Annotated in this window: 52 protein-coding genes (2 of these 52 only partly in view); 28 read left to right on the forward strand and 24 right to left on the reverse strand. The window is 58.1% G+C overall.

Annotated features, from left to right (window positions below; genetic code table 11):
• Positions 1–1,192, reverse strand: the 5' portion of a protein-coding gene (locus EBC_RS08575) for a L,D-transpeptidase family protein (RefSeq protein WP_013201393.1). Its footprint begins 110 nt before the window's first position; the window shows 1,192 of its 1,302 coding nt (coding positions 1–1,192); it begins with the start codon at positions 1,190–1,192; the stop codon falls past the left edge of the window.
• A gap of 184 nt (positions 1,193–1,376) precedes the next feature.
• Positions 1,377–3,191: a glycoside hydrolase family 15 protein gene (locus EBC_RS08580; protein ID WP_013201394.1), complete on the reverse strand. Its 1,815-nt coding sequence runs from the start codon at positions 3,189–3,191 to the stop codon at positions 1,377–1,379.
• Between the two features lie 154 nt (positions 3,192–3,345).
• Here EBC_RS08580 and EBC_RS08585 point away from each other — a divergent pair, with 154 nt between their 5' ends.
• Complete coding sequence (locus EBC_RS08585) at positions 3,346–4,128, forward strand: SDR family oxidoreductase (protein ID WP_013201395.1); 783 nt, start codon at positions 3,346–3,348, stop codon at positions 4,126–4,128.
• Between the two features lie 20 nt (positions 4,129–4,148).
• Here EBC_RS08585 and EBC_RS08590 read toward each other — a convergent pair whose 3' ends face one another.
• Positions 4,149–4,778, reverse strand: coding sequence for a DedA family protein (locus tag EBC_RS08590; protein ID WP_049789592.1), 630 nt, complete (start codon positions 4,776–4,778; stop codon positions 4,149–4,151).
• A 211-nt stretch (positions 4,779–4,989) separates the two neighbouring features.
• Here EBC_RS08590 and EBC_RS08595 point away from each other — a divergent pair, with 211 nt between their 5' ends.
• From EBC_RS08595 to EBC_RS08605, 3 genes are all read left to right on the forward strand, one after another.
• Positions 4,990–5,577: a Yip1 family protein gene (locus EBC_RS08595; RefSeq protein WP_013201397.1), complete on the forward strand. Its 588-nt coding sequence runs from the start codon at positions 4,990–4,992 to the stop codon at positions 5,575–5,577.
• Positions 5,578–5,757: 180 nt separating this feature from the next.
• Entirely contained in the window at positions 5,758–6,705 is a 948-nt protein-coding gene (gene pbpG / locus EBC_RS08600; RefSeq protein ID WP_013201398.1) for a D-alanyl-D-alanine endopeptidase, read from the forward strand.
• 101 nt (positions 6,706–6,806) lie between these two features.
• On the forward strand, positions 6,807–9,236 hold the full coding sequence (locus EBC_RS08605; protein ID WP_013201399.1) for a DUF3772 domain-containing protein: 2,430 nt from the start codon (positions 6,807–6,809) through the stop codon (positions 9,234–9,236).
• On the opposite strand, the gene dld is transcribed toward EBC_RS08605, so the two are convergent.
• A complete protein-coding gene (gene dld, locus EBC_RS08610) occupies positions 9,217–10,992 on the reverse strand; it encodes a D-lactate dehydrogenase (protein WP_013201400.1) in 1,776 nt (591 codons plus the stop codon). The genes EBC_RS08605 and dld overlap by 20 nt on opposite strands.
• Before the next feature lie 195 nt (positions 10,993–11,187).
• Between dld and bglX the strand changes: the two genes are divergently transcribed.
• A complete protein-coding gene (gene bglX / locus EBC_RS08615; RefSeq protein WP_013201401.1) occupies positions 11,188–13,488 on the forward strand; it encodes a beta-glucosidase BglX in 2,301 nt (766 codons plus the stop codon).
• A gap of 116 nt (positions 13,489–13,604) precedes the next feature.
• Positions 13,605–14,477 (forward strand): oxygenase MpaB family protein, encoded by an 873-nt coding sequence (locus tag EBC_RS08620; protein ID WP_013201402.1) that lies wholly within the window; start codon positions 13,605–13,607, stop codon positions 14,475–14,477.
• A 34-nt stretch (positions 14,478–14,511) separates the two neighbouring features.
• On the opposite strand, the gene EBC_RS08625 is transcribed toward EBC_RS08620, so the two are convergent.
• On the reverse strand, positions 14,512–14,949 hold the full coding sequence (locus EBC_RS08625; protein ID WP_013201403.1) for a hypothetical protein: 438 nt from the start codon (positions 14,947–14,949) through the stop codon (positions 14,512–14,514).
• Between the two features lie 309 nt (positions 14,950–15,258).
• On the opposite strand from EBC_RS08625, the gene EBC_RS08630 reads away from it, so the two are divergent.
• The 3 genes from EBC_RS08630 (at position 15,259) to idi (ending at position 19,067) form a co-directional block, all read left to right on the forward strand.
• Positions 15,259–16,368, forward strand: a complete 1,110-nt coding sequence (locus tag EBC_RS08630) for a suppressor of fused domain protein (protein ID WP_013201404.1) — start codon at positions 15,259–15,261, stop codon at positions 16,366–16,368.
• 138 nt (positions 16,369–16,506) lie between these two features.
• On the forward strand, positions 16,507–18,402 hold the full coding sequence (locus EBC_RS08635; protein WP_013201405.1) for a methyl-accepting chemotaxis protein: 1,896 nt from the start codon (positions 16,507–16,509) through the stop codon (positions 18,400–18,402).
• 122 nt (positions 18,403–18,524) lie between these two features.
• Entirely contained in the window at positions 18,525–19,067 is a 543-nt protein-coding gene (idi, locus tag EBC_RS08640; RefSeq protein WP_013201406.1) for an isopentenyl-diphosphate Delta-isomerase, read from the forward strand.
• Positions 19,068–19,099: 32 nt separating this feature from the next.
• Here the strand turns inward: idi and EBC_RS08645 are convergent, their stop codons facing one another.
• The gene (locus EBC_RS08645) at positions 19,100–20,569 is read right to left on the reverse strand and encodes an MFS transporter (RefSeq protein WP_013201407.1); all 1,470 of its coding nucleotides are present in this window, start codon (positions 20,567–20,569) and stop codon (positions 19,100–19,102) included.
• 221 nt (positions 20,570–20,790) lie between these two features.
• Between EBC_RS08645 and osmF the strand changes: the two genes are divergently transcribed.
• From osmF to EBC_RS08665, 4 genes are read left to right on the forward strand one after another with little or no spacing between them, the layout of a single operon-like run.
• A complete protein-coding gene (gene osmF / locus EBC_RS08650) occupies positions 20,791–21,711 on the forward strand; it encodes a glycine betaine ABC transporter substrate-binding protein OsmF (RefSeq protein WP_013201408.1) in 921 nt (306 codons plus the stop codon).
• A gap of 47 nt (positions 21,712–21,758) precedes the next feature.
• A complete protein-coding gene (locus EBC_RS08655) occupies positions 21,759–22,919 on the forward strand; it encodes an ABC transporter permease (protein WP_013201409.1) in 1,161 nt (386 codons plus the stop codon).
• Positions 22,916–23,848 carry an ABC transporter ATP-binding protein gene (locus tag EBC_RS08660; protein ID WP_013201410.1) on the forward strand — a complete coding sequence of 311 codons (933 nt, stop codon included), beginning with the start codon at positions 22,916–22,918 and terminating at the stop codon, positions 23,846–23,848. Before EBC_RS08655 ends, EBC_RS08660 begins: the two co-directional genes overlap by 4 nt.
• A 1-nt stretch (position 23,849) precedes the next feature.
• Positions 23,850–24,575 (forward strand): ABC transporter permease, encoded by a 726-nt coding sequence (locus EBC_RS08665; RefSeq protein WP_013201411.1) that lies wholly within the window; start codon positions 23,850–23,852, stop codon positions 24,573–24,575.
• Here the strand turns inward: EBC_RS08665 and EBC_RS25070 are convergent.
• From EBC_RS25070 to EBC_RS08715, 10 genes are all read right to left on the reverse strand, one after another.
• A complete protein-coding gene (locus tag EBC_RS25070; RefSeq protein WP_041691950.1) occupies positions 24,562–24,666 on the reverse strand; it encodes a protein YohO in 105 nt (34 codons plus the stop codon). The two genes, EBC_RS08665 and EBC_RS25070, sit on opposite strands and share 14 nt — an antisense overlap.
• An 85-nt stretch (positions 24,667–24,751) precedes the next feature.
• Positions 24,752–25,285: a DUF3833 domain-containing protein gene (locus EBC_RS08675; RefSeq protein WP_013201412.1), complete on the reverse strand. Its 534-nt coding sequence runs from the start codon at positions 25,283–25,285 to the stop codon at positions 24,752–24,754.
• Complete coding sequence (locus EBC_RS08680; RefSeq protein ID WP_013201413.1) at positions 25,285–25,797, reverse strand: chalcone isomerase family protein; 513 nt, start codon at positions 25,795–25,797, stop codon at positions 25,285–25,287. The genes EBC_RS08675 and EBC_RS08680 overlap by 1 nt, the downstream gene beginning before the upstream one ends.
• Positions 25,794–26,279 carry a DUF2878 domain-containing protein gene (locus EBC_RS08685; protein ID WP_013201414.1) on the reverse strand — a complete coding sequence of 162 codons (486 nt, stop codon included), beginning with the start codon at positions 26,277–26,279 and terminating at the stop codon, positions 25,794–25,796. Before EBC_RS08685 ends, EBC_RS08680 begins: the two co-directional genes overlap by 4 nt.
• The gene (locus tag EBC_RS08690; protein WP_013201415.1) at positions 26,276–27,505 is read right to left on the reverse strand and encodes an SAM-dependent methyltransferase; all 1,230 of its coding nucleotides are present in this window, start codon (positions 27,503–27,505) and stop codon (positions 26,276–26,278) included. Before EBC_RS08690 ends, EBC_RS08685 begins: the two co-directional genes overlap by 4 nt.
• Positions 27,506–27,508: 3 nt before the next feature.
• Positions 27,509–28,222, reverse strand: coding sequence for a DUF1365 domain-containing protein (locus tag EBC_RS08695; RefSeq protein ID WP_013201416.1), 714 nt, complete (start codon positions 28,220–28,222; stop codon positions 27,509–27,511).
• Complete coding sequence (locus tag EBC_RS08700) at positions 28,219–29,484, reverse strand: NAD(P)/FAD-dependent oxidoreductase (RefSeq protein ID WP_013201417.1); 1,266 nt, start codon at positions 29,482–29,484, stop codon at positions 28,219–28,221. Before EBC_RS08700 ends, EBC_RS08695 begins: the two co-directional genes overlap by 4 nt.
• Positions 29,485–29,487: 3 nt before the next feature.
• Positions 29,488–30,204, reverse strand: a complete 717-nt coding sequence (locus tag EBC_RS08705) for an SDR family NAD(P)-dependent oxidoreductase (protein ID WP_013201418.1) — start codon at positions 30,202–30,204, stop codon at positions 29,488–29,490.
• Complete coding sequence (locus EBC_RS08710) at positions 30,201–30,632, reverse strand: nuclear transport factor 2 family protein (RefSeq protein ID WP_013201419.1); 432 nt, start codon at positions 30,630–30,632, stop codon at positions 30,201–30,203. The genes EBC_RS08705 and EBC_RS08710 overlap by 4 nt, the downstream gene beginning before the upstream one ends.
• Before the next feature lie 16 nt (positions 30,633–30,648).
• On the reverse strand, positions 30,649–31,380 hold the full coding sequence (locus EBC_RS08715) for a MerR family transcriptional regulator (protein WP_013201420.1): 732 nt from the start codon (positions 31,378–31,380) through the stop codon (positions 30,649–30,651).
• Between the two features lie 145 nt (positions 31,381–31,525).
• On the opposite strand from EBC_RS08715, the gene EBC_RS08720 reads away from it, so the two are divergent.
• Both EBC_RS08720 and EBC_RS08725 read left to right on the forward strand, forming a co-directional pair.
• Positions 31,526–32,092 carry a helix-turn-helix domain-containing protein gene (locus EBC_RS08720; RefSeq protein WP_013201421.1) on the forward strand — a complete coding sequence of 189 codons (567 nt, stop codon included), beginning with the start codon at positions 31,526–31,528 and terminating at the stop codon, positions 32,090–32,092.
• Positions 32,089–32,610 (forward strand): GNAT family N-acetyltransferase, encoded by a 522-nt coding sequence (locus tag EBC_RS08725; RefSeq protein WP_013201422.1) that lies wholly within the window; start codon positions 32,089–32,091, stop codon positions 32,608–32,610. The genes EBC_RS08720 and EBC_RS08725 overlap by 4 nt, the downstream gene beginning before the upstream one ends.
• 39 nt (positions 32,611–32,649) lie before the next feature.
• Here EBC_RS08725 and EBC_RS08730 read toward each other — a convergent pair whose 3' ends face one another.
• Positions 32,650–33,600 carry a LysR family transcriptional regulator gene (locus EBC_RS08730; RefSeq protein ID WP_013201423.1) on the reverse strand — a complete coding sequence of 317 codons (951 nt, stop codon included), beginning with the start codon at positions 33,598–33,600 and terminating at the stop codon, positions 32,650–32,652.
• Between the two features lie 172 nt (positions 33,601–33,772).
• Here EBC_RS08730 and argH point away from each other — a divergent pair, with 172 nt between their 5' ends.
• The 8 genes from argH (at position 33,773) to EBC_RS08770 (ending at position 41,662) form a co-directional block, all read left to right on the forward strand.
• A complete protein-coding gene (gene argH / locus EBC_RS08735) occupies positions 33,773–35,200 on the forward strand; it encodes an argininosuccinate lyase (protein ID WP_013201424.1) in 1,428 nt (475 codons plus the stop codon).
• A 29-nt stretch (positions 35,201–35,229) separates the two neighbouring features.
• Positions 35,230–36,102: an amino acid ABC transporter permease gene (locus EBC_RS08740; RefSeq protein ID WP_013201425.1), complete on the forward strand. Its 873-nt coding sequence runs from the start codon at positions 35,230–35,232 to the stop codon at positions 36,100–36,102.
• Between the two features lie 12 nt (positions 36,103–36,114).
• Positions 36,115–36,879, forward strand: a complete 765-nt coding sequence (locus EBC_RS08745) for an amino acid ABC transporter ATP-binding protein (protein WP_013201426.1) — start codon at positions 36,115–36,117, stop codon at positions 36,877–36,879.
• A gap of 17 nt (positions 36,880–36,896) precedes the next feature.
• The gene (locus tag EBC_RS08750) at positions 36,897–37,718 is read left to right on the forward strand and encodes an ABC transporter substrate-binding protein (RefSeq protein WP_013201427.1); all 822 of its coding nucleotides are present in this window, start codon (positions 36,897–36,899) and stop codon (positions 37,716–37,718) included.
• 2 nt (positions 37,719–37,720) lie between these two features.
• Positions 37,721–38,569 carry a polysaccharide deacetylase family protein gene (locus EBC_RS08755; protein WP_041691951.1) on the forward strand — a complete coding sequence of 283 codons (849 nt, stop codon included), beginning with the start codon at positions 37,721–37,723 and terminating at the stop codon, positions 38,567–38,569.
• Positions 38,562–39,443, forward strand: a complete 882-nt coding sequence (locus tag EBC_RS08760; protein WP_013201429.1) for a polysaccharide deacetylase family protein — start codon at positions 38,562–38,564, stop codon at positions 39,441–39,443. Before EBC_RS08755 ends, EBC_RS08760 begins: the two co-directional genes overlap by 8 nt.
• Entirely contained in the window at positions 39,440–40,801 is a 1,362-nt protein-coding gene (locus EBC_RS08765; RefSeq protein ID WP_013201430.1) for an MmgE/PrpD family protein, read from the forward strand. Before EBC_RS08760 ends, EBC_RS08765 begins: the two co-directional genes overlap by 4 nt.
• Before the next feature lie 84 nt (positions 40,802–40,885).
• Positions 40,886–41,662, forward strand: a complete 777-nt coding sequence (locus tag EBC_RS08770; RefSeq protein WP_013201431.1) for a DUF3750 domain-containing protein — start codon at positions 40,886–40,888, stop codon at positions 41,660–41,662.
• A gap of 157 nt (positions 41,663–41,819) precedes the next feature.
• Here the strand turns inward: EBC_RS08770 and EBC_RS08775 are convergent, their stop codons facing one another.
• Both EBC_RS08775 and speB read right to left on the reverse strand, forming a co-directional pair.
• Positions 41,820–42,905, reverse strand: a complete 1,086-nt coding sequence (locus tag EBC_RS08775) for an iron-containing alcohol dehydrogenase family protein (protein ID WP_013201432.1) — start codon at positions 42,903–42,905, stop codon at positions 41,820–41,822.
• Positions 42,906–42,940: 35 nt separating this feature from the next.
• On the reverse strand, positions 42,941–43,903 hold the full coding sequence (gene speB / locus EBC_RS08780; protein WP_013201433.1) for an agmatinase: 963 nt from the start codon (positions 43,901–43,903) through the stop codon (positions 42,941–42,943).
• A gap of 128 nt (positions 43,904–44,031) precedes the next feature.
• Between speB and EBC_RS08785 the strand changes: the two genes are divergently transcribed.
• The 3 genes from EBC_RS08785 to ybiB all read left to right on the forward strand — a co-directional run bounded on the left by EBC_RS08785 (position 44,032) and on the right by ybiB (position 48,154).
• The gene (locus tag EBC_RS08785) at positions 44,032–44,931 is read left to right on the forward strand and encodes a LysR family transcriptional regulator (protein ID WP_013201434.1); all 900 of its coding nucleotides are present in this window, start codon (positions 44,032–44,034) and stop codon (positions 44,929–44,931) included.
• A gap of 68 nt (positions 44,932–44,999) precedes the next feature.
• Entirely contained in the window at positions 45,000–47,162 is a 2,163-nt protein-coding gene (gene dinG, locus EBC_RS08790; protein ID WP_013201435.1) for an ATP-dependent DNA helicase DinG, read from the forward strand.
• 20 nt (positions 47,163–47,182) lie between these two features.
• Positions 47,183–48,154 carry a DNA-binding protein YbiB gene (gene ybiB, locus EBC_RS08795; protein WP_013201436.1) on the forward strand — a complete coding sequence of 324 codons (972 nt, stop codon included), beginning with the start codon at positions 47,183–47,185 and terminating at the stop codon, positions 48,152–48,154.
• A gap of 66 nt (positions 48,155–48,220) precedes the next feature.
• On the opposite strand, the gene EBC_RS08800 is transcribed toward ybiB, so the two are convergent.
• The 3 genes from EBC_RS08800 to hutH form a co-directional block, all read right to left on the reverse strand.
• Complete coding sequence (locus EBC_RS08800) at positions 48,221–49,378, reverse strand: M20 aminoacylase family protein (protein WP_013201437.1); 1,158 nt, start codon at positions 49,376–49,378, stop codon at positions 48,221–48,223.
• Positions 49,379–49,514: 136 nt separating this feature from the next.
• Complete coding sequence (gene hutU, locus EBC_RS08805; RefSeq protein WP_013201438.1) at positions 49,515–51,200, reverse strand: urocanate hydratase; 1,686 nt, start codon at positions 51,198–51,200, stop codon at positions 49,515–49,517.
• Between the two features lie 26 nt (positions 51,201–51,226).
• The gene (gene hutH / locus EBC_RS08810; protein ID WP_013201439.1) at positions 51,227–52,771 is read right to left on the reverse strand and encodes a histidine ammonia-lyase; all 1,545 of its coding nucleotides are present in this window, start codon (positions 52,769–52,771) and stop codon (positions 51,227–51,229) included.
• Between the two features lie 385 nt (positions 52,772–53,156).
• On the opposite strand from hutH, the gene hutC reads away from it, so the two are divergent.
• Positions 53,157–53,912 carry a histidine utilization repressor gene (gene hutC / locus EBC_RS08820; RefSeq protein WP_013201440.1) on the forward strand — a complete coding sequence of 252 codons (756 nt, stop codon included), beginning with the start codon at positions 53,157–53,159 and terminating at the stop codon, positions 53,910–53,912.
• Positions 53,913–54,767: 855 nt separating this feature from the next.
• On the opposite strand, the gene EBC_RS08825 is transcribed toward hutC, so the two are convergent.
• Together EBC_RS08825 and EBC_RS08830 are read right to left on the reverse strand one after the other, a co-directional pair.
• On the reverse strand, positions 54,768–55,316 hold the full coding sequence (locus tag EBC_RS08825; RefSeq protein ID WP_013201441.1) for a HutD/Ves family protein: 549 nt from the start codon (positions 55,314–55,316) through the stop codon (positions 54,768–54,770).
• Positions 55,313–56,668 carry a formimidoylglutamate deiminase gene (locus tag EBC_RS08830; RefSeq protein WP_013201442.1) on the reverse strand — a complete coding sequence of 452 codons (1,356 nt, stop codon included), beginning with the start codon at positions 56,666–56,668 and terminating at the stop codon, positions 55,313–55,315. Before EBC_RS08830 ends, EBC_RS08825 begins: the two co-directional genes overlap by 4 nt.
• A gap of 76 nt (positions 56,669–56,744) precedes the next feature.
• Between EBC_RS08830 and hutI the strand changes: the two genes are divergently transcribed.
• A protein-coding gene (gene hutI / locus EBC_RS08835; protein ID WP_013201443.1) for an imidazolonepropionase crosses the window boundary here: on the forward strand, positions 56,745–57,450 show its 5' portion. It continues 515 nt past the right edge of the window; 706 of the gene's 1,221 nt are visible here — the first part of the coding sequence; its start codon is at positions 56,745–56,747; the stop codon falls past the right edge of the window.

The following is a 57,450-nucleotide window of genomic DNA, read 5'->3' on the forward strand; positions in this document are numbered from 1 at the left end:
AGGTGCTGTCGTTTGGCTGTGCAGGGGCTGCTGGCGCGGCTGGCTGCGCATTCTGCGGCGCCTGCTGTGCCGGATCGCCGTTCTCTGGATTGACGGGAGCAGCCGGAGCAGTGGTGTCCGCTGGGGCTGCAGGCTGGGCATCGGCCGGCGCAGCATTCGGATCCATCACGTTCGCGCCCTGTGGGGTCACTGGCGTCATTGGCTCTTCATGTGGCAACGCACCTTCCTGCTCCTGCACCACCAGTGGCGCTGAAGGCTGGTTATCCGCCGCACCGTTCACTTTGGTTGGCATACCGGTACGGGCTTTCAGCGCGTTTTCCATCGCCGCAGTATCGACGCTGGCATCGCTGATCACTTTGTTTACTACTGGAGTGATAGACAACGGCACCGGCTCACGAGAGTTGAACTGCTCTTCGGTCTGAGAAAGTGGGTTATGCACTTCCACCAGGCGAGAGCCGTCTGGCTCAACGGTCGCTTTGATTGGCTGGTCGATAAACTGAACGCGGGTGCCGACCGGCACGTTGTCGAACAGCCATTTGATGTCGTCAGCACGCAGACGCACACAGCCGTGGCTCACACGCAGACCAATACCGAAGTTGGCGTTGGTGCCATGGATGGCATACAGGCGGCCGATATACAGCGCGTACAGGCCCATCGGGTTATCCGGGCCAGCAGGGAAGATGGTTGGCAGAGGGGAGCCCGCAGCCACAGAATCTTCATGCATTTTTTTGGTTGGCGTCCAGGTTGGACCGTCTTTCTTACGCTGAACGGTGGTGGTCCAGTTGATTGGGGTATCTTTGCCCAACTCGCCCACACCGACCGGCAGGACAACCACGGTTTTGGTGCCTTTCGGGTAGTAGTACAGACGCATTTCGGCGCTGTTGATCACAATGCCTTCGCGCGGTGCATCTGGCAGGATCAGCTGCTGAGGAATGATCAGCTTGGTTCCGGCTTTTGGCAGGTAAACATCAACACCTGGGTTGGCTTCGAGGATATTGCTCAGGCCCATCTGGTACTGTGCAGCAAAAGCTTCCAGCGGGAGTTTACTGTCCTGAGGCACGGTGATCTGCAGGTTCTCGCCGATCACACGGCTGTTGGCCGCAGGCAGGGAATAAACAACCGCAGAGGCTGACTGGCTGTATGCCGTAAAGGCCAGCACTAAGGTGGCTAACGCGCGAATGCTTTTTTTCATATTCTTTAAAATGAAGCGCCTGTAACAGTGGATAAATGAGCCTGTGGCCGGTCAGGTTCAACCGGCTGCACATTATATGGTCATAACCCATTAGGAAGAAACCAGGATTTGTAACAGTTGAACTAACTTTACGCAAAATGGTCAGGGAAAACGGCTGACGCCGGGCAAACCGCACGATTTGCCGTCACGGTTGCCATAGCGGATCGTCGCCACTCAGTTTTCGGTTGAGGAAAAAGGCGGCACTGATCAGGGCCAGGTGACTCAAGGCCTGCGGCGTATTGCCCAGTGCGCGTCCCTGATGGTCAAACTCTTCGGCATACAGCCCCAGCGGATTGGCATAGCTCAACAACTTTTCAAACTCAAAGTGCGCTTCCTGCACCCGACCGGCCCGCGCCAGGCACTCCACGTACCAGAATGAACAGGCGGTAAAGGAACCTTCATCGCCTTCCAGCCCGTCGGCCGGAGTCTCTTCCAGGTTGTAACGCCGTACCAGCCCGTCGCTGACCAACTTCTCTTTGATGGTATCCAGCGTGGAAATCCAGTCCGGATCGGTGGCGCCGACAAAGCGCACCAGCGGCATCAGCAGCATCGACGCATCAACAAAGTTACCGTGGCGGGTGGCGACAAAATGGCCGCGTTCTTCATTCCAGAAATTGGTCCAGATATCCTCGCGGATCGCATCCCGTGCGCGGCACCAGCGGTCGTAGGGGAAGGAGAGCGAGCGTTTCTCGCCGAGGCGCACCGCCCGGTCCAGCGCCACCCAGCACATCAGCCGCGAGTGCAGGAAATGCTGCGGCTCGCCGCGCATCTCCCAGATCCCGGCATCAGCCTGCTCCCAGTTTTCGCTGACGTAATCAATCATCTTGCTGACATGGGTCCAGCCACGATGCGAAATCGCTTCGCCATATTTATTGGCTAAATAGATCGCGTCCATCAGCTCGCCATAGATATCCAGCTGGGTCTGCCGCCAGGCATCGTTACCAATTCTGACCGGCGTGGAGTTGGCATACCCCGACAGATTGAGCAGCTCGCTCTCCTGCAGTTCCGTGCCGCTGTCGAGGCGATACATCACCTGCAGTTTTTCAATATCGTGATGGCTGTTTTCCACGCAGCGCCCAACCCAATGGGTAAAGTGCTTGGCTTCATCGATATAACCGAGCCGCATCAGCGCATACATGCTGAACGACGCGTCACGCAGCCAGGAGGCGCGATAATCCCAGTTACGTCCACCGCCTAACTCCTCCGGCAGACCAAAGGTGGCGGCCGCGGCGATCGAGCCATGCTTGCGGGACGTCAGCAGCTTCAGGGCCAGCGCCGAACGGTTGACCATCTCCTGCCAGCGCCCTTTATAGGTGCTTTTCGAACTCCAGTGACGCCAGTAGTGCAGGGTCTGCTGGAAGCACTGTTCGCTGCTCTCTTCATCGAGATGCCGGTCGTCGGCGCTGCCGAGGATAAATTCGCGCGATTCCCCGGCTTGCAGGGTAAAGCGGGACTCCGCCGCCGCGCCATTCAGGCTAAAGGTGACGTTGCCGCAAAGGCGCAGCGTGGGCTGGCCTTCAGCGCTGAACTCCACGCTGCCGTCTTTCAGGCTGGCGCGGGTGTCAGCGCGGGCATAGTCATGAACCGGCGAGCAGCGCAGGGAAAGGGTGGCGTGCCCGTGAACCATTTTTATCCGGCGGACAATGCGCGGCTGATCCTCATCCTGATGACAAATTGGCATGTAGTCGGTGATTTCCGCCACGCCCTGTTTGGCCAGCCAGCGGGTTTGCAGAATGTTGGTATCCGGCAGGTAAAGCTGCTGGCGGCGCACATCCTGCCAGTCAGGTTCGATGCTGAAAACGCCGGCTTCATCGCCATCCAGCAGGGCGGTAAAGACCGACGGGCTGTCCAGATCCGGCCAGCAAAAATAATCCAGCGTGCCGTCGTTGGCGATTAATGCGCAGGTGCGTAGATCACCGATCACGCCGTGGTCTTCAATTTTCCGTTTAATGTCACTCATGTTGCTCCCCGGCGTTAAGAACGTCCTTCAGAAGGGTTAACTATAGTCATGGAACCCGGGCCGTGGCGGCGCGCATCCGCAACCAGATGTAAACCGGGCTGACATTTCGTCTTCTATACTTGCCTGAGGCTTCAACCCGTTACAGGAGAGAACCATGAGTACACCGCAAAATAAGGTCGCTATTGTCACCGCATCAAGTTCCGGTATTGGCCAGGCCAGCGCCATCATGCTGGCGGAACAAGGCTTCGATATTGGCATCACCTGGCGTTCTGATGAGAAAGGCGCGCAGGAAACCGCAAAGCAGGTGCGCGAGCGCGGCAAAAAAGCCGAAATTGAACGGCTGGATTTGGGCGATCCTGAGGAAGGGGGTAAATCTTTACAGGCGCTGATTGCCCGACTGGGCAGGATTGACGTGCTGGTGAACAATGCCGGTGCCAATTTCAAATCTGACTTTCTCGACACCAGCTTTGAAGAGTGGCGGAAAGTCTTTTCCGTCGACGTCGACGGCGCGTTTGTCTGCGGGCAGATTGCCGCACGGCATATGGTCACCCAGGGCGAAGGCGGGAGGATTATCAACATCACCTCGGTGCATGAACACACGCCGTTGCCCGGTTCCATTTCTTACACCGCTGCCAAGCACGCGCTGGGCGGGTTAACCAAATCGATGGCGCTCAGCCTGATCAAACACAATATTCTGGTTAACGCGGTAGCACCCGGCGCGATTGCCACCGCCATGAATCAAATGACCAATGACGATGCCCGCACCGTATTCATTCCGGAAATCCCGGCAGGCCGTCCGGGTGACACCCGCGAAATTGCCAGTATGGTCGCCTGGCTTTGCTCGCAATGGTCAAGCTACACCACCGGGCAATCCTTTGTGATTGATGGCGGGTTCACGCTGGCGAACCCGCAATTCTTTATGCAGAAATCAGACTGAATGCCGGGCAACCGGCTGCGCTAGTGTTGCGGTCGGTTGCTGCTTTCATCCTGAGAACCCTGATCCTCGTCCTCGTCGTCTTTCTCATTGTTTGAGCGCCGCTTCAGATAGAGACGCACGCCCCACACCAGCGCCAGGCTCAATACCACCCAGAAAATCTGCTTCAGATGGCGATCGATGGTATGCAGCCATGGCGCAATCACCTGGCCACCGAGATAGCCGAGAGAAACAAAGATCACCGCCCACAGTACCGCGCCAATCACGTTCAGCAGCAGGAACTTTTGCGGCTTCAGCTTGCTGGCCCCGATGATGATCGGGCCGACAATGCGCAGGCCATACATAAAGCGCACGCCAATCACAAACAGCACCGGCCGTTTACGGATCAGCTTGTTGGCTTTATTGATCTGTTTCTGGTGTTTCTTAAAGCGTTTTAGCAGGCTGTCGCCGTAGTGACGTCCAATAAAGAACAGCGCGGTGTCACCGAGAATGCCACCGGCCATCGCCACCAGCACCACCCAGCCGTAATGTAATAACCCTTCATGCGCGGCAATACCGCCGAGCAATGTGAAGGTTTCCCCTTCGGCTATACAGCCGATAAACAGCGCCCAGTAACCGTATTGTGATATCAGACTGTTGACGTCCATATGCATGATCTCCTCCGGTCGATGCGCAACAAACCCCTAAGTCTAACTGCTTTGGCTTAAACCGTGATGAAAGATGTTGCGAAAGCGGTTTATTTTCACTGCAAATTGAAGTGATTAGCACAAAGTTTCCCTGTAGAAAAAACAAACAGTTCACGGCCACTTATACTTGAAGACAATCCGCGCTGATTGCGGCCTTTCCGAGTAGAGGAGTGAAGATATGAACCATGTATGGGGACTTCTTGCGCATCCCGACCGTGAGATGCGTGACATCAAACAAGAGAACGAAACCGTCTCTTACCATTACACTCACCACGTCCTGTTACTGGCGCTGATCCCGGTGATCTGCGCGTTTATCGGCACCACTCAACTTGGCTGGGATCTCGGCGCACGACAGACCATCGCCTTATCGATGGTGACCGCCTTCGGCCTGGCGATCCTGTTTTATGCGGTGATCCTCGGCGGCGTGGCGGTGATGGGCCGGGTGATTCACTGGATGGCGCGGGATTATCCGCAGCGCCCCAGCCTGCAGCGCTGTACGGTGTTTGCCGGCTATGTGGCCACACCGCTGTTTATCAGTGGGTTAGTGGCGCTTTATCCGCTGGTCTGGCTGTGCCTGTTTGTCGGTACGCTGGCGCTGGTGTACACCGGGTATCTGCTGTACGTCGGCATTCCGCTGTTCCTCAATATCGACAAAGAAGAGAGCATGCGTTTTTCCGGATCGACGCTGGCAATCGGGGTGTTGGTTCTTGAGGTTTTACTGGCCCTGACCGTGGTGCTTTGGGGCTATGGATATCAGCTTTTCTAACGCTTTTCGCCGCCGGGATCCCGGCGGCGTCTCATTCATCATCAGAAACGAATATCCACTAGGAAAATACTTAGCGGCCAGCGTATGATGCGCTTGCCAGCCCCCGTGTGGCCTGCTTTTCGCGGCGGCGGCGTGCGGTTTTTCCGCACCTGAATCACTTCCCGGTTAAGTTTTTATAAGATGCCTGCAAAAATTCGCTTGTCTCTTCTGAGTTTGGCTTTAGTTTTCTCCGCTCAGCTCCCGCTGGGCCAGGCCGTCGCCAGCAGTAAACTGGCTGATGTTGCCCCGATCGTACAGCCGCAGATTGCGTCTGGCAGTGCGATGATTGTCGATCTCAATACCAACAAAGTGATCTTCGCCAGCCATCCCGATCTGGTGCGCCCCATGGCCTCTATCACCAAGCTGATGACGGTTATGGTAACGCTGGATGCCCATCTGCCGATGGATGAGATGCTGAACGTGGATATCAGCCATACGCCAGAGATGCGCGGCGTCTATTCCCGCGTGCGCCTGAACAGTGAAATCAGCCGCAAAAACATGATGCTGCTGGCGCTGATGTCCTCTGAAAACCGTGCCGCAGCCAGCCTGGCCCACCATTATCCTGGCGGCTACGACGCCTTTATCCGGGCGATGAACGCCAAGGCACAGTCGCTGGGCATGACCCATACGCATTACGTGGAGCCCACCGGCCTGTCGATTGAAAACGTCTCGACGGCGCGCGATCTGACCAAACTGCTGATCGCCACCAAACGCTACCCGCTGATTGGCCAGCTCAGCACCACCCATGAAGACATGGCGGTGTTTAAGAGCCCGAACTACACCTTGCCGTTCCGCAACACCAACCACCTGGTGTACCGTCAGGACTGGAATATCCAGCTGACCAAAACCGGCTTCACCAATGAAGCGGGGCATTGCCTGGTGATGCGTACGGTGATCAATCAACGTCCGGTGGCGCTGGTGGTGATGGATGCCTTTGGCAAATATACCCATTTTGCTGACGCTAACCGTCTGCGTGACTGGATTGAAACCGGCAAGATTTCACCGGTGCCCGCGTCCGCGCTGAGCTATAAAAAGCAGAAGGCGGCGGAGATGGCCAGTACCGGCAGCAATACCGAGATCGTCGAGTAGCGTTTTCGTTAGTGAATCCTATAGTGTCGGGCCGGGCAAAAGCATAGACTTGCACGCAGGCTGCTGGATTGCCCGGCCATATCTGATACCTGGAAATTTTCATGTCTACGTTGTTAATCTATTTTCGCATCCTCCTTTTAAGTCTGGTCACCCTCTCCCCGGTGATGGCACAGGCTGCCGATGACACCACTCAACAAACCAGCGATGCGCCTGTAAAGGTCAACGCCGCGGTTGAGCTGCCAAAAATGCAGAAGGTGCTGGATAAAATTAAGCAGCAGGTTTCTGGCGAGAGCAACGACAGCAAACTCAGTGCGCTGAACGATATGGCGCTGGAACTCTCCGGCGACGCCGATACCCTGATGCAGGGCATTATTCCACAGCGCGCCCAGCTGCAGGCGCAGTTAGGCGTCCTGGGCCCGGCACCCAAGCCGGAAAGCGGGGTAAAAGAAACCGCGGAAGTCACCAGCAAACGCAAAAATCTGGAAAGCCAGAAAAGCAAGATGGATGACCAGGTTAAGCAGGCCGAAGCGATCAAAAGCGGTGCCATTAACCTCTCTGCGCAAATTGTTAACCTGCGCCGCGATGCGCTGAAAACCCAGCTGGCACTGAACGCCGGCAGTATTTTTGGCCCGCGTTTCTGGTCACCGTTATTCAATACCCAGAGCGATGACGGCGATAAGGTCAGTGACTTTGTTGATGAACTGAAAGATACCGCCGTGCTTTCATGGGAACCCGGCTGGCGTGTCGGCACCGTATTGTGGGTGGTGATGTCAGTGCTGGTGGCCACCTTAGGCCGTCGCTATCTGGAAGAGTTTCTGGCCTGGGTTGGCATTCATTTGCTGCCGGAAGGCCGCCTGCGTCGCAGCTTCCTCGCGGCGGCAACCGCGTTAACCACGCTCGCCGCAGTGGTGCTGGCGTTTAATTTCCTCGATCTCGCCTTTACCCGTCACGATAACGTGGTGGATGACGTGCGTGATTTTGCCGACAAGCTGGTTGGCCTGAGTATTCTGTGCGGCCTGATTGCCGGGCTGGGCAGGGCGTTCCTCTCCACGCGCCGTCCGTCGTGGCGACTGCCGAATATCTCGAATGAAGTGGCCACCGCGTTAAAACCGTTCCCGCCGCTGACCGCCGGTCTGGTGTTTGTTTTCCAGACGGTAGAAATCCTCAACAGCAGCGCCAACACCAGCGTTGGCACCACCATTTTCGCCAACGGCTTAACCGCGCTGCTGATCGGCTTTACCGCCTTATCGATCAGCTTCCGCACCAACCGCGTTCGCCGCAAAATGTTGCTGGCCGGCCAGCAGCCGGAAGCCAAGTCGACGCTGGTCGGGCTGATCCAGATGGCGATCACCCTGTTCGGTATTTCGATCATGGTGACGCTGGTGATTGGTTACGTCACCCTGGCGCGCTTCCTGAGCTATGAACTGATCTGGATGGGCATCGTCTTCGGCTCGTTCTATATTCTCAGCCAGCTGATGGCCGACGGCTGTGAAAGCCTGTTCTCCACCAATAACGCTTCCGGCAAAAGTATCCAGCGCTCGCTGAACATCGATGAACGTCATCTGGCGCAGGTTGCTGCGCTGCTGGCCGGACTCGGTAAAACGATTCTGGTGCTGGCCGCTGCCATGGCGGTGTTGAACGGCACGTTCGGTAGCTCAACGCCGATTGAACTGGTGCAGAAGGCGATCGAATTCTGGGGCGGCAAAGGCCTGGAAACGCTGAACATCGTTCCGGCCCACGTGCTGAATGCGTTGATCACCCTGGTGGTCGGCATTTACGTGCTGCGGTCGGTTAAGCGCTGGCTGGATACCGATTTCCTGCCGAAAACCACCATGGACGCGGGCATGCGCGTCTCGCTGATTACGCTGTTCAGCAACCTCGGTTACGTGATGGTGTTCCTGCTGGCCCTGTCGATTATGGGGCTGCAATGGAACAAGCTGGCCTGGATCGTCAGCGCCTTGTCGGTCGGTATCGGTTTTGGCTTGCAGGAGATTGTGAAGAACTTTATCTCCGGTCTGATCCTGTTAACCGAACGTCCGGTGAAGGTTGGCGATCTGGTCAGTATCAGCGGCATTGAAGGGGATATTCGCCGTATTAACGTGCGTGCCACCGAAATCCAGCTGAGCGATAAATCGACGGTGATTGTGCCGAACTCGCAGCTGATCTCGCAGAACGTGCGTAACGCCACCATGGGCAATGCGCAGGGGGTGGCGACCATTACGCTGACCTTCCCGCTGGATATCAATCCTGAGCAGGTGCGCGATCTGTTGCTGGAAGTGTATAACGAAAACGAACGTATTCTGGAAAATCCGGAACCATCCGTCTCGTTCAAGGATCTGACGTCGGCGGGCATCGTGCTGTCAGTCACCGGTAACGTCGCCAGCCCGCGTCAGGTATCCGGCGCGAAGAGCGATCTGCTGTTCGATATCCTGACCCGACTGCGCAAAGAGGGCGTGGTGTTATCCACGCCGCAAACCATGATTGTCGAGCAACGTAACGGCACGCTGATGGTTAAGGATCCTGAGGAGTAACCTCGTCCGGTGCGCCGCTGTGAACAGCAGACGGCGCACCGCATCCACATTCTCCCCAGTATTTCGCTTTAGTGGTTTTCCCAATCCCAGGGTTAAAGCTGTTGGTCGGATCCAACTGCTGATAGAACGCCTTCAGCTGCGGTTTAGCGGCATACAAATGCCCGACGTTATGTTCAGCCGGGTACTCCGCACCGCGATCGGCCAGCATCGCCAACATCTTCTCCTTCAGCGCGTGGACATCGACCCCTTTTTTGACAATGTAATCCTGATGGAAAACATGGCAGAAGAAGTGGCCGTAATAGAGGCGGTGCACCAGCGCATCATCGAATTCTGCCGGTAAGCGTTCAAACCAGTCGCGATCGTTACGGCGCAGCGCGATATCCAGCGCCAGAATATCCTCCACTTCATCGTGATGCACCGCGTGATAGCGCACGGCCGCACCCGCTGCGGCAAAGCGATGCAGGAAGGCTTTGCTGCCTTCATCCGGCGTACATTCAAAGAACTCGCCGTCCGCCTGGGCGAAATACGTCGTCAGATAGTCCCGCGCTTCGCCAATCCCGTCGCCCGACATCTTAATCATCAGATGGTGTTCAAAGCGGTCGCGGTAGGCTTTCATCCGTTTGGGCAGATGTGACGGTAACGCCTTGCTGATTTTTTGCAGCAGCCGATCGCTGAAGTTCGGTTTCAGGAACGAAACAGGCTTAAGCAAGGCGTCGGTACGGCCCTTCAGGGTAAAGAACAGCGGCATCTTATCGGTGCCGAGCTTGTCGATCATCACAAAGGTATCTTTGCCGTAGACCTCGGCGATATCGAAAATATCGCGGTGCATATACTCTGCCGCCACCGGAAGATGGCTGAAGTGTTGCAGCATATGGCGACGCAGTTCGTCCAGCACGTCGGGATCGTTGGTGCCGAGATAAAACACCTGCTGTTGCTTCTCGCTGACAAAGGTATCCAGCCGCACGGCAAACACCGCCAGCTTGCCCGCACAGCCGGACGCTTCAAATAATCGGCGGGCGTCGGCATTAAAACGTGAAGGGGTGTCCGCCTCGACGTCGCGCACGCGGTCGGCATAATCGTTGTCGGACGCCAGGCGCTGGTCGTATTTCACCGCCTCGGGCTGCCAGGTTTCGTCGTCCAGCCGGCTGAGGATCTGTTCCGGCGTGGTGCCTAAATCCATCCCTAAATGGTTGACCAGCGTCAGTTTGCCCTGCGCATCCACCTGCGCATACAGCGCCATTTCGCTGTAGGCGGGCCCGCGTTTAATCAGCGAACCGCCGGAGTTATTGCACACGCCACCGAGCACGGACGCGCCGATGCAGGACGAACCGATCACCGAGTGCGGCTCGCGTCCCAGCGGTTTCAGCACCTTTTCCAGCTGATACAGCGTGCTGCCCGGAAAAGCCAGCACCTGTTTGCCCTTATCCAGCAGCTGAATTTTATCCATCCGCAGGGTGCTGATAATCACGATATCGCGATCGTAATCGTTGCCGTTCGGCGTTGAGCCTTCGGTCAGGCCGGTATTCGCCGCCTGCATCAGCACGATGACATCGGCGGCGACGCAGGCCTGCAGAATGCGCCATTGTTCCAGCAGGGAGCCGGGGAAAATCACCGCCAGCGCGTCACCCTGACCAGAGCGAAAGCCGGTGCGATAGCGCGCGGTTTGTTGCGGATCGGTAAGAAGATGATTGCGGCCCACGATGCGGCGCAAGTCGGCCACCAGTTTCTGGCTGCCTGTCGGGGAAGTGTTGTGCATATCCTTTGTCCTTTTATTTGACACGCCCTAACTTTAGCAGCTCCCGCTGCGGTCGGCGGCAGCAAAAATCAGACGCGGATCGCGCCAGTACGTTGAAAACTACCTGCTATCCTGAAGTTATGGCACACTGCCCATCTTACGACTTTGTCACCCAGACTCTTTTTGCTCCGCAGTTATTTGAGAGAAACCAACCTGATGAAATGGATTTGCTCTGTCAGCCTCGCTGCCGCCTTAACCTTGCAGCCGGCTTTTGCTGAAGACCTGTTTGGCCCACATCCGCTCACCCCTGAAGCCCGTGATGCGTTCGTGACGAATTTGCTGAAGAAAATGACCCTGGATGAAAAAATAGGGCAGCTGAGATTGATCAGCGTCGGGCCGGACAACCCGAAAGAAGCCATCCGCGAGATGATCAAACATGAGCAGGTTGGGGCGATCTTTAATACCGTCACCCGTGACAATATCCGCGCGATGCAGGATCAGGTGATGCAGCTTAGCCGCCTGAAAATCCCACTGTTTTTCGCCTATGACGTGGTGCACGGTCAGCGTACCGTTTTCCCGATCCCGTTAGGGCTTGCGGCCACCTGGGATCTGGATGCGGTGGCAAACGTCGGCCGCGTTTCAGCCTATGAAGCGGCAGATGATGGTCTGAATATGACCTGGGCACCGATGGTGGACGTCACCCGCGAACCGCGTTGGGGCCGGGTATCCGAAGGCTTTGGCGAGGACACCTACCTGACGTCGGCGATGGGCCGCACGCTGGTGGAATCCATGCAGGGTAAAAGCCCGGCGGATCGCTACTCGGTGATGACCAGCGTGAAGCATTTTGCGGGCTATGGCGCCGTGGAAGGCGGACGTGATTACAACACCGTGGATATGAGCCCACAGCGTCTGGCGCAGGATTATCTGCCGCCTTATAAAGCGGCGCTGGATGCCGGCAGTGGCGGCGTGATGGTGGCGCTGAACTCGCTGAACGGCGTGCCGGCAACGGCGGACAGCTGGTTGCTGAAAGATCTGCTGCGCGATCAGTGGCACTTTAAAGGCATTACCATCAGCGATCACGGCGCGATTAAAGAGTTGATGAAGCACGGCGTGGCCAGCGATCCGCAGGACGCGGTGCGCATTGCCATTCAGTCAGGCGTGAACATGAGTATGAGCGACGAGTACTACAGCAAGTACTTGCCGGGACTGGTAAAAAATGGCGCGGTGAGCGAGAAAGAGATCGACGATGCCGTGCGCCACGTGCTGAACGTGAAATATGATATGGGGCTGTTTAACGACCCGTACAGCCACCTGGGCCCGAAAGAGAGCGACCCGGTGGATACCAATGCGGAAAGTCGCCTGCACCGTGCCGATGCGCGCGATGTGGCGCGTAAAAGCATTGTGCTGTTAAAGAACCGTCTGGAAACCTTGCCGCTGAAGAAATCCGGCACCGTGGCGCTGATTGGGCCACTGGCCGACAGCCAGCGTGACATTATGGGCAGCTGGTCTGCCGCCGGTAAGGCTAATCAGTCGGTCAGCGTATTGCAGGGGGTGAAAAATGCCCTCGGCGATAAGGCGACGGTGCTGTATGCCAAAGGCGCCAATATTACCGACAACAAAGCGATTCAGGACTTCCTCAACCAGTATGAGAAAGGCTCGGTGATCGTCGATCCGCGCACGCCGAAGCAGATGCTGGATGAAGCGGTGGCCACCGCGAAAAAAGCGGACGTGATCGTGGCGGTCGTGGGCGAGTCGCAGGGGATGGCGCATGAGGCATCCAGCCGCAGCGATATCACCATTCCGCCAAGCCAGCTGACGCTGATTGATGCGTTAAAAGCCACCGGCAAACCGCTGGTGCTGGTGATGATGAATGGTCGTCCGCTGGCGATGGTGAAAGAGAATATGCAGGCGGATGCGCTGCTGGAAAGCTGGTTCAGCGGCACCGAAGGCGGTAACGCCATTGCCGATGTGCTGTTTGGTGATTACAACCCGTCGGGCAAACTGCCGATGTCCTTCCCGCGCTCGGTTGGTCAGATCCCGATTTACTACAATCACCTGAACACCGGTCGTCCGTATGACTTCACCAGACCGAACAAGTACACCTCGCATTATTACGATGCGGCTAACGGTCCACTGTTCCCGTTTGGATATGGTCTGAGCTACACCACCTTTACGCTGTCGCCAGTGAAAATGTCCGCTGCCACCATGCCACGTAATGGCACGGTGAATGCCAGCGTGACGGTGACCAATACCGGCGATCGTGATGGTGCCACCGTGGTGCAGATGTATCTGCATGACGAGATGGCGAGCATCAGCCGCCCGGTGAAAGAGCTGAAGGGCTTTAAGCGCATCATGCTGAAAGCGGGTGAGTCGCAGACGGTGACCTTCCCGATTGATGTTAACGCGCTGAAGTTCTGGAACGCGAAGATGCAACAGGTGGCTGAACCGGGTAAATTCAATGTGATGATCGGGCTGGATTCTGCCCGCACCACCGATGCGGAATTCACCTACCTGTAACGGTTCGCACATCCTGAGCGCATAAACCGGATAAAAGCGTTACGCCGGTTAATGCCACACTCTGAGGGACGAATTTATTCGTCCCTTTGTTTATTTAACAGGAATCTAGCACCCTTATGCCTTCGTTTCGCGACAGAATTCAGCAACAGGTCTTTCGATTAAATGGGCTGGCAATGAACGAATTCGACCTCTCAACGCCTGCGGGCGATCCGGGCTTATATGGCCCTGACAGCGTGATCTGGCGGGTACACGGTGATTTTTCCTCCATGCTGTGCGGCGGCATATCGGCGCTGCTGATGCAGATGCTGCATCCGCTGGCGCTGGCCGGCGTGTGGGATCACTCGACTTTCCGTTCGGATATGATGGGAAGACTGCGGCGGACCAGCCAGTTTATCGCCGTCACCACCTTTGGTAACACGGTGGATGCCCAGACGCTGATTGAGCGGGTCAGGCGCATCCATTTGCAGGTTACCGGCGTCGATGCGCAGGGTGTTGAATACGCCGCCAGCGATCCCCGTTTACTGACCTGGGTGCATGTGGCCGAAACCAGCCGTTTCCTGGCCTCGCACGTACGTTATAAAAACCCGCAGCTCAGTCTGGCCGAGCAGGACCGCTATTACGCCGAAGCCGCCGTGGTCGCCGAAGCGCTGGGCGCTGAGCAGGTGCCGAAATCGGTTGAGGACGTGGAGGCCTATCTGCTGGCGATGCAGCCCCAGCTGCGCTGCGACGAACGCACCCGCGAAGTATTGTCGATACTGATGAATGCGCCGGCACCGAGCTGGCAGGCACGTCCGGCGATGAAGGCAATGCTGATGGCCGGCATAGAGCTGCTGCCAGAATGGGCGCAGCAGCAGTTCGGCTTTCGCTTTTCCCCGTTGCGCCGCCGCCTGATCCGCCTGCGTATCAACCTGCTGGCAAAAGCCCTGCGCTGGTCCATCCGCCGGGGTGCCTATCAACGCGCAATGCAGCGGATGGGCAGGGAGGTTTAGCGTTTATCCCGTAAGGACGGGATAAACCTGATTATCAGAACTCGCGTTTAACGATGATATAGCCGTTAAATCTTACGCTGCATTCGTCATCACTGGCGAGTGTCGAGACTAAAAAGACGTTTTGCTTTTTTTCCTTATTCTCGAAGGTAAACTTTATTATCAGATTGCGGACGTTATGTTCCGAAAATATCTCTTTATAGCTTTTGAGCGACGTCCAATTATTGGGCGCTTCGTTGTATGACTGTAGCGCATACTGTGATGCCAGTCGGTTAGTGATGGGGTTATTGTAAATCAGCTCTGTTGTGGTTTTTTCTTTAACAATACTGTCAGTGTCTATCCTCATGGACCGGGACATTTCATCCATCATGATGCTAGCCGTGCCCGACTGCGGGGCTTTGCAATTGTTATCTTCGGGTGTGTCTGCCCAGGCGGGGCAGGAAAATATAATCGAAGCGAGTAATAATCTCTTCATTCAACAATGACCTCCTTATCAAGCATGGCTAAAGCCCTGGATTTCCCTAGAGGTAAAGGGCCATTATTTACTTCTCCCGCATCATCAATATCCTTATATCTTATGAATGTGCGCCGTGGAATATCCGGCCTTCTGCCGGGTTGTTTATTAACCTCGATCAAGATTGACCGTTTTATTGGAAAGATTCGGAGGGTTTTACGACGCGTTTATCATTTTTGAGACTTTTACCCTTGCTCCGACGTGGCACATCGGGACATCCTGCCCTATTCTCCGGGAAAAGGATCCCCCTACATCCATTGTCGAGGCTTTATGACACAGTCGTACCGGATTGCTGAAGTCCACAATCAGCAACAAACGCTGATCGCCAGGGTTGAACAGGATGAGCGTACCGCCTATTTCTATCTGTGGCCTGCCGAAGGGTTCCGCAGCCAGTTTGCGGTGCGCGGCTGCTGGTTGCGCAACCTGTTGCCTGCCCCTGCCAGCGAAGACCTCGCGTCGATGGAGCAGGGGATCCCGCCGTTACTTAGCGCTGAATACTGCCGCACCTTGCAGGCCGAACCGATGCTCGATCCTGCCGGGTTACAGATTATCTGGGAGCCAGCCGATGACGGCGCGGCGCTGTGGTATCAGGGGCAATTACTGGCGGTGATCCCTGGCTGGAGCCTCTATCAAAACAAGCAGGTTAGCTTCTCTGCCGGCTGCATAAAAGAGAACCGGCTGACCGCGCCGTTAGGTTCGGCCTCCACCAACGATTACTACGCTCAGGCTGAAAAGCACCGCCATTTCTGGCGTGACTGGCATGACGGTCATCTGTGGGACCCGATGCAGCGCGAAATGATCGCCTGCTACGAAGCGCAGTACGGGGAATCCCTCAAGTACTACTCCATCGACCAGGGAAACTGGCCGCCGATGGCGATCTCACAACATTATCATCAGGGCAGTTGGTATTTCCTGACCCTGGGGATGAGCATCCGCCCGATGCCGTGGGTTGATTTTCTGTTTGAGGATCTGGCCGGGCAACACCGCCGCGTTGAGCTGGCGATGGCCATCGATGCTGAGGTCATGACCGAAGAAAACGCGGTACAGATGGCCAGCGCACTGGCCAGCTTCGCGCATTTCCCCTGGGCGCGTCTCAGCTGGTTGGGCGAAGGCCATACGCTGGAATCGTCGGTGGCACCGGTCGGCTTTGAAGGCTTCCTGATCTCAGGTGAACTGAGCGGCGAAGCAGGGCAGTTCAAATTGCCGAAACGCGACGGCGAGAAGGTCAACCTGCTGTGGACCACGCCGGTCACCACCGCTGAACGTGAACTGGCCGAAGCGGAAGAGAGCGGCGGCAACCAGCTGGTGGAAAGATTGCGTCAGGAAGGCTGTAACCACGTTTTCCGCCCCCGTCCGCAGGTGGTTGATTCACAGAATTAAATTCTGCCAGGCGATCCGATCGGGTCGCGTCAGCAAAACATTTGTCTGAAATGAGACCGATGTCACATCAAGTTTCCCTGTCAGCGGCCGTTAACCCGATCAGGCAATTGTGCCTGATTGAGTTGAGTGGGGCTCGTCATGTTGAAAACAACCCAGGCCAGATTTACCCTCCTGATCGTCGGCTTTTTTGCGTTACTGCTGTTGATCACGGTAGTGGTGATTAAAATGTTTGTTGCGCCCCAGCTCACGACCAATGAGAGTCGTCTGGTGCGTTATGAAGTGGAAACGATCGGTGCACGCATTACTGAAATGATGAACCGTATCCAGGCGCAACAGCGCAGCATCACGGAATCCGCTGCGGTGCTCGACAGCGCGGCTATCGACACCGTGTTACCGGCGTTAGTGAACCAGTATCAGGACGTTAACGTGTTTGGCGGCGGCATCTGGCCACTGCCAAAAATGCGTGATGCGGCGAAAGATAAGTTCAGTACGTTTTTTGCCCGTGACAGCAGCAACACCCTGCAGGTCAACACCTTCTGGAACTCCGCCGAAGCGCCAAATTACTATGAGCAGTCGTGGTATAAAGACGGCCTGGCGGCGGCCAAAGGCCAGTGTGCCTGGGCGAAAGCCTATCAGGATGCGGCCAGCCCTCAACCCCGTACCAACTGCGCGATGGGCATCTATCGCAACGGCGCAGCCTGGGGCGTTGCCACCATCGACGTGACGCTGGGCTTCTTCAACCATCTGGCGAAAGAGATGGGCGATGCGGTGCAGGGCCAGGTGCTGATTGTCGAAGCTGACGGCAAGGTCGTTGGCGATGCCAGCCTGATCGACAGCACGCCAAAACTGCGTAACCTCAGTGAGCTGACCACGCCAATGGCGGCATCCCTGCGCACCGCGCTGACATCGGCCGGCAGCGAAGCGTCGCAGAGCACCTATGACGGTGAAGACGGCAACCATACGCTGTTTGTGCAGCAGATCAGCGGCAGCCCGTGGTTTATCGCCAGCGACGTCCCGACGGCGTTACTGTCCAAACAGACCAACTCGATCCTGACCCGTCTGGGCCTGGTGCAAATCCCGTTAGCGATCCTGCTGTTGCTGGTGCTGCTGGGCTTTATCCGTACCATGATGAAACGTCTGTCCGGCCTGAATGACAACATTCTGGCGCTGTCGACCGGCGGTGCGGATTTGACGCAGCGTCTGCCAAACAGCAGTAGCCCGGAATTCAATGCGGTTGCCCAGAGCTTCAACAACTTTATTGAATACCTGCAGGGGCTGATCCGGCAGGTGGGTGAGAGCGCGATGGCGATCACTTCGGCGTCGAAAGAGATTGCCAGCGGCAACCTCGATCTGTCCGCCAGGACCGAAGAGCAGTCCAGCTCGATCGTGCAGACGGCGGCTTCGATGGAAGAGTTAACCGGCACCGTGCGTCAGAACGCCGATAACGCCACCCATGCTAACCAGCTGGCGGGCGATGCGTCTCGCGTTGCCGCGCGCGGTTCCAACGTGGTGAAACAGGTGGTGGTCACCATGGGCGAGATCAACACCTCTTCCCGTAAGGTGGTCGATATCATCAGCGTGATCGACAGCATCGCTTTCCAGACCAACATTCTGGCACTGAACGCGGCGGTCGAAGCGGCGCGTGCCGGTGAGCAGGGCCGTGGATTTGCGGTGGTCGCCTCCGAAGTGCGTAATCTGGCCCAGCGTTCAGCGAACTCTGCCCGTGAGATTAAGAAACTGATTGAAGAATCGGTGGCGAATATCGATCAGGGAAGTCAGCTGGTGCAGGAAGCCGGCAGCACCATGGATGAGCTGATGAACGGTGTCAGCAGCGTCACCACCTTAATGTCAGAAATCATGTCTGCCAGCCGCGAGCAGAGTATGGGTATTGACCAGGTGAACACCGCCATCACCCAACTGGACAGCACTACCCAGCAGAACGCCTCGCTGGTTGAGCAGGTTTCCGCCGCCGCCCAGGCGATGGAAGAGCAAAGCGTTCAGCTGGAATTAGTGGTCAGCAGCTTCAAGTTATAATCCTCCGTCCCGCCGCCAACAGGGCAGCTTTATGCTGCCCTGTCATAATTTCGCACGATTTCATGCAGCCGAAACGCCCTAAGCTGTGCCACAATGTGTGAGATTAGTCCTAAGGAGGGCGCATGTCTGCAATCGAAGTTATCCTGGTTGATCGTCACGATCGTCCCATCGGCAGGATGGAAAAGCTGGAGGTTCATCAGAAAGGTTTACTGCATCGCGCGGTAACCGTTTACGTGTTCAACTCCCGCCACCAACTGTTGCTGCAGCAGCGCGCCACGGGTAAATATCATTGCGGTGGCTTGTGGAGTAACACCACCTGCGGTCACCCGTTCCCCCAGGAATCAACGCAACATGCCGCAGAGCGCCGTCTGCGTGAAGAGATGGGCATGCGTCTGTCGCTGGATCCGGCGTTCGAGCTAAGCTACAACCTGCCGATGGGCAACGGCTTAACCGAACACGAATACGGCCACGTCTTTTTTGCCTTTAGCGATGAGCCGCCGCAGCCCAACCCGGAAGAAGCGGGAGGCTGGCGCTATGCTTCACTGAATGAAATCGAGCAGGAGATGCAACGTTACCCGGAACGCTTTACGCCGTGGTTCCTGCACACCTTTGCCCGCATTCCCCCGGCGTTTAAGCAGTTCACCGCGCAACAGCTTGCGGGCTGAACCTCAGCCCGCATCGGCAGTTATCCTCGCGCTTACTGCGCAAAATCCTCCGCATCCACATCGTAACCTGACGGTTCCCAGCGAATCGCCAGCAGGGCGATCAGCCCGGCCAACGGCGCCAGCGCAATAATCCAGAACACATTGGTACTGAATGCCGCCGACAGCAGCGGGAACAGGAACAGCGAGGCGGTAGAGCTGGCGCGCATCAGGGTCTGATTGAAGCCGACGCCCACGCCGCGTAACGAGGTGGGATAGCTGAGCGAGGCAAAGGTCATGGTATGGGAACCCGGACCAAATCCCTGACCCAACAGGAACAGCGCCAGCATGCCGATCGACACCGCCGCTTCCGCACCGTCGGCGGGACGGCCAACCAGCGCAAGGCCAATCAATGCGGCAAACTGGAAACTGTAGCCAAGGGTGGTCATCTTCCACGCGCCAAATCTGGGCACCAGCCGCACCGCCAGGATGCCGCCGACAAAGGCAAACAGCAGATTTAACGCCAGCGACACCAGAATGGTGGTCAGCATTGACTGGGCAAGGAAGCTGGAAAGGATCACCGGCAGGCCAAAGGCCACGGCGTTATAAGCAAAGGCGGAGGCAATCGCCGTCACGGTCGCCAGAATGGTACGACGCAGGTAAACCCCTTTCAGCAGTTCACCATAGTTGCGCCAGCTGGCCTTGCGGGTGGCTTTGGCCGGCGTCAGGTCCGCGTCTTCCGCCACATGGGCATTGATGCCGTAAGAGCTGCGCAGGATCGCCGCCGCACCTTTTAAATCCCCCTGATTGGCTGCCCACACCGGTGATTCGCTCATATAGCGGCTGCGGATGCAGATAATCAGAATCGCCGGTACCGCGCCGAAGCCCAGAATGATGCGCCACAGCAAGCCGGAATGGGCTTCTGGCAGCACGGAATAGAAGAACAGCACCAGCAGATAGGAAATCGAAATCGCCGCGTACCAGGTGGGGCACCACATCGCGATACTGGCGGCTTTGTTGCCGCGCCCCTTCAGCTTGGAAAACTCGGCGAGGAACGCCATCGCCACCGGCAAATCAATCCCGACCCCTAACCCCATCACAAAACGTGCGGCGGTGAGTACATACTCATTCGGTGCGAAGGCACAGGCCAGCGCGGCAAACACGAAGAAAAACATATCGGCCATAAACACCCGATAGCGGCCAATTTTATCGGTCAGATAGCCGCCGAGCAGCGCGCCGACAATGGCCCCAAATGCAATCGCCGACGCCACCATGCCCGCGCCGGTTGGCGACAGACCAAACTCTTTGGTGACATCCTTCATGCCAAAGGCCAGTGCGCCGAGGTCGTAAGCGTCGAGAAACACCCCGCCCAGCGCAATGCCGATCACGATACGGGCGTTACTGCGGGCCTGGGTACTGGTGTTGACCAGATGTGATACGTCAGCGGCGCGGCGGATAGTGAAGGCTTCCCCCGTCGGCGCACTCCCTGCAATGGCGACATGCGCCGAAGATGCTAAGTCAGTCATGATGTTAAGGTCTTTTATTTTAAGAATAAGCCCAGAGAATACTCCCGGGGATGACAGAGATAAATTCCTGCTGGTTATAAGTTACAACAAAATGCCCGTTGAAAAAGGGTGAGCGAAAGGGTTCTCTCTCTGAGAGGCGGCTCGGGGTTTTTAGCCGTCTGGCTTTCTCTGCTGATTTATTAGGCTACGCTTGTTACTAACCTTAAGGAAAGGAACAGAAAATGTCGCAAAGAACAGGGCGCACAGCCTCACTGGCACTGGCCGGATTACTGGCTCTGACCGCAACCGCACAGGCGGCAGACCCGGTCAAAGTCGGTTCGAAAATTGATACCGAAGGATCGTTACTGGGCAATATCATCCTGCAGGTGCTGGATAAGCACGGGGTGAAAACGGTCAACAAGGTGCAGCTCGGCACCACCCAGGTGGTCAGAGGCGCGATCACCGCCGGCGAACTGGACATTTATCCCGAGTACACCGGCAACGGTGCCTTCTTCTTCAATGATGAAAAGGATCCTGCGTGGAAAAATGCCAAAGCAGGCTACGAGAAGGTGAAGAAGCTGGATCAAGAGAAAAACAAACTGACCTGGCTGACGCCGGCCCCGGCAAACAACACCTGGACGATTGCGGTACGCAGCGATCTGGCCGACAAGAATAAGCTGAAATCCCTCGACGATCTCAGCGCCTACCTGAAGAAGGGCGGTGAGTTCAAACTGGCGGCGTCGGCCGAGTTTATCGAACGCGCCGATGCGTTACCGGCGTTCCAGAAAGCCTATGGCTTCACCCTGAAACAGGATCAGCTGCTGTCTCTGGCCGGCGGTGATACTGCGGTGACCATCAAGGCGGCGGCGCAGCAGACTTCCGGCGTGAATGCGGCGATGGCCTATGGCACCGACGGCCCGGTAGCGGCGCTGGGACTGCAAACCCTGAGCGATCCAAAAGGCGTGCAGCCCATCTATGCGCCAACGCCGGTGATCCGCGATGCGGTGCTGAAAGCCTATCCGCAGATTGCCGACTGGCTGAAACCGGTCTTTGCCTCGCTGGACGAGAAAACGCTGCAGGAACTGAACGCAAAAATTGCCGTAGAAGGGCAGGATGCGAAAACGGTGGCGGCGGACTATTTGCAGCAGAAAAAACTGTTGTAGGGTGAGCCCGGGCCGGACGCATCGGCCCGCAAGGTAGTGGGAAAATTTTGCGCCTCCAACTTCATAATCGGGTTTTGCTGACGCTGGCTGTGCTGCTGGCCGTTGCCGCAGCCAGCTTGCCCTTTCTGAATTACGCCCCTAACCGGCTGGTTTCCGGCCAGCCATTGCCGCTGCATCAGCTGTTGCAGGGCGTGCAATGGCTGCTGCCTGTGCCGGTCATTCTGTTGCTGCTGCTGGCTTTCCTGCCGGTTTCCCGTCGACATCTGGTGCTGACGCTGCTGCTGAGCGAAGGGCTGTTTATCGCCCTGATCGCCTTTAGCGGCCATCAGGCGACGTTACTTTCCCAGCAGGGCAGTCCACTGGCCAGAACCTCGTGGGGCAGTGGCTTCTGGCTGAGCGGCGGGCTCTGTCTGCTTATTGCGGCGGATACGATCTCCCGCCTGACGCCGCAGGTCTTCTGGCGGCTGCTGTTGAATGGTCAAATCTGGCTACCGGTCATCGTTTTTTTACTGACCGGTCAGCTGGATCAGATGGCGCTGTTGAAGGAGTACGCCAACCGTCGGGAAGTGTTCGATCAGGCATTCTCGCGCCATCTGCTGCTGCTGGTCGGCACCCTGATCCCGACGCTGGCCATCGGCATTCCGCTCGGCTGGTGGTGCGCCAAAAAAGCGGCGGTGCAGTCACCGGTGTTCGCCGTGCTGAATGTGATCCAGACCGTGCCTTCCGTGGCGTTGTTCGGTCTGCTGATTGCGCCGTTAGCCGGACTGGCCCGCGCCTTTCCCTGGTTATCCGAACTGGGGATCAGCGGGATTGGCATGGCGCCCGCGCTAATAGCCCTGGTGTTGTATGCACTGTTACCGCTGGTGCGCAGCGTGGTCGCCGGGTTGCAGCAGGTGCCGAAAGAGGTGATCGAAACCGCAGAAGGGATGGGCATGACCCGCAGTCAGATTTTCTGGCAGGCGGAAGTGCCGCTGGCGCTGCCGGTGCTGCTGACCGGCCTGCGGGTGATTGCGGTACAGACCGTCGGCATGGCGGTGATCGCCGCACTGATTGGCGCCGGCGGATTCGGGGCGATCATTTTCCAGGGCCTGCTCAGCAGCGCGCTGGAACTGGTGCTGCTGGGGGTGATCCCGGTGATCGCCATGGCGGTGGTTATCGATGCCCTGTTCAAATTTGTTCTTTCCGTTATTGAGGCGAAGCGCCAATGATCCACTTTAACCAGGTCAGCAAATACTTTGCCGGAAAAGCGGCGGTCAGCGAGTTAACCCTGAATATCGCCAAAGGCGAATTTACCGTGCTGATCGGCACGTCCGGCTCCGGCAAGTCCACCACGCTAAAGATGATCAACCGGCTGATCGAACACGATCGGGGCACCATTGAATTTGCCGGTGAGGAGATCCGCAGCTTCAATCCGCAGATCCTGCGCCGCCGGATGGGCTATGCCATCCAGTCCATTGGCCTGTTCCCGCACTGGACGGTGGAAAAGAATATCGCCACCGTGCCGGCGCTGCTCAACTGGTCAAAGCAGCGGATTGCCGAGCGCGTCACCGAATTGCTGGCGTTGCTCAATCTCGACGAGCAGTTTCGCCACCGTTTTCCGCACCAGCTTTCCGGCGGTCAGCAGCAACGCGTTGGCGTGGCCCGCGCACTGGCGGCCGATCCCGAAGTGCTGCTGATGGATGAGCCGTTTGGCGCGCTGGATCCGGTTACGCGCGGCGCGTTACAGCAGGAAATTGCCCGTATTCACCAGATTTCTGGCCGCACCATTGTGCTGGTGACCCACGATATTGACGAAGCGCTGGCGCTGGCCGACCGACTGGTGTTGATGGACGGCGGCAAGGTGATCCAGCAGGGCACGCCGGTCGAATTGCTGACCCAGCCCGCCAACGACTTTGTGCGGGATTTCTTCGGGCGCAGCGAGCTGGGCATCCGCCTGCTGTCGCTGGGCAACGTTGGCGCGGCGGCGCGGCGCGGTGAATGGCTGGAAGAGGAGGCCATCCCGGAAGAGATGACCCTGCGTGAGGCGTTGTCGCAGTTTATCGCGCGCCAGACCGACCGCCTGCCGGTGATCGACCGCCAGCAGAAACCGCTGGGCGTGCTGCACTTCGCCGATTTGCTGCGGCAGAGGAGGGAGTAATATGCGCTGGACTCGGGATCCGTTGCTGTGGCTGATCGCAGTGTTTATCGCGTTGTTGGTGTTGCTGCCTTACAGCCAGCCGCTGTTCGCCAGCTGGTTTCCAGAACTCGACCGGCCAATGTACCGGCAGGACAGTTTCCTGCAGCTGGCGCTGGCGCATATCGAACTGGTGGCGGTTTCCAGCCTGTTTGCGGTGATCGTCGGGATGGGGGCCGGGATTTTTGTCACCCGTCCGGCGGGAAAAGAGTTTCGTTCGCTGATTGAAACGTTGGTGGCCGCAGGGCAAACCTTTCCGCCGGTGGCGGTGCTGGCGATTGCGGTGCCGATCATGGGGTTTGGCGAGAAGCCGGCGATAATCGCGCTGTTTCTTTATGGCCTGTTGCCGATCCTGCAAGGCACGCTGGCGGGCATTGGCGCGGTGCCGGCCAGTGCCCGCGAAATTGCGGAAGGCGTGGGCATGAGTTCATGGCAGATTTTGCGTAAGGTCGAATTGCCGCTGGCAGCCAGCGTGATCGTGGCGGGGATCCGCACTTCGGTGATTATCAATATTGGCACGGCGGCGATAGCCTCAACCGTCGGTGCCAAAACATTAGGATCGCCGGTGATCATTGGACTCAGCGGGTTTAATACCGCCTATGTGATTCAGGGTGCCTGCCTGGTGGCGCTGCTGGCTATCGTCACCGATCGCCTGTTTGAGCGCCTGCAAAAACGCTTCAGGAACGGATAATCAGGGTATAACCGGTCAGCATCACGCCGCCAATGCCGCCGAGCGCCATTAACAGGAAGATGAAGATGACGCCAATTTTTTGCAAGTTCATGCCGGTGTGTCCATGGTGGTCTGCCGCTGAAAGAGGGCGAAGTATAACGCCATTCGCCCTCGCGGGTTAAGCCTTTGCTGTCATTTTATTGCCCGGCCGGCTGCTCTTTGTTGAAGAAAATGGTGACGCGCGCCACTTCAACGCCCAGCTTTTTCATCGACGTTACGTTCATCAGATGCGTGGCATCCTGCTGATAAATCCAGTCATCAAAGTTCAACTTGTAGCTGCTGCTGTCGGTTTTGACCGTCATCGCATATTGCCAGTTGAAGGCGTTGCCCGCCGCATGACCCTTGGCGGTGCCAATGATATCGCCCGCCGTGCCGACATAGCTACCATCCTCCAGCTTGCGGATATGCCAGACGCGGCTCTGTTTTTCACCATCATCGTAAACAAACTGCTCGTTGAGGGTCAGCGTTGGCCCGACCACCGTGCCCTTGATGGTCACTTCAAAGCGGCGGATCTGCTTACCGCTGTAATCCTGCACCATGCCCCAGGCGCGGGACTGGCCGTTAAACCACTGGAAAATATCTATCTTCGGCTGGGCCTGCTGATAATCTTCTATTTTCGCGCCGCAACCTGTCAGCAGCAGCGCACCAATTAACATCAGGGATTTCCACATCAGCTACCTCCGGTGAGTGCCCGACGAATGTCGGGATAGGTGGTTTTTTCTGAAAGCCAGATGGCCAGGAAGGCGTCGCGGAAAGCCGGGTCAAAAGGCTGCCCCAGCGGCTTGATTGGGGAAGCGATCCCCGGCGCCTGCCAGTAAAACTGTCCACCCTGTTGGCTGGCCTGAAAAGCCAGTCGGGTGCCGTCCGTGACGTCGGGCCACAGTCGGTTTAATGCGGTGATCCACGCCTGACGCTGGCTAAGGGTGCCAATGTTTTGCGCCTGCCACTGCTCTTCGGTGGCCTGAGTCAGATCCTGATGGCTGATGTCGCGGCGGTAGGTGATCACCAGCGCTAACGGCCACTGCTGCGGCGTAAACGTGCCCGCCGGTGTAAACAGCTGCGAATCGTAAACCGTAAACGGTCCCCATGTCAGCGTAGCTTTCCCCACCGGCTGCCAGCGCTGCCAGTCGGAGGCCTGCGCCAGCGGCGAGAGTACCAGCATCATCAGCAACAGCGATCTCATCTCTCACTCCTTTGCAGCAGCCTGCGGGTAAGCGGCAGATAAATCGCCCAGCCGATGGCCATCAGGCCAAAGACTTTTAATGGCGACGCGGTCAGTTCCATGCCGCCCAGTCGTTCACCGAGATAATAGGTGAACGGACCAACAACGGCGCCCAGCACCGCCAGTAACGGTCCGCTTAAGGCGTAGCGGTGCAGGCACAGCGGCCACCAGCAGGCATAGGCCAGCCATAACGACAGCATCCACAGCGGCACCCAGTGTGCGTCGGCGAAATGGAACAGATCCAGCCACAGCCACAGACTGTCCATGGCTAACCCCACCAGCGCCACCGCTAACACCCGCAGCCGGATGGCGGCATCGCTGGCCCACCAGGCCAGCAGCGCAATGACCACTAACGCGTAAACCGCGCGCTCGCGCATCCCGACAGCCAGCGCCCAGTAGAGGTCAAACCCGAGCGTCAGCAGCCAGAAGCGCAGGGTGCTCATGCCCGCTCCGCGGTGAGCTGAACGGTGCCGATGGTTTTCGCGCGGAAGCCTGCTTCGCAATAGCATAGATAGAACAGCCACATGCGGCGGAAGTGTTCGTCAAAACGGCCTTTTTCCAGCTGCGGCCAGGCGTGATCGAAACGGTGACGCCACTCCTGCAACGTGCGCGCGTAATCCAGCCCCATCTCAAACAGATCCAGACTGACGAAATCCGTCAGCTCGTTCATGGTCTTTTGCAGCAAATTGACCGACGGCAAAAAACCGCCGGGGAAAATATAGCGCTGGATAAAATCAACGCCCCGCGCATAGCTGTCGAAACGTTCTTCGCTGATGGTGATTGCCTGCAAGGCCATGCGGCCGCCGGGTTTTACCAGCTGCTGACAGCGTTCGAAAAACAGCGGGATATAGTTTTTGCCCACCGCCTCAATCATTTCGATCGACACCAGCTTGTCATACTGACCGGTCAGGTTGCGGTAATCCTCTTTCAGCACCGTGACCCGATCGCTCAGCCCCGCCGCCTGAATGCGCTGGCAGCTGTAGTCATACTGCTCCTGGGAAATGGTGGTAGTGGTCACCCGGCAGCCGTACTCGCGTGCCGCGAACTCGGCCATCGCGCCCCAACCGGTGCCGATTTCCAGCAGGTGATCGTTGGGGCCCAGCCCCAGCTTGACGCACAGACGGCGCATTTTTTCCTGCTGCGCCTGTTCCAGCGTCATCTCCGGCTGCTTGTAACAGGCACTCGAGTAGAGCATCGCCCGGTCGAGAAACGCGGTGTAGAAATCGTTGCCCAGGTCATAATGTGCGGCGATATTGCGCTTCGCCTGTTTCACGCTGTTGCGGCGAAACGCATGGCGCATCCTGTTCAGCGGCGACGACATCCAGCTCAGCCGCGACTCCAGCTTATCCAGCACCGGCATATTGGTGGCCAGCGTCAGGATCACCGCCGTTAAATCTGGCGTATCCCAGTCACCGTCCATATAGGTTTCCGCTGCGGCAATGCTGCCGCCGAACAACACCCGACGATAAGCGCTGGAGTGATGAACCACCACTTCAGCCTGGATCGCCGCCTGGCTGTCGCCAAAGAAATGGGTGCCGAGGTGCGGATCGTGCAGACGCAGACCCGCCCCTTGCAGATGTTGCAACAGAGAAAAAATCAGCCGTCGTGAGGTGGACAAACGTTTGCCCGCTTTACCGCGACGGGTCAGGGTCAGTTCCGGTATACACATCCGCTATTTCTCCGACTTGGGGTGGTCATAGATCGGCGCGCCTTTGCGCCACAACTTCCAGGCCTGCCAGTAAATGGCCAGTCCGGTTCTCAGGGTGATCAGCGGAAACCGCCACAGATGGTGGCGCAAGGTCTTGCGGGTCAGCGGCTGATGACGCAGGTGCAGCGTGGCATCAAATTCGCGACCGGCCCGGTGATTCTCAATGTGCACCGACAACGATTTGCCGGGCGCGGAAAGCCGCCAGTGATAGACCATATCCATCGGGTTAAACGGCGAAACGTGAAACGCTTTCTGCGTGGTTTCGCTGCCGTCTGGCTTCACCGCATAGGTATGGCGTTCGTTCCACGGCGTATTGCGCACTTCGGCCAGCATCCAGCGCAGGCTGTCGGCGTCATCGTAGAGGTAGTAAAAATTTACCGGGTTAAACGCGCTGCCGAGATAGCGCAACTGGGTCAGTAACATCACCCGGCCGTTGAGCTGCTCGCCGGTCAGTTCGGCAATCCGCGTTTGCGCCCGCTGCTTAATGTCGCCGCCGCCAAGATAATCCTCCTGGCAAAAAGAGGCCCAGGAAAACTTGCCGGGCCGGATGCCGACGCTGCGCAGCAGTGGCAGCTCATCAAGGTCAATCAGCGGCATAAAAATGCGGTAGCTGAACTGATGATCCACCGGGGTGAAACGCCGGTGACGCACGTGGCCGCTGTACAGGGCGCTGTTCATAGCAATCCCGCCTGTTCCATGCCGGCCACCACATCCAGCCCGCTGCGAATGCCGTCTTCATGGAAGCCGTTATAGCTCCATGCGCCGCAGAACCAGCTGCGGTTACAGCCATTCAGCCGCAGCCGTTCGGTCTGGGTGATCAGGCTTTGCAGACTGAACTGCGGATGATGGTAGCTATAGCGACCCAGCACTTTGGCCGGATCGATCGGTTGCGTGGCATTCAGCGAGACACAAAAGGTCTCGGATGACTTGATGCCCTGCAAAATGTTCATGTTGTAGGTGACGCTGGCGCCCAACAGCTCGTCGCCGGCCTGCGTATCATCCAGCCGGTAGTTCCAGCTGGCCCAGGCGCGGCGGTTTTCCGGCAGCAGCGACGTATCGGTATGCAGGATCACTTCGTTGGCGCTGTAAGGCACGCCCAGCAGCATCTCGCGTTCTTCTGCGGTGGCATCGGCCAGCAGGTTCAGCGTCTGGTCACTGTGGCAGGCGAAAATCACCTGGTCATAGCTCTCCTCACCGCGCGCGCTGTGCAGGGTCACACCCTGTGGATGACGCACCGCTTTCAGCACCGGTGTGGCAAGATGTACGGTGAGCTTGTCGCCCACCAGCGCGATCAGCCGGCGGATATATTCTCTGGACCCGCCTGGCACCACATACCACTGCGGGCGCTGGCTCAAATCCAGCAGGCCGTGATGGTTAAAGAAGTGCAGAAACAGCGACAGCGGCATCTGGCGGATCTCAGCCAGTGACGTTGACCAAATCGCCGCGCCCATGGGCAGAATGTAGTGCTGGGCGAAGAACTGGCTGAAGCCCTCATGCTGCAAAAAATCATCCAGCGTTCCCTGCTCCGACTGATGTTCCAGCCAGGCCTTGCCGCGTTTATTGAAACGCACGATTTCCATCAGGAAACGCCAGAAGCTCGGCTTTAACAGGTTGCTGCGTTGAGCAAACAGCGTGCTCAGCGTATGGCCGTTGTACTCCAGGCCGCTGCGATTGTTGCGCACCGAGAAGCTCATTTCGGTCGGCCTGCTTTCCAGCCCCAGCTCGGCGATCAGCGATAGAAAACGCGGATAGGTCCGATCGTTGTAAACGATAAAACCGGTATCAATCGCCCAGCGTTTGCCCGCCAGTTCCACGTCAACCGTCGCGGTATGTCCGCCCAGCGTGTCGCCGGCCTCATACAGATGCACTTCTGCTTTGTTTGCCAGCTTCCATGCACAGCTGAGCCCGGAAATCCCACTGCCTACAATCGCAATTCTCAAAGATTACCTCGCTATCTGTTGGGTAAGCAGACGCTGTAGCGATACCGGCAGACGGGAGGTCATGCGCAGAATAAAGGAGAGCAGGCGCGGGAAGGAGATTTCCGCTTTGCCTTTCGCCAGGCCTTCACGAATGCAGCGCGAAGCCTGATTGACGTTGATGATCATCGGCATTGGAAAATCGTTGCGCTCGGTCAGGGGAGTATCGACAAAACCGGGCTGCACCAGGCTGATGGCGATTTGCTGACGCTTCAGATCCTGGGCCAGGCTGCGGGCGAAGTAGGCCAGCGCGGCTTTGGAGGCACCATAGGCTTCGGCCCGAGGCATCGGCACCAGGCTGGCGGTCGACCCGACCAGCGCCACCCGGCTGCCGGGGGCCAGCTGCGGCAGCAGCACGTCCAGACAGTTCACCGGGCCGTTGAAATTGGTGCTCATCACCCGATGGACTTTCTCCGCTTCCACCACGCCGTGATTAAGGTACTCACAGGTGCCGGCACAGAGGATCACCAGGCTGGCACTTTTACCCAGCAGCGCCTGGCGGGTCTCATTCAGATCGGTGATATCAAACACGCACAGCACGATGTCGCTGTGGTGTTCCCGCAGCGTTTCCAGCTTGGCGCGATTTCTGCCGCACGCGGTAACGTGCCAGCCGTCGGCGGCATAATCGAGCGCCAGTTGGTAACCAATTCCGGAGCTTGCGCCGGTAATTAACACCCGTTTCATGGTTGTAACCTCTTTTTAAGCTGCCTGATTACCGATCCCAGCACGGGGATCTTTTCGTACAGCATGGCGCCCATGTCGTAGTAATCGCGCTGAAAACTGATCTTATCGTCGCGGAACTGGATGTAGCTGCTGCCCTCCAGCGTCTGCTCCGCGCCGCCTTGCAGGGATGGGTGCGCATAGAACATTCGCCAGATCAGCAGGGCGTTATTGTCAAAATGGTGAGTCTGCGAGACGTCAAACCGGCAGTAGCGCAGGTTTTTCAGCAGTGAAGAAAAGTAGTCCGAGACCACCGGCAGCCCGCGATGTTCACCGACCGGGTCTGCCAGGCAGATATCAGAGTGGTAAATGTCGGCCAGTTGGTTGAGCTTGCTGGCCTCCAGCGTCTGGTAAAACGCCACTAGTCTGGCCAGCGTTTCCTGCTGTGTCATATGCCACTCCTCAGCCTCAGCTGTTGATATAGGTGATTAAGAACCCCTGTTCGTGCCAGTGCGTCAGCTGTTCCTGCTGTCGGCGGGTGAGGGGTTTACCGGTGAACACAAAGATTTTTTGGCCCGGAAACAGTTCAGGGCGCGGCATCTCAAGGGGTTCAGCCAGCACATCGATTCGCCAACCCTGCTGCGACAGCCGCCATGCTTCTAACCAGAGTCGGGTGCGGTCTTCATTGGCCCAACCCATCAGCAACGCGTCCTTGCCAGGTTTCTTACGCGAACCGGTTAAACAGAAGGCGACATAATCAATTAAAGCACCATCCAGCAAACTGCACATGGTCCTGGCGGTATTTTGATCCAGCCCCAGCCGCTGTCTGATTGGGATGAAAACGTGGTCAATCAACACATCTGCCGGATTTTCACGACCGGTTGCCGCAATTTTAGCGCGAAGTTTTGCCGGCCTGACATGACGGAGGACCGCCATCATTTCTTCCTGCAGTGTGACCCATCCATCATGGACGTTAACGTTTTCGCCTTCTAACAGCGCCTTGACCTTGCCGACAGGGACGCCACTTTGCACCCAGCGTTTAATCTCTTCGATGCGAAGAATATCTTCGTCATCAAACTGGCGGTGACCGCCTTCGGTCCGCTGGGGTTTTAATAAGCCGTAGCGACGCTGCCATGCCCGTAGCGTGACGGGATTGATACCGCAGCGGACTGCGACGTCACCAATACTGTACAATGCCATTCATTTCCTCACGATCTGCCCACTCCACCTAACCGTAGCGAACTCTCCATTGCTGTACAACTATTATTTTTCTGTACAAGTTGAAGTTCACACTAAATCCCTGTAGATCTCAATTTAGAGAAACTTTCCCTTTTATGAGATTTTTATGGAACCTCTTGCCAATACCGACCGACGTCTGGCCCAGCGGCTGGCGGATTTACGTCTGGAAAAAGGCTGGTCGCTGGAAACCCTGGCTGAGCTGACCGGCATCAGCCGGGCCTCTTTGTCGCGCATTGAGCGGGGCGAGACCAGCCCAACCGCCGCCCTGATGAACCGCCTGTGCATTGCCTACGGGCTGACTATGTCGCGTCTGCTGAGTGAGGTTGAAGAGCAGGGGCCGCAGCTTCTGCGCGCGGGCGCGCAGACCGTCTGGCAGGACCGCGAAAATGGCTATCACCGGCGCAGCGTTTCACCGCCGGCCACCCCTTTTCACGCTGAGCTGGTGGAAGGGCGTTTGCAGAGCGGGGCGCTGATTGAATATGACGCGCCGCCCGTAGAAGGCATTGAACAACATATCTGGATGCTCGCCGGCGTGCTGGAGTTCAGCATGAACGACGAGCAGTGGCGGCTGGAAGCCGGTGATTGCCTGCGCTTTCACCTGTTTGGCCGCTCCTCTTTCCACGCGCCGGAGGCCGAAGGTGCGCATTACGCGTTGGTGGTGTGTCGTCCATGAATGAAATTCAGTATCAGCTTCTCAGTGCAGAACAGGCAGCCAGTGAACAGGACGCGTTGTACAACGTTCTGCACGGCTGTGTGGCAGAAGGCGCCAGCATTGGTTTTATCTCGCTGGATCCGCAGCCCATGCTCACTTTCTGGCAGGGCGTGGTGACCAGCCTGGCCAGTGGCGATAAACGGTTAATCGTGGCCCGCCAGCAGGGCGAGATCGTGGCGACGGTGATAGTGGTGTTGGGCATGATGCCTAACGGCCAGCATCGCGCGGAAATGGCCAAGCTGCTGGTCCATCCCAAAGCCAGACGGCAGGGCATCGCCCGCGAATTACTGCATCAGGCGGAGAAACGGGCTGAGCAGGAGGGAAGAACCTTGCTGGTGCTGGATACCCGCAGCGGCGATGTGGCAGAGCAACTGTATCTGGCGCAGGGCTGGCAGATAAGCGGTCAGATCCCGCATTACGCGCTCTCCACCGAAGGGGTGTTTGATGCCACCACGGTGATGTTTAAGCGGGTGGGCTGAAAAAAAAGCCAAGGGTGCGCATCATGATGGTGCAGGCGCTCAGGCTATTCCCAGCGAATCCATAAACAGTTTAATAATCTGATTTATCTTGCGGCCTTTTTTTATTATCAGACAGAAGGGTGTATGCACCTGCAACGCATCCGGGCCGACGGCGCGGATGCTATTCTCCTGCACATATCGCGCGGCGTAATGCGTCGGTAAATAACCAATAAAATGCCCGGTGAGGATCAGCATCGCCACCGCTTCAACCTGTACCGCCTGAATGTTGCTCTCATTAAAGGCAAACAGCTTATTGCCGTGGCGATGTGTGACATAGGTATGATTAATGATCTTTTGTTGTTTTAATAATTCAAGGGTAATGTCGGCATCCGCCATTGAAAATAACGCATGCTCACTGCTGCAATATAATGCCGAGGTTTCGCTGTAGGCAGAATAATAATCGAAGTCACTCTTCTCATCATAAACCGGCGCAATAGCACAATTAAAACGGCCCTCATTTAATCCTTTTTCAATATCATCCAGATGCGCGGTTTGCAGCCGGATGTTTACTTTTGGTGCAGCAATATGCAGTCGCTGCACGGCTTTGGTGACCGGCGAATGCGGGTCAGAAATGGTGTTATCGACCACGGTAATACTCAGGTCGCCCAGCAGTTCATTGCGGCTGTTATGCAGCCTGTCGCGGAAGGTATTCAGCGACGAAAACAGCTCCAGCGTGGCCTGATAAACGGTAATGCCGTACTCCGTCAGCTCAAAGCCTTCCCGCCCACGGCTGCACAGAGTCATCCCTAAACGGATCTCCAAATCCGACACCTGTTTACTGATTGCCGCCAGACCAATATTCAGTTCATGACTGGCAGAGGTCAGCCCGCCGGCTTCCACGACACATTTAAATACACGCAATAACTTCAGGTCGACATTGTTAATGGTTATCGATGAATTATCGCTGCGCGGATAATTCATGTTTCCCGCATTGGAAACCTTACTTTCCATAATAACTATTCAACCCCGGCTTAAATACAGTGAAAGTAAGAGTGAACCTGAATCAGACACGAAATACCAGACAGTACGCAAATATAACCTTTATTTATCGTTAAGGCTGTTTCCAGAGGATTTCCTTATTCTCCTGCGGATCCGGCGTTAACCTCGCCATAAGAGAGAAATTATGTCAGACAGTGCCGATCGTTTATGGGGTGCCCGTTTTAAAACGCCACCAGCCGCCGCCTTAACCGCGCTGTCGCGCAGCCCTGAATACTATTTTGCACTGGCACCTTATGACCTCGCCGGCTGCCGGGCGCATGCGCACGAACTTCAGCGCGCGGGCCTGCTTACCGCAGAAGAAACCGGGCACATGACCGCCGCTATCGACCAGCTCGACCTGGATTACCGGGCAGGAAAGGTCGATCCGATCGCGGCTGATGAAGATGTTCATACCTTTATCGAACGCGTCCTGACCGAGCGGCTTGGCGCGCTGGGCGGCAAGCTGCGCGCGGGCCGTTCTCGTAACGATCAGACCGTCAACGATCTGCGACTGTATCTGCGCGATAACGTCCGCAATATCACCACCGCATTGCTGGCGCTGCAGAAGGCATTGATTTTCCAGGCCGACCAGCACACTCATACCCTCGCGCCCGGTTTCACCCATCTTCAGCAGGCTCAGCCGATTGTGTTTGCTCATCAGCTGCTGGCCCATGCGCAGTCGTTCTCACGGGATATTGAACGCATTCAGGACTGGGATCACCGCAGCGCCTTCTCGCCACTCGGCGCAGCAGCGATGGCCGGTTCCGCCATTGCGCGTCGCCCGGAACTGGCGGCGAAAGAGCTGGGCTATCGCGCCCCGTGCGAGAACTCGATTGATGCCGTGGCCAGCCGCGACTACGTTGCCGAATTCCTGTTTATCACCAGCATGATTGGCGTCAACCTGTCGCGCATCAGCGAAGAGATTTGCCTGTGGACCTCCCGCCAGTTCCGCTGGGTAGAAATCAGCGACAGCTATGCCACCGGCAGCTCGATCATGCCGCAGAAAAAGAATCCGGATATTGCCGAGCTGACGCGCGGTCGCAGCGGCCGCCTGATCGGCAACCTGACGGCGATGCTGGCCACCATGAAGGCGATGCCGCTCTCCTACAACCGTGACCTGAGTGAAGACAAACGCAGCGCCATTGATTCGGTCGACACCCTGCTGTTAGTGCTGCCTGCAATGGCCGGCATGATTGAAACCATGAAGGTCAACACCGGGGAGATGCTGGCTCAGGCCCCGGATGGCTTCACCCTCGCTACCGAAGTGGCTGACTGGCTGGCGATGCGCGGCGTGCCGTTTAAGGAGGCGCATGAGATCACCGGCAAACTGGTTCAGCTGTGTGAATTCCATCAGCAGGGCCTGTCCGATCTGACCGACGACCAGCTGGCTGAGGTCGATGTCCGGCTGACGCCAGAAGTGCGCAGTGCGCTGACGCTGGAAGCGGCGATCCATTCCCGCGACGGCTTCGGCGGCACCGCACCGGCGCGCGTCAGCGAGCAGATTAGCCGCCTGAAAGCGCGTATCCAGCAGCAGGCCGAGTGGGTGAGCGTCTATCAGGGCCCTCGTCTGTAATTTCTCAGCCTACAACCTCCGGAGCCGGAATGAACAGTTCGCAAAACGTTAACGAGACGGGCAGGGCAGCCGACCCCGCTTACGATCTCAAGCGCTACCAGATGGTCCCCAAGCGCTATTACGGGCGCATCACCGCCACGGTGGTGATCATCCTGTTGCTCGGCTCGCTGGTGCACGCCTTTTCGCAGGGCAAAATCGAGTGGTCCTATGTCGGGCAGTTCTTTACCGCCCGCGCGATTCTGGACGGGGTGGTGAATACGCTGGTGATGTCGATCCTGGCGATGGCGCTGGGCATCTTCTTCGGCGTGGTGGCGGCGATTATGTATATGTCGCCCAACCCGGTGCTGCATTACCTCTCGGTCGGCTATGCCTGGGTCTTTCGCGGTACGCCGCTGATCCTCCAGCTGCTGCTGTGGTTCAACCTGGCGCTGGTGTTCCCGGTGATCGCCATTCCCGGCGTGTTCAGCGTCGAAACCGTCAACGTGATGACGCCGTTTGTCGCGGCGCTGCTGGGGCTGAGCATCAACCAGGGCGCGTACACCTCGGAAGTGGTGCGTGCCGGCCTGTTATCTGTTGATACCGGTCAGTATGAGGCGGCGAAGTCGATTGGCATGCCGCGTCTGCAGGCGCTGCAACGCATCATCCTGCCGCAGGCGATGCGGGTGATCCTGCCGCCGGTCGGCAACGAATTTATCAGCATGATCAAAACCACCAGCCTGGCGAGCATGATCCAGTACTCCGAACTGCTCTACAACACGCAGAACATCTACTACGCCAATGCGCGGGTGATGGAGCTGCTGTTCGTGGCGGGCATCTGGTATCTGATTATCGTTACCGTGCTGTCGTTCGGGCAGAGCCGCCTTGAGCGCTACTTCTCACGCGGCCAGCGCCGCCGCAACTAAGGAATTCCTGCGATGAGAAATATCGTCAGAGCCGTTGAGGTGAACAAGTACTTCGACCATTTCCATGCCCTGAAGGACGTCAGTCTGGAGGTAAATTACGGCGAGGTGATGTGCATTTTGGGGCCGTCCGGCTCCGGCAAAAGCACTTTTCTGCGCTGCATTAACCAGCTGGAGAGGGTCGATCAGGGCGGGATTTGGATCGACAACGAACTGGCCGGCTACCGCATGGCCGGCAACAAACTGCATCCGCTGAGCGACAAGCAGATTGCCCGTCAGCGGCTGCAAACCGGCATGGTTTTCCAGCGTTTTAACCTGTTCCCGCATAAAACCGCGCTGGAAAACGTGATTGAAGGGCCGTGCAGGGTGCTGTTGCGGCCAAAGCGGGAAGCGACGGAAGAAGCGATGGCGCTGCTGGATCGGGTGGGGTTATCCAGTAAGGCGCACGCCTATCCGCAGGCGCTTTCCGGCGGACAACAACAGCGTGTGGCGATTGCCCGCGCGCTGGCGATGAAGCCCAAGCTGATGCTGTTCGACGAGCCAACCTCGGCGCTTGACCCGGAAATGGTCGGCGAAGTGCTGGCCGTGATGCGGACGCTGGCAAAAGAAGGAACCACGATGGTGGTGGTCACCCATGAAATGGGCTTTGCCCGTGAGGTGGCCAACCAGGTGGTGTTCATGGATGAAGGTCGCATTATCGAACGCGGTGCGCCCGAAGACATCCTGCTGAATCCGCAAAATCCGCGGATGCAGAATTTTATCAACGCCATTCTTCTTTAATAACCAGGGTAAATCAGATGAAAAAGATCGTGCTTACTGCCGTTGCTGCCGCTGTTCTGCTTAACTCCGCCGCCTGGGCTGCGGAGCTGCCTGCTGCCCTGAAAGCGAAAGGCGCACTGACCGTGGCCATCATGCCGAACTATCCACCGATGGAATTCAAAGATCCGGCCACCAATACCTTAACCGGCGTCGATGTCGACCTGGGTAACGCGATTGGCGAGAAGCTGGGGGTCAAAATCAACTGGCAGGAAATTGCCTTTGAACAGATGGTTAATGCCGTATCAACTAAGCGTGTCGATATGGTGATGTCCGGCATGACCGACACCGCCGAACGTCAGAAGGTGGTCAGCTTTATCGACTACTTCACTACCGGCCCGCAGTTCTACACCTTAGCGGCGCGCAAGGACATCAACAGCGCGACCGATTTGTGTGGCAAGAAAGTCGGCACCAGCCGTCGCACCACCTTCCCACAGGAAATCGCCAAATGGAGCCAGGCCAACTGCGAAGCCAAAGGTAAGCCCGCTATCGTGGTGGTCGGCGCGGAAGGTACGGCAGATGCGCGTACCCAGCTGCGTCAGCGTCGTCTGGATGGCGCGGTGCAGGGCAGCGAAACCCTGCCGTACGTGATGAACCTGGAGAAAAACACCTACAAACCGTTGGATAAGGCGATCGCTTCGCAGTTCACCGGCATGGCGATCGACAAAAACGATCCGGCGCTGATTGCAGCGGTGCAGGGCGCGGTCAATGCGATGATCGCCGATGGCAGCTATGTGAAGATCCTCAGCAAATGGGGCCTGGCGGATAACGCCGTGAAAACAGCGACCGTGAACGGGAACTGATGATGACCTCACCTGACGTTCGCCCGCGCTGGCCGCAAGGCAAGCAGGGCTGTATGGCACTGGCCTTCGATCTCGATGGCCCCACCGGTGACGCGATGCTTAACGGCACGATCTGGCAGACGCCCGAGTATTTCACCTTCGGCGGCTACGGTCCGTTCCGCGCGCTGGGGCGGATCCTCGATCTGCTGGAGCAGTTTGACGTTCCCGCCACCTTCTTTATTCCGGCGTGGGTGGTGGAGCAGTGGCCGCAGCAGTGCGCCGCCATCGTCGAAAAAGGGCATGAGGTGGCGTATCACGGTTACCGCCATGAATCCTTCTATGCCCTGAGCGGCGAACAGCAGCGTCAGGTGATGGCGACATCCCGTGAGATTTTCTGGCAACACCTCGGTATCCGTGCCGAGGGGTTCCGCACGCCATCGGGCGACTGGCACCACGAGACGCCGGGCATATTGCTGGACGCTGGCGTCACCTATTCCAGCAGTATGCGCGGCGACGACCGGCCCTACGCCATCGCCGTGCCGGGTTTTACGCAGAAGCTGGTGGAAATCCCCGGCAAATGGGAGATGGATGATTATGCCTCGCTGGCCTACACCCGCGAGCCGGACTTCCCGAAAGGGCTGGATCGCACCGCCAGCTATGCCCTGACGCTGGATAACTGGTGCCGCGAATTTGATGGCGCGATGGACGAAGGGCTGTGTCTGACCACCCTGTTCCATCCGAAAATTAGCGGGAAACCCGGCCGCATTCTGCTGCTGGAACAATTTATCGCGCATATGCGCCAGCGCAACGTGTGGTTCGCCCGCTGCCGCGATGTCGCCCACTGGTATCTCAAGGAGCAGCAGCATGACTGAACCCACACGCTGGCCAGACGGGCAGCAATCCGCCGTGGTGCTGACCATCGATTTCAATGATATTCACGGCATTCTGACGCACACCCCCGCCGTGGCCGGGCGCGATAAAACCCTGTCGGTCTGGCGTTACGGCACGCTTCGCGGCGTCGATCGCCTGCTGAAGCTGCTGGCAGAGAAGAACGTGCGCGCAAGCTGGTGTCTGCCCGCTATCGTGGCGGAAGAGAATCCTGAGGTGTTCGCGCGGATCGTCGCCGCGGGGCATGAAATTGCCGGCAGCGGCGATCGCCATCAGAATTTCGATACCCTGACGCTGGCGGAGCAGGTAAGCAGCGTCACTGCCGGTTGCGACCGGCTGGAAGCCGCCTGCGGCCAGCGTCCGGTGGGATTCCGCACGCCGGCCGGGCAGTGGAAACCGGGGCTGGCAGCGGCGCTGAGCGATCGCGGCATCCGCTGGTCTTCCAGCTGGCGCGGTGACGATTTGCCCTATTTTCATCCGGCCACCCGGCTGGTGGAACTGCCGATGCACTATGAACTGGAAGACGAGCCTTACTTCGCCTTCAACCTCAGTCCGGCGGTGCCGCCGGGGCAGTCGCGCATCGCCTCGTATCAGCAGACGCTGGAAAATATGAAGCTCGATTTTCAGGGCTTCCACCGCTTTGGCCTGTGCTACGTCTTACGCCTGCATCCCGAAATCATCGGGACGGCCGGGCGCATTGGCCTGCTTGGCGAACTGCTGGACTTTATCCGCAGCCATGAAAAGGTCTGGCTGGCCAGCGCCGGAGAAGTGGCGGCGTGGTGGCAGACCCAGCCGGATAACGTCAGCGAACACCCAGCGGAGATCTTCCAGCGCCAGCGTCAGGAGCAGCAAGCATGAGCCAGAGCATCAATCAACTGGCCCGCTTTGTCGTGCAAACCACCTTCAGCGATCTGCCTGAGGCGCTGGTTGAGCGCGCCAAACGGCATATTCTGGATACCTTCGGCGCGACCCTTGCGGGCAGCAACAGCCCGATCGCGCTGGCGGTTCAGCAAACGGTGCTGGCTGAAGGCTGCGCGCCGGCTGCCCGCGTCTGGGGACGTTCGCTGGCCACCTCGCCGCGTAATGCGGCCTGGCTGAACGGTATTGCAGCGCATATGTATGAGCTGGACGATACCGGCGGTTGCGATCACTCCGGCGCGGTGGTGCTGCCTGCGGTGATGGCGGTGCTGCCACTGTGCCCGCCTGATGTCACGGGCCGCGAGCTGATTACCGCCGTGGTGTTGGGCTATGAGATTGGCCGCCGGGTGCTGGAAGCCTGCGGTGGCTATGCACCGCACAACGAAGCCGGTTGGCATTCCACCTCCACCTGCGGCGTATTTGGCGCGGCGGCGGCGGTGGCCTCATTACTTAAGCTTAATCAGAACCAAACGGTGCAGGCGTTGGGCATAGCGGCCAGCTTTAGCGGCGGCTTATGGGGCTTTATCCACGACGGTTCGCAAAGCAAGAAGCTGCACGCCGGACGGGCCGCAGAGGGCGGGGTGCTGGCGGCGATGCTCGCCGGCCAGGGAATCACTGGGGCATCACAAACCTTTGAGGATCTCTGGGGCGGCTTCCTGAAGACGCTGGCTCCTTCCAGTCGGCAACCGCAAGCGCTGACCGCCGAACTGGGGCTGGTATGGAAACTCAACCGTTGTTCGATCAAGCCCTATGCCTCCTGCCGCGGCACGCATTCGGCGGTGGATGCCGTTGGCGAGTTGATGGCAGCCCATCGTTGCAGCGCCGCAGAGATTGCCCGCCTTCACGTTTACCTCAATCCTTTCCTGCAGGAGATGTGCGGCAACAGCGATCTTGCAAGCCTGGCGGCGGCGCAGATGAGCCTGCCTTACGCGATGGCCGCACGCGTGCTGTATGGCCATGCGGGCCTCGCGGCGTATGACGCGGAAAAACGCGGCAGCACAGAGATGGCCGCCATGCTGGAACGCATTGTGCTGCATGTCGACGCCAGCCAGAACAGCAACGAAGAGCCGATTGTTGAGCTGGAAACGCTTAGCGGCGAGCGCGGGCGTAAGCAGGTGACCGTTCCGCTGGGATCGCCGCAAAACCCATTGAGCGATGAGGCGTTGTTGCTGAAGTTTCAACAGCTGGCGGTCAGGGTGTTACCGGCGCAGCAAACCGCCGCGCTGGAAGCTTACTGCCTGACGCTGGAGCAGCAGACCGATATGCAGGAACTGCTGAATCTGCTGACGGTGCATTAAAAAAATCCCCGCAGTTGACCTTCAGGCGCTGCGGGGGTTACTTTCCTTTAATGCCCGTTTTTCCCCCAGGTGGATCAAGGAACTATGCTCACGTTGAAAGTGTTAAGTATTGGATTTATCTGCATCATGCTGCTCTCTTTCGGCCAGAGTTACCTTAACGCCTCGCAGAACGGTACGGCGATGACCGGTCAGAGTTGGTCCACAGCGAAACGGGATTCCGCCGGCATCGCCCCCGATCCGGTGGCCTTCAGGCAGACCGCCATTGTGCAGGTGTATATTGCGCCTGCCTTTAGCTGGCGCGGGCTGCTGGCTGTTCATCCGTGGATCATCTTTAAGAAGGCTGGCGAGACGCAGTTCCGCCGCTATGAAGTGGTGAGCTGGGGAAGTAACAACGTCATCAGAGAGAATTTCACCCTGCCGGACGGTTACTGGTTTGGCGGTCAGCCGCAGCTGATCGTCGATCACCGGGGCGCTGGCGCAGAGGCGATGATCCCGCAGATTGAAGCGGCAATTAAAAGCTATCCGTGGCCGCACACCTACCGCGTCTGGCCTGGCCCGAACAGCAATACCTTCCTGGCGCACATTGGCCGCGAAGTCCCCGCGCTGAAGCTCGATCTGCCCGCTAACGCCATCGGCAAAGATTTCCGGCCGCTGACCAATCCGGTCGGTTTGCCGCCGTCAGGACGCGGTTTCCAGGCCTCGCTGTTGGGCGTGCTGGGATTAACGTTGGGTGGGGAGGAAGGGCTGGAGATCAATATCCTCGGCTTCAATATGGGCGTGGATGTGAAATCTCCCGCGCTGCGCCTGCCGTTTATCGGCCGCATCGGCAAAGCCCGGCTGGAAACGGATAGCGGAAGCTAGCGTCTGCTGGCATCAGCAGGCCGATAGCGAAAGCGAAGGTGGGTTGGAGAATCCGGAGGAGAGCGAAAGCGAAGCTTTACTGGATAACCTGGAGGATAGCGTTTGCTGCGGGTTTACCGGCGCCGAAAGGCGCCGTTTTCACCACTAACTTCGCGGCTTATCGCTGCGCTGCCAGCGCCTCCACGCGGGCAATCGCCTGGTACAGCGCCTCGACAGTAACCGGTTCGGCCATGTTTTCCATATCCGGCGCGTGTACCGACTCGCGGACAATCACCTCAAGCTCTTCCTCCGTCAGCCCGGCAATCTCTTGCAGACTCAGCGGCACGCCGCATTTGTGCGCCAACGCCATCTCATGCAGCAACTCTTCATCACTGCGATTTTCCAGCGCCAGCAGACACAGATTGCCGTAGCCCACCAGCAGGCCGTGACCGAATTCGCGGGTTTTATCGCAGAAGGTAAAGCCTTCATAAATCGCGTGTGCGGCTGCGGCATGCGCGCCATTGCTCATCAATGAGGTCAGGCCGGCAAAGGTAAAGATCACGTCCAGCACCTGATCCAGATGGTGATCAGGCAGATTTTTGCGCACCGCCTCGACCGCTTTCGGCCCGTGGGCGGCGATAATTTCATAGCAGATATGGCTGTGCGCCAGCGAAGAACGGGCGTTGGCATCCAGCGCCGGGTGACGCTGGCTGACCGCACGGAATTCATACCACTTGGCCAGCGTATCGCCGAGGCCAGCCGCCAGCCAGCGCAGCGGTGCCAGCGCCAGCAGTTCGCTGTCGATAATCACCGCCGCCGGCGCCTGATGCAGCGGAAAGATATCGTGAAAGTTGCCGTTATCATCGTAACGAATACTCAGCGGCGTCACCGCCGAACAGGTGGCGGCAATGGTGGGCAGGGTAATTACCGGGATATTGCATTCAGCGCCTACCGCCTTACAGGTATCCAGCGACTTGCCTCCGCCGGTGGCGATAATCACATCCGCCCTTAACGCCATTGCCAGCTCACCCAGCCGGGCAATCTGCGTGAGCGAGGTTTCCCCGCCGAACCATTCGCAGCCGACCAGCGCCACTTCTGCATCCGCCAGCTGCGTTCGCACCTGCGGCTCCACCGCTTTCAGCGCCTGATGGCCGCCAATCAGCAACGCGCGCTGCCCCAGCTCGCGACAGATTTCTCCTAACTGATGAATCACCCCTGCGCCACGCAACACACGGGCCGGGAAAACCAGATTTTGTTCAGACATGACTGACCTTATCAATGTGCCGACGCAGGGCGCCTTCAGTTGTATTTCACTCCGGGTAACACACAGAGCATTTCGTAGAGAATGTTTGCTGCCAGCTGCGAGGTGGTGCCGCTGATATCATAAGGGGGTGAAACCTCAACCAGGTCAGCGCCAATCAGGTTCAGACCGCGGCATCCGCGCACAATTTCCAGCCCCTGAATCGAGGTTAAGCCGCCCACTTCCGGCGTGCCGGTGCCCGGTGCCCAGGCGGGATCAAAGCTGTCGATATCATAGGAAAGATAAACCGGGCCGCTGCCCATCTGCGCACGAACCTCTGCCATCAGCGGTGCCATGGACTGATACCAGCATTTTTCAGCGGGTACCAGACGGAAACCCCGGTCGACGCCCCACTGAAAATCGCCGGCATCATAGCCCTGCGCCCGCTGACCAATCTGGATCACCCGTTTGAGATCGAGTAATCCTTCTTCGACCGCCCGGCGGAAGGTGGTGCCATGCGCAATCTTCTCGCCAAACATGTCGTCATTGGTATCAGTATGCGCATCGACATGGATAAGTCCTACCGGTCCGTGCTTTTTTACCAGCGCGCGCAGAATGGGCAGCGTCAGGGTGTGATCGCCACCGAGCGTAAGCGGCACCAGCGGGAAGGCGTTCAGCCCGGTGTAGTAGTCTTCGATAATCTGTACGGATTTATGCAGATTATAGGTATTGATCGGCACATCGCCGAGGTCAGCCACCCGCAGTGAATCAAACGGCGCCGCGCCGGTGGCCATGTTATACGGCCGGATCATCACCGAGTCCGCCCGAATGGCGCGCGGGCCATAACGGGTGCCTGAGCGCTGCGACGTGCCGATGTCCAGGGGAATGCCAACAAAGGCCGCATCCAGTCCAGCCGGCGTGTCGGCTGCCGGCAGGCGCATCATGGTGCCACGTCCGGCAAAACGCGGCATATCGTTACCGCTTTGTGGCTGCGGGAAAGAGTGATTATCAACAGGTTGCATCGGGTGCGCCTCCGGGCAGTCAGCAAATGAAACGCCATCATCTGTCGTACAGGCTTGTGAAAAAATCCCTGAGAGCAAATAATCAGTTCAGAAAATTCATAACTGATTGCCGACCCTGAGGATCCGCCGTGAGCGCCACCCGTCTGCCCAACCTCAAGCTACTGACTATTTTCGCCACGGTGGCCCGCTGCCAGGGCTTTTCCCGCGCGCAGCAAGAGTTGAATATGACCATGCCGGCGATCAGCGGTTATATGAGCGAACTGGAGCAGCGGTTGGGTTTTGTGCTGTGCCAGCGCGGACGCGGCGGATTTTCGTTAACCCCGCGCGGTGAACAGTTTTTGCAATACAGCCTGCAGCTGCTGGGCACGCTGTCCGACTTTGACCGCCAGGTTGAGGGGCTGAAAACCGAACAGGGCGGCGTTTTTTCGCTGGGGGTGGTGGATTCCGTCTCTACCGACACCCGGCTGGGGCTGGCGGAGAGCATCAATCAGTTCAGCGAGCGATTCCCGGCGGTCTACCTCAATCTTTCGGTTCGCGATCCCAATGAGCTGCAGCAGAAGGTGCTGGATAACCGGCTGGATCTGGCCATCGGTCATTTCCCGGTTAACGTCAATAACCTGGTGACGGTGCCGCTGCATCACGAGCAGCACTGGCTGTACTGCAGTGACAGCCATCAGCTGTTTGACCAGCCGGACCTCGATGCGCTGGATCTACATGATTATGGCTTTGTCACCCGCAGTTACTGGAATCAGGCCGAGCTGATGCGGCGTGGATTCAAGGCCAGCGCCGCTTCGGTGGAAAGTATTGAAGCGCAACTGATCCTGATCCTCTCCGGGCGTTATATCGGCTATCTGCCGGAACACTGTGCGCGGCCCTGGGTGGAGAAAGGGCGGCTGAAAAGGCTGTCTCCGCAGCAGTTCAGCTATCAGGCCTCTTTCTCACTGATTTTCCGCCGTGGGCGCAGCCGGGAGACGCTGATCAGGACCTTCCGCGATTTAGTAAAATTGCGTGCCGCGCCGACACAATAATCTAAGAAGGCTGACGTCAGCCTTATACTGTGTAAAAATACAGGCCGTCTCAGTAAAAAGTGGTTGTCATGGCGTTATCTGCCGCGTTAAAAACGCAAATTGCCGAATGGTATAAAGCCCTTCAGCAACAAATTCCCGATTTTATTCCCCGCGCGCCGCAGCGGCAGATGATTGCCGAAGTGGCGAAAACGCTGTCGGGCGATGATGGTCGCCATCTGGCGATTGAAGCGCCGACCGGCGTGGGGAAAACGCTCTCCTATCTGATCCCCGGCATCGCGGTCAGCCGTGACGAGAAGAAGCCGCTGGTGGTCAGTACCGCTAACGTGGCGCTGCAGGATCAGATTTACAGCAAGGATTTGCCGCTGCTGAAGAAAATCATTCCCGATCTGCAGTTCACGGCGGCCTTTGGCCGTGGGCGCTATGTCTGCCCGCGCAATCTGTCGGCGCTGGCCACCGATGAAGAGAAGCAGGGCGATCTGCTGCTGTTCCTTGATGAGCAGATGACCGCCAGCAAGGATGAGCGCGCGCTGTGCACCACGCTGGAAAAAAACCTCAACCGCCATCAGTGGGACGGCCTGCGCGATCACTGCGAAGACACCATTGAGGATTCCCTGTGGCAGCGCCTGAGCACCGATAAAGCCAACTGCCTGGCCAGCAACTGCCACTGGTTTCGTGAATGTCCGTTCTATGTTGCCCGCCGCGAGATTGAACATGCGGATGTGGTGGTCGCCAACCATGCGCTGGTGATGGCCGCGCTGGAAACCGAATCGGTGTTACCGCCAGCGAAAAACCTGCTGCTGGTGCTGGATGAGGGCCATCATCTGCCGGACGTCGCCCGCGATGCGCTGGAAATGAGCGGCGAGATCACCCCGGGCTGGACCACCTTACAGCTCGATCTGTTCTGCCGTCTGGTGGAGCAGTGTATGGCGCAGTTTCAGCCAAAAAGGCCGCCGGGGCTCAGTAATCCTGAGCGGCTGAAAGCCCATTGCGAAGAGGTGCGTGAACAGCTTCAGCAGCTGTCGCATATCCTCGCCCAGCTGCTGCCGCCCAATAATCAGGAAGGCGAATACCGCTTTGAAATGGGCCTGCTGCCGGAAGAGGTGCTGACGATCTGTGCGCGCCTGTTTAAGCTCAGCGACGGGCTGCGCGGTCTGGCAGAAGCCTTGCTTAACGATCTGAGCGAAAAATCCGGCCAGTTTGATGTGGTCAGGTTGCACCGCACGCTGATCCAGATGAACAAGGCGTTGGGCTGGTTTGAAGCCAGCAGCAAACTGTGGCGGCTGGCGGCGATGGAGAAAGCCTCTGGCGCACCGGTGTCGAAATGGGCCACGCGGGAAATCCGTGAAGGCAATGCGCATCTGATGTTTCATTGCGCCGGGATCCGCGTCAGCGATCAGCTGGAGAAACTGCTGTGGCGCAAAATTCCCCATGTGGTGCTGACCTCCGCGACCCTGCGCTCGCTCAGCAGCTTCCAGCGTTTGCAGGAGATGTCTGGCCTGACGGAGAAGGTCGGCGATCGTTTTGTCGCCCTGGATTCCCCGTTTAACCATATTGACCAGGGCAAGCTGGTGATCCCACAGATGCAGTACGAGCCGATGCTGGCGAATGAGGTGAAGCATCTGGCGGAAATGGCGCACTTTTTCCGCGATCAAATTAAGCAGGCGAAGCACAAAGGCATCCTGGTGCTGTTTGCCAGCGGCCGCGCCATGCAGCAGTTCCTCGCTTACATTCCTGAACTGCGGCTGATGATGCTGGTGCAGGGCGATAAGCCGCGTCCGGCGCTGGTGGCCTTACACCGCAAGCGCGTTGAGCAGGGTGAAACCAGCATTCTGGTTGGCCTGCAGTCGTTTGCCGAAGGTCTGGATCTGAAGGGCGATTTGCTGTCCCAGGTGCATATTCATAAAATTGCTTTCCCCCCGGTGGACAGTCCGGTTATTTTGACCGAGGGCGAATGGCTGAAAAGCCTGAAGCGCTACCCGTTTGAAGTACAAAGTCTGCCCAGCGCCTCCTTTAATCTGATTCAGCAGGTGGGCAGGCTGATCCGCAGCCATGAATGTTTTGGCGAAATCGTGATTTACGACCGCCGTTTACTGAGCAAAAGTTACGGCGCCCGTTTGCTGGGGGCGCTTCCGGTCTTCCCGATCGAGCAACCTGCCATGCCGGAAGGGCCGTTGCCGAAAGCCAGTCCGGCCCTCAGCGGCAAGAAACCTGCCGCCCGTCGTCGCCGCTAACCACCGAACAGAGTAGAAGCATGGAATATAACAAGATCATCAAAGAAGTCGGGCGCGGTAAAAACCATGCCCGTGATATCGATTTTGCCACCGCGCGCGATCTCTATCGCCAGATGTTGGCGGGAGCGGTGCCGGATCTGGAACTCGGCGGCATTCTGATTGCCCTGCGCATCAAAGGCGAAGGCGAAGAAGAGATGCTCGGCTTTTATCAGGCGATGCAGGAACGGGTGATGCAGCTGACGCCGCCGGCCAATCAGCCGATGCCGGTGGTGATCCCCAGCTACAACGGCGCGCGCAAACAGGGAAACCTGACGCCGCTGCTGGCGCTGTTGTTAAGCAGGCTCGGCTTTCCGGTGGTGGTCCATGGCGTCAGCGACGATCCGACCCGCATTACCAGCGAAGCGATTTTTGCGGCGTTAGACGTGCCAGCGGTGCACAACGCCGAACAGGCCCAGGCAAAACTGGCGCAGGGTGAACTGGTGTTTATGACCGTTGCCACGCTGTGTGAACCGCTGGATCGTCAGCTGTCGCTGCGCTGGAAGATGGGCGTGCGTAACAGCGCACACACGCTGGCCAAGCTGGCGACGCCGTTTGCGGAAGACGCGGCGCTGCGCCTCTCCAGCGTGTCCCATCCTGAGTACATTCCCCGCGTCGGCAAGTTTTTCCAGGCGATCGGCGGTCGTGCGCTGTTGCTGAACGGTACCGAAGGCGAGGTGTACGCCAATCCCCAGCGTTTTCCGGCCATCAGCCTGATCAATGGCAGCGAACCGCAACTGATGCTGCCGCGCCAGGACGAGGTGGTTACCGACCGTGATGCCCTGCCGGAAGCGAAAGATGCTGACACCACCGCCGCCTGGATCACCCGCTGCCTGAATCGTGAGGTTGCGGTGCCGGAAGCGCTGCGCCAGCAGATCGCCTGCTGTTATGTCGCCACCGGTCGGGCGGCGGATATCGCCGAAGGGTTAGTGCAGATCGACGCTGCCGGCTATTAAGCGCGACGTCGCGGGGAGAGTTGCGTGACAGAGATTCGGGCGGCGCGTTTACCGCCCGACGTTAGTTTAACGCAGAGGCAGTAAACGCTCGGCCAGCGCGGTCCACAGCGAAATGCCTTCGCCAATTAGCTGGTCGTTAAAGTCGTAATGGGCATTGTGTAACGGCCTGGAGGGCGTCTCGCCATCGGCGCCAATCCAGAAGTAGGCACCCGGACAGACGTCCAGCATGCAGGCGAAGTCTTCCGACGCCATCGACGGACTGACTTCCCAATGCACCCGTTCAGCCGGCAGCAGCGCCAGCGCACAGTCGCGCACCTTCTCCGCTTCCGCCGCATTGTTGCGCGTCACCGGATAATCCGTCAGATACTCAATGCTGCCTTCAATGCCCATTGGTGCGGTGAAGGTAGTAACGAATTCATCAATCATCTTGCGCACTTTGCTTCGGACATCCCCTTGCAGACAGCGCAGGGTGCCGCGCAGCACCACATTCTCCGGGATAACGTTGATCGCTTCACCACCGGCAATCTGGGTGATGCTGACCACCGCAGACGCCAGCGGCGACAGGCGACGGGCTGGAATGGTTTGCAGTGCGAGGATCAGCTGGGCGGCAGCCACAATCGGGTCCGCGCCGTTTTCAGGCATCGCCGCATGGCAACTTCTGCCATGCAGGGTAATTTCGAAGGCATCCAGCGAGGCCATCATCGCGCCGCTGTTAACCGCCAGATGACCGACCGGCAAGCCGGGCCAGTTATGCAGGCCGTAGATCGCATCCATCGGGAACAGCTCAAACAGGCCATCCGCAACCATTTTGCGGGCGCCGCCGAGATTCTCTTCCGCCGGCTGAAAAACAAAGTGCACCGTACCGCTAAACTGGCGGGTTTCACTCAGATGTTTTGCGGCGGCCAACAGCATGGCGGTATGGCCATCATGTCCACAGGCATGCATCACGCCTGGCTGGGTGGAACGCCATTCGGCATTGCCCAGCTCGGTGATCGGCAGGGCGTCCATATCGGCACGGAAACCAATCGTCGGCCCAGGGCCGTTTTCCAGCGAGCCCACCACGCCAGTGCCGGCCAGGCCGGTATGCACCTGCAAGCCAAATTCCCGCAGCAGTTCAGCGACTTTGCGGGAAGTCTGATGTTCCTGGTAGCCCAGTTCCGGCAGAGCATGCAGCTCTTTACGCCAGCGGGTGGCTTGTTCAATCAGCGAAACGGGGATTGCCATAACGTCCTCTCCTCTGCGGGCTGTCATTCCTGATATCTGGCTGATTTAAGGTAGCATAAAATGGCGGGCAGAAATGGCGTGCTGTGCGGATGTCGAAAAAATGAAACAGGCCGGGCAGGGCGCCCGGCCATCAGGTCTAGCGAATCATCGGCAGGTTCAGTTCGTGCTTCGCGGCACATTCCTGCGCCAGTTCATAACCCGCATCCGCATGACGCATCACGCCGGTCGCCGGATCGTTCCACAGCACGCGGCCCAGACGCTTATCGGCCTCTGCGGTACCGTCGGCAACAATCACCACGCCCGCATGTTGTGAGAAGCCCATACCGACGCCACCGCCGTGGTGCAGGCTGACCCAGGTCGCGCCGCCCGCAGTATTCAGCAGCGCATTCAGCAGCGGCCAGTCGGAAACGGCATCAGAACCGTCTTTCATCGCTTCCGTTTCCCGGTTTGGCGAGGCGACTGAGCCGCAGTCCAGATGGTCACGGCCAATCACCACCGGCGCTTTCAGTTCGCCATTGCGCACCATTTCGTTAAAGGCCAGACCGGCAAGGTGACGCTCGCCCAGTCCCAGCCAGCAGATACGGGCTGGCAAGCCCTGGAAAGCAATGCGCTCCTGCGCCATATCCAGCCAGCGGTGCAGGTTTTTGTGATCAGGGAACAGCTCTTTCAGTTTGGCATCGGTCTTGTAGATATCTTCCGGGTCGCCAGACAGCGCCACCCAGCGGAACGGACCTTTGCCTTCACAGAACAGCGGACGGATATACGCCGGGACAAAGCCTGGGAAATCGAAGGCATTTTTGACCCCTTCTTCCAGCGCCACCTGGCGAATATTGTTGCCGTAGTCGACGGTGGGGATGCCCATATGACAGAAGTCGAGCATCGCCTGCACATGCACCGCCATCGAGGCACGGGCGGCTTTCGCCACCGCTTTAGGATCGGATTTGCGGGTCTCTTCCCACTGCTCAACGCGCCAGCCCACCGGCAGGTAACCGTTGATTGGGTCATGGGCCGAGGTCTGATCGGTAACGATGTCCGGCTTCATGCCGCCAGCTTTGGCGCGTTTCACCAGTTCCGGCAGGATTTCAGCGGCGTTGCCCAGCAGGCCGACGGAGATTGCGCGTTTTTCTTTGTTGGCGCTGTCGATCATCGCCAGCGCTTCATCAAGGCTGGTGGCTTTAAAGTCGACATAGCGGGTGCGCAGGCGGAAGTCGATACGCGATTCCTGGCACTCAACGGCCAGCACCGACGCGCCAGCCAGTACGCCAGCCAGCGTTTGCGCGCCGCCCATGCCACCTAAGCCTGCGGTCAGTATCCATTTACCGCTCAGGTCGCCGTTGTAATGCTGGCGGCCGGCTTCAACGAAGGTTTCGAAGGTGCCCTGCACGATGCCCTGGGCACCGATGTAGATCCAGGAACCGGCGGTCATCTGGCCGTACATCATCAGGCCGGCTTTATCCAGCTCGTGGAAGTGGTCCCAGGTGGCCCAGTGCGGCACCAGGTTGGAGTTGGCGATCAGCACGCGCGGCGCATCGGCATGGGTACGGAACACGCCGACCGGTTTGCCGGACTGAACCAGCAGCGTCTCTTCCGGTTGCAGGGCTTTCAGCGAGCGCAGGATCTGCTCGAAGCACTCCCAGTTACGGGCCGCTTTCCCGATGCCGCCGTACACCACTAGATCTTCCGGGCGCTCTGCCACGTCGGGATCGAGGTTGTTCTGGATCATGCGGTAGGCCGCTTCAATCAGCCAGTTGGCACAGTTAAGTTCGCTACCATGAGGGGCACGCACTTCGCGAGCCACGGCTTTGCTTACGTTGTCACTCATTTTTCAGTCCTTAATTTTGGGGTTGCTTAACGTGCTGCACTGGGTAAAAGGGCGGCAACTGGCTGCGGCCAGCGGTCGCTGCTTGCCCATAACCGCATTTGTTCAATATCCGGCGCCATCAGGCGATCTTTGTCGAGGAAGGCGACGCGCTCGCGCAGGGCAGAGAGTTCCTGCTCAATCAGCGGAGAGCTTTGCAGCGGGCGATGGAAGTCTATGCCCTGTGCCGCCGCCATCGCTTCAATGCCGACCACCGCCGAGGTGTTAAAGCACATCGCGCCGAGGCGTCGGGCGGCATAGGTTGCCATTGAGACGTGGTCTTCCTGGTTTGCCGAGGTAGGCAGGCTGTCGACGCTGCCAGGGTGCGCCAGGGATTTGTTTTCCGAGGCCAGCGCGGCCGCGGTGACCTGGGCAATCATAAAGCCGGAGTTGACGCCGCCATCGTTAACGAGGAACGGTGGCAGGCCGGACAGGCCGGTATCCAGCAGCAGCGCCATGCGGCGTTCGGAGATGGCGCCAATTTCGGCAATCGCCAGCGCCAGAATATCGGCGGCGAAGGCAACGGGTTCGGCATGGAAGTTACCGCCGGAAATCACATCGCCGGTGTCGCTGAAGACCAGCGGGTTATCCGAAGCCGCATTGGCTTCAATCTGCAGGATTTTGGCGGCGTGGGTCAGGTTATCGAGGCAGGCGCCCATCACCTGAGGCACGCAGCGAATGGAGTAGGGATCCTGCACCCGGCCGCAGTTGGCGTGCGAAGGGAGGATTTCACTGCCTTCCAGCAGCGCAGTGACGGCGGCGGCCACGGCGATTTGCCCCACTTGACCGCGCGCTTCATGGATGCGGCTGTCGTAAGGTTTAATCGATCCCTTGATGGCTTCCAGCGACAGCGCGCCGGCAACCAGTCCGGCGGCAAAGGCTTTTTCGCCTTCGAACAGGCCGCGCAGGGCCAGTGCGGTCGACACCTGGGTGCCGTTCAGCAGCGCCAGGCCTTCTTTTGGTCCCAGCACGAACGGTTGCAGGCCGGCCAGCGCCAGGCCTTCCGTCGCCGGGATCAGTTTGCCTTCAACCCGCACGTCACCTTCGCCCAGCAGCATCAGGGAAAGGTGCGCCAGCGGTGCGAGGTCGCCGGACGCGCCAACCGATCCTTTTTCGGGAATGCAGGGCATCACGCCGGCGTTAAACAGGGCCAGCAGGCCGTCGATCAGTTCGATGCGCACGCCTGAATGGCCGCGCGCCAGGCTGATGATTTTGGTCGCCATCACCACGCGCACCACATCATCGGGCAGCAGGTCACCCAGGCCGACGCTGTGCGAGAGCACCAGGTTGCGTTGCAGTTCCGCCAGGCGTTCAGCCGGGATAGAGGTTTGCGCCAGTTTGCCGAAGCCGGTGTTGATGCCGTAGGTTACCTTGCCAGAATTAACGATGGCTTCGACGGTGGCGCGGGCCTCAAGGATTTTGGCGCGGGCGCTGTCATCCAGCGAGAGGTGAACCTCACCGTGATAGATGCGTTTCAGCATCGCCAACTCAACCTTACCGGGGATCAGGTGGCAGAGATGCGGGGTGGCTGACATGGTATACTCCTGTATAGACAAGTTCGTAGGGTATCGACCCTTTTTCAGGGATGCCGTTGCCATTGGGCAGCGGGGGCTTAACAGGTCACTTTCTGCAGTGAAGCAGATGTGTATAGTCTTGTCTATACAATTAGCAATGCTTGTGCCAGTTCGATCACAAAACTTTCTGTCTGTGGTGAATTTCATCTCAGGCGAGGTGGCGGCGGGCTTCAGGGCCGGATCCGCGTGGTGACTGGGCTGGTGGTGTTTTTAATCGAGGCGCGGGTCGTGCGCTATTCTGAAGCATGCTGCTCCATTGCAGTGCAGTGGTTGCCCCTCAGATGTATATACATTTGGGTGGGTTAACAGTAAACTGGCGAAAGTATTTTCATTAAGGAAGCAATTTATGGTCGAGCAGACTGCCATTTCTCAACTTTCAGCCGCCATGAGCGATCAGCCTGCGCCGATTTATCAGCGGGTGAAGCAGGCGATCGTCAGCCAGATTACGGAAGGCGTTTGGAAGTCGAATCAGCGGGTGCCGTCTGAGAGCGAGTTGGTGAATGAGCTTGGCGTCAGCCGGATGACCATAAATCGGGCGTTGCGTGAGCTGACCAGCGAAGGCTATTTGATCCGCATGCAGGGCGTCGGCACCTTTGTGGCCGAGTCGAAAGGTTACACGGCGATGTTGGAAGTGCACAATATTGCCGAGGAGATTGCTCAGCGCGGGCATCGCCACAGTTGCAAGATTGTGGCATTACGGGAAATCAAAGCCGATCCTGAGCAGGCCTCGGTATTGGGTTTGAGCACCGGTAATGCGGTGTTCCATTCGGTGATTGTGCATTTCGAGAACGATCTGGCCGTTCAGTTGGAGGACCGGTTGGTGAATCCGCTGGTGGCGCCGGATTATTTGCAGCAGGATTTCACCGCGCAAACCCCTTACACCTATTTGATGCGCGTCGCGCCATTAACGGCGGGTGAGCACATTGTCGAAGCGGTATTGCCGAATCGTCAGCAGTGTACGTCGTTGGCGATAGAGGCCAATGAACCCTGTTTGTTAATCCGTCGTCAGACATGGAGTGACGCGAAGATCGTGACCTACGCCAAGCTGTTGTATCCCGGCTCGCGATATAAGTTGCTGGGGCGTTTTAAGGGGCACGGCTAAGTTTACTAAGGTCAAAACCGGGTTCGGTGTAAGTCTTCAGCCAGGGTCAAATTCGGCTTTGGTGTAAGCCTTCAGTCAAGTTCAAAACCGGGTTCGGTGTATGGCGTCCGCACAGAGCGGGTTATCCGAGACGCCGTGAACCCATCCCTGGGGGCTTGGATGCCGCATCCTTGCGGCATACACTCGGCTAACCCGCTCTGTGCTACCGCCCGGTAACTTCAACGTTTATTGGGCGGTTTTGTGGATGCACAGGTCAAAACCGGGTTCGGTGTAAGTCTTCAGTCAAGGTCAAAACCGGGTTGGGTGTAAGTCTTCAGCCAAGGTCAAATTCGGCTTTGGTGTTAGCCTTCAGTCAAGGTCAAGACCGGGTTCGGTGTATAGCGTCCGCACAGAGCGGGTTATCCGAGACGCCGTGAACCCATCCCTGGGGGCTTGGATGCCGCATCCCTGCGGCATACACTCGGCTAACCCGCTCTGTGCTACCGCCCACTAACTTCAACGTTTTCGGATGCTTTGGTGAACGCACAGGTCAAAATCCATCTGGTTTTGACCTGTGCGTCCCGAATTAACTATTCGACGCTGAAGCTGACGGGAAGGGAGAGAGGGGTGATAAGCAAAGCATCGGCGACAGGGATGTCGCCGCTGAGCCCCCAGGGATGGGTTCACGGCGACTTTGTGTTCACCCCTCTCTCCCAGACCTTGCCACCAAGACACCCAGACGACTTACAGAATAGCAGCCACAAACTCTCCCTAACCTTGCCACCAAGACCCCCAAACGACTTACAGAATAGCAGCCACAAACTCTCCCAGACCTTGCCACCAAGACACCCAGACGACTTAACTCACCAACCCAACCTATCTCTGCCTAATCTCCGTAAACAGCAACTCGGCGTCCGCCGATCCCGGTGCCAGCGGCTCACCGTTTTGCGGCCACCAGACGCCCTGACCCTGTTGCAAACGGCGGTCGCCAAGGACCCATTCTCCGGCTAACACATAGGCGACGCCGGCGGTTTCGGCGGCAGGGAAAATACTTTCGTTGACCACCCGCACCGCTGCCTGATGCGTTTCCCGCCGGGTCATCACGTTAAAGTCACTGCTTACGCCACCGATTAACCGTGACGCAATCTCATCTTCACCCGCGAAAACAAATGGCTGATTACGCAACAACAGCTGCTGATACTTGCCACGGGCATTCAGCTCCACACCGTCGCCGTCCAGGAGCGTGATCACCCGATCGATGCCTGGAAACAGGGAAAAATCCCCGTCCTGAGCGATGGTGGCAATGCTGATGCGCCAGCTGAAGGCTTCGACGGAAGGCGGGAAACTGATGATCTCTCGCGTTTCGCCGCCACCATTTCGCCAACGGCTGACCGGCAAGGTTTGCATGTCAAAGAAATGCATCATTTCAGCGCCTCAACCACAGCACGGAAAGCCGCATCGATTTGCGGCTGATCGGCATGCTTACCGTCCGCAATCACCTGCTTACCGGCAACAAAGACGTCCTGAATCTGCCCACGATGCCCGGCAAACAGCCAGCGGTTCAACAGCGAAGCGTCTGCCGTGCTTCCCAATAACGCATCATCGGCCAACACCAACCAGTCGGCCCGGTATCCTTGCGCCAGCTGACCCATCTTCACGCCACAGGCCTGCGCGCCGCCTTCCAGCGACTGACGGTAAAGCAGATCGCCAACCGAGGTTTGTTCTGGGGTGACTATGCGGTTGCGACGACGATCGCGCAGCCGTTGACCGTATTCAAGCAGACGCAACTCTTCAACGACATCCAGCGAAACGTGACTGTCGGAACCGATGCCCCATCGGCCGCCAAGGGCGATATAGTCGGTGGCCGGGAAAATCCCGTCGCCGAGATTGGCTTCGGTGGTCGGGCAAAGACCGGCGACCGCCTTGCTGGCGGCGAGACGCGAAACCTCGCTCTCGTCGAGATGAGTGGCGTGGATCAGACACCAGCGCGCATCCACCGCAAACCGATTGAGCAGCCAGCTGACCGGGCGTTCACCGCTCCACGCCAGACTGTCAGCCACCTCTTTTTCCTGCTCGGCAACGTGAATATGCACCGGCAGACTGTCCGACAGGGCGGCCAGCACCTCACGCATCTGCGTTTCGCTGACCGCACGCAGCGAGTGGAAGCAAATCCCCTGATTATGCAACGGCTTGTCGGCGAGCAGCTCAGCCAACTGCTGCTGCTGACGCAAATAACCGGCGGTATCCTGAATAAAGCGCTTCTGGCCCGGCTGCGGCGGCTGCGCACCAAAACCGGCATAGCTGTAGAGAACCGGCAACATGGTCTGACCGATGCCGACGCGGCCGGCTGCGGCAATCAGCTGCTGCAACATCTGATCCTGCGGATACGGCGTGCCGTCGGTGTGGTGATGCAGATAATGGAATTCAGCGACCTGGGTATAGCCGCCTTTCAGCATGTCGACATAAAGATGGGCGGCGATGGCGCCAACCTGTTCGGGCGAAAGGCGCTGCACCATGCGATACATTAAATCGCGCCAGGTCCAGAAACTGTCCTGCGGATCGCCAGCCACTTCTGCCAGCCCCGCCATTACGCGCTGAAAGGCATGAGAATGCAGGTTTGCCATCGCCGGGATCACCGCGCCATTCAGGCGTTCGGCGTCGCCTTCAGCGGCATTGGGCGTGAGCTTCTGAATAAAACCAGCGTCGTCGACTTCAATCAAAACATCGTGATGCCAACCGTCCACCAGCAGGACGCGCGGCGCAAAATAGCGAGCCATCATGGTTGCTTCCCAGGCAATGTAGTTGTATATACATATACATACTTATGAATCAACAGTAAAGCCGGGAGAGAAGATGAGCGGTGAACTTCGCTGTGACAGCCTGTGGTACGGTGCCGATATCGTGACGATGCAGGAGGGCAAGTATAGCATCATCCCGAACGGGGCTATCGCGGTGCGTCAGGACAGGATCGTCTGGATTGGCCCATGGAAAGACGCAAAACATATTCGCGCCGATATCCATAACAAACTGGATGGCGGGATCGTGACGCCAGGCTTCGTCGATTGCCATACGCATTTGGTGTTCGGCGGCGACCGTAGCCACGAGTTCGAACAACGACTCAACGGCGTCAGCTACAGCGAAATTGCGGCGCAGGGCGGGGGGATCATTTCGACGGTCACCGCCACCCGCAAAGCCTCGCTCGACGAACTGGTGGCCAGTGCCAGCTGGCGGCTGGAAAGACTGCTGGCGGAAGGCGTCACCACCGTTGAGATCAAATCCGGTTACGGGCTGGACCAGGAGAGCGAACTGCGGATGTTGAAAGCGATCCGCCAGCTGGCAAAGATCCATCCGGTGCAGATTCGCTCGACCTGCCTGGCCGCTCATGCCACCCCACCTGAATTCAAATCCGATCCTGATGGCTGGATCACGCTGATCTGCGAACAGCTGCTGCCGCAGGTCGCCCGCGAAAAACTCGCCGATGCGGTGGACGCCTTCTGCGAACATCTGGCGTTCTCGCCTGCTCAGGTCACCCGCGTGTTTGAGGCCGCGCAACGGCTGG

The organism is Erwinia billingiae Eb661 (genome assembly GCF_000196615.1).
In the GTDB taxonomy this organism is placed as follows: Bacteria; Pseudomonadota; Gammaproteobacteria; order Enterobacterales; family Enterobacteriaceae; genus Erwinia; species Erwinia billingiae.

Bases quoted from the DNA above. Each gene is read 5' to 3' on its own strand.
- EBC_RS08580 (WP_013201394.1), bottom strand. From the start codon at position 3,191: ATGAGTGACATTAAACGGAAAATTGAAGACCACGGCGTGATCGGTGAT.
- EBC_RS08585 (WP_013201395.1), top strand. From the start codon at position 3,346: ATGAGTACACCGCAAAATAAGGTCGCTATTGTCACCGCATCAAGTTCC.
- EBC_RS08590 (WP_049789592.1), bottom strand. From the start codon at position 4,778: ATGCATATGGACGTCAACAGTCTGATATCACAATACGGTTACTGGGCG.
- EBC_RS08595 (WP_013201397.1), top strand. From the start codon at position 4,990: ATGAACCATGTATGGGGACTTCTTGCGCATCCCGACCGTGAGATGCGT.
- pbpG (WP_013201398.1), top strand. From the start codon at position 5,758: ATGCCTGCAAAAATTCGCTTGTCTCTTCTGAGTTTGGCTTTAGTTTTC.
- EBC_RS08605 (WP_013201399.1), top strand. From the start codon at position 6,807: ATGTCTACGTTGTTAATCTATTTTCGCATCCTCCTTTTAAGTCTGGTC.
- dld (WP_013201400.1), bottom strand. From the start codon at position 10,992: ATGCACAACACTTCCCCGACAGGCAGCCAGAAACTGGTGGCCGACTTG.
- bglX (WP_013201401.1), top strand. From the start codon at position 11,188: ATGAAATGGATTTGCTCTGTCAGCCTCGCTGCCGCCTTAACCTTGCAG.
- EBC_RS08620 (WP_013201402.1), top strand. From the start codon at position 13,605: ATGCCTTCGTTTCGCGACAGAATTCAGCAACAGGTCTTTCGATTAAAT.
- EBC_RS08625 (WP_013201403.1), bottom strand. From the start codon at position 14,949: ATGAAGAGATTATTACTCGCTTCGATTATATTTTCCTGCCCCGCCTGG.
- EBC_RS08630 (WP_013201404.1), top strand. From the start codon at position 15,259: ATGACACAGTCGTACCGGATTGCTGAAGTCCACAATCAGCAACAAACG.
- EBC_RS08635 (WP_013201405.1), top strand. From the start codon at position 16,507: ATGTTGAAAACAACCCAGGCCAGATTTACCCTCCTGATCGTCGGCTTT.
- idi (WP_013201406.1), top strand. From the start codon at position 18,525: ATGTCTGCAATCGAAGTTATCCTGGTTGATCGTCACGATCGTCCCATC.
- EBC_RS08645 (WP_013201407.1), bottom strand. From the start codon at position 20,569: ATGACTGACTTAGCATCTTCGGCGCATGTCGCCATTGCAGGGAGTGCG.
- osmF (WP_013201408.1), top strand. From the start codon at position 20,791: ATGTCGCAAAGAACAGGGCGCACAGCCTCACTGGCACTGGCCGGATTA.
- EBC_RS08660 (WP_013201410.1), top strand. From the start codon at position 22,916: ATGATCCACTTTAACCAGGTCAGCAAATACTTTGCCGGAAAAGCGGCG.
- EBC_RS08665 (WP_013201411.1), top strand. From the start codon at position 23,850: ATGCGCTGGACTCGGGATCCGTTGCTGTGGCTGATCGCAGTGTTTATC.
- EBC_RS25070 (WP_041691950.1), bottom strand. From the start codon at position 24,666: ATGAACTTGCAAAAAATTGGCGTCATCTTCATCTTCCTGTTAATGGCG.
- EBC_RS08675 (WP_013201412.1), bottom strand. From the start codon at position 25,285: ATGTGGAAATCCCTGATGTTAATTGGTGCGCTGCTGCTGACAGGTTGC.
- EBC_RS08680 (WP_013201413.1), bottom strand. From the start codon at position 25,797: ATGAGATCGCTGTTGCTGATGATGCTGGTACTCTCGCCGCTGGCGCAG.
- EBC_RS08685 (WP_013201414.1), bottom strand. From the start codon at position 26,279: ATGAGCACCCTGCGCTTCTGGCTGCTGACGCTCGGGTTTGACCTCTAC.
- EBC_RS08690 (WP_013201415.1), bottom strand. From the start codon at position 27,505: ATGTGTATACCGGAACTGACCCTGACCCGTCGCGGTAAAGCGGGCAAA.
- EBC_RS08695 (WP_013201416.1), bottom strand. From the start codon at position 28,222: ATGAACAGCGCCCTGTACAGCGGCCACGTGCGTCACCGGCGTTTCACC.
- EBC_RS08705 (WP_013201418.1), bottom strand. From the start codon at position 30,204: ATGAAACGGGTGTTAATTACCGGCGCAAGCTCCGGAATTGGTTACCAA.
- EBC_RS08710 (WP_013201419.1), bottom strand. From the start codon at position 30,632: ATGACACAGCAGGAAACGCTGGCCAGACTAGTGGCGTTTTACCAGACG.
- EBC_RS08715 (WP_013201420.1), bottom strand. From the start codon at position 31,380: ATGGCATTGTACAGTATTGGTGACGTCGCAGTCCGCTGCGGTATCAAT.
- EBC_RS08720 (WP_013201421.1), top strand. From the start codon at position 31,526: ATGGAACCTCTTGCCAATACCGACCGACGTCTGGCCCAGCGGCTGGCG.
- EBC_RS08725 (WP_013201422.1), top strand. From the start codon at position 32,089: ATGAATGAAATTCAGTATCAGCTTCTCAGTGCAGAACAGGCAGCCAGT.
- EBC_RS08730 (WP_013201423.1), bottom strand. From the start codon at position 33,600: ATGGAAAGTAAGGTTTCCAATGCGGGAAACATGAATTATCCGCGCAGC.
- argH (WP_013201424.1), top strand. From the start codon at position 33,773: ATGTCAGACAGTGCCGATCGTTTATGGGGTGCCCGTTTTAAAACGCCA.
- EBC_RS08740 (WP_013201425.1), top strand. From the start codon at position 35,230: ATGAACAGTTCGCAAAACGTTAACGAGACGGGCAGGGCAGCCGACCCC.
- EBC_RS08745 (WP_013201426.1), top strand. From the start codon at position 36,115: ATGAGAAATATCGTCAGAGCCGTTGAGGTGAACAAGTACTTCGACCAT.
- EBC_RS08750 (WP_013201427.1), top strand. From the start codon at position 36,897: ATGAAAAAGATCGTGCTTACTGCCGTTGCTGCCGCTGTTCTGCTTAAC.
- EBC_RS08755 (WP_041691951.1), top strand. From the start codon at position 37,721: ATGACCTCACCTGACGTTCGCCCGCGCTGGCCGCAAGGCAAGCAGGGC.
- EBC_RS08760 (WP_013201429.1), top strand. From the start codon at position 38,562: ATGACTGAACCCACACGCTGGCCAGACGGGCAGCAATCCGCCGTGGTG.
- EBC_RS08765 (WP_013201430.1), top strand. From the start codon at position 39,440: ATGAGCCAGAGCATCAATCAACTGGCCCGCTTTGTCGTGCAAACCACC.
- EBC_RS08770 (WP_013201431.1), top strand. From the start codon at position 40,886: ATGCTCACGTTGAAAGTGTTAAGTATTGGATTTATCTGCATCATGCTG.
- EBC_RS08775 (WP_013201432.1), bottom strand. From the start codon at position 42,905: ATGTCTGAACAAAATCTGGTTTTCCCGGCCCGTGTGTTGCGTGGCGCA.
- speB (WP_013201433.1), bottom strand. From the start codon at position 43,903: ATGCAACCTGTTGATAATCACTCTTTCCCGCAGCCACAAAGCGGTAAC.
- dinG (WP_013201435.1), top strand. From the start codon at position 45,000: ATGGCGTTATCTGCCGCGTTAAAAACGCAAATTGCCGAATGGTATAAA.
- ybiB (WP_013201436.1), top strand. From the start codon at position 47,183: ATGGAATATAACAAGATCATCAAAGAAGTCGGGCGCGGTAAAAACCAT.
- EBC_RS08800 (WP_013201437.1), bottom strand. From the start codon at position 49,378: ATGGCAATCCCCGTTTCGCTGATTGAACAAGCCACCCGCTGGCGTAAA.
- hutU (WP_013201438.1), bottom strand. From the start codon at position 51,200: ATGAGTGACAACGTAAGCAAAGCCGTGGCTCGCGAAGTGCGTGCCCCT.
- hutH (WP_013201439.1), bottom strand. From the start codon at position 52,771: ATGTCAGCCACCCCGCATCTCTGCCACCTGATCCCCGGTAAGGTTGAG.
- hutC (WP_013201440.1), top strand. From the start codon at position 53,157: ATGGTCGAGCAGACTGCCATTTCTCAACTTTCAGCCGCCATGAGCGAT.
- EBC_RS08825 (WP_013201441.1), bottom strand. From the start codon at position 55,316: ATGATGCATTTCTTTGACATGCAAACCTTGCCGGTCAGCCGTTGGCGA.
- EBC_RS08830 (WP_013201442.1), bottom strand. From the start codon at position 56,668: ATGGCTCGCTATTTTGCGCCGCGCGTCCTGCTGGTGGACGGTTGGCAT.